This window comes from Paenibacillus sp. 10L310 (genome assembly GCF_056395745.1).
Window position 1 is genome coordinate 1 of sequence record NZ_JBFTKC010000018.1, and the last position, 57,671, is coordinate 57,671.

The following is a 57,671-nucleotide window of genomic DNA, read 5'->3' on the forward strand; positions in this document are numbered from 1 at the left end:
TCTTCAAGTCCGCTCGACTTGCATGTATTAGGCATGCCGCCAGCGTTCGTCCTGAGCCAGGATCAAACTCTCCAATAAAGTATTGAAAAGAGCGATAAGCTCATTTTGAATCTGACGAGATTAAAAATCTCATTTGTGCTCCAGTCGATCCAAGCCAAGGCTTGTCTCAAACTTTCGCGTTCATTCTGCAAGCAGAATGTTTACTCACTCGTTGTTCAGTTTTCAAAGATCAAACTTATTTCATTACCGAATGCCGTTTTCTTCAGCAACTCTTATATAATATCATGTCCGAACCAACTTTGCAAGCTCTTTTTTTAAGTTTCTTTCGAAGCTTATTTCAATCGCTTGCCGCACCGTTATCTCGTGTTTTTTTTGGCCGGAAATAGAATATACCATGTACAGTTATGGAACGCAAGTCTTTTTTAGATAAACATTAAATTCTTATACAATGAGTACCCTGTAGACCTTTTAACAAGTATCTCCTTATAACCAGCTAAATGATACATCTGCGCACTAACTTTAATGATCGGAGTAATTAAAAAAGGTTCCTAATCCAATTATAGAGAAATCAAGTTGTATACAGTACAGACTCATCGCGTTATAGAACCTATTAACCGATAATTTCATTGGATAAACAACCAACAAATCATAAATCATTATACTCATTCCTTCTATATAGAAGGAAAACATTTTTGAAATTCATTTTGCTCAAGAAAAGAATACAAAAAAAGCGAAAGCTCCGGGTTTAAATCCCGTGGCTTCCGCTTCTTTCATATATAAGGTATCAAACTTATCTCCGTATTCTTCATTAAACCTAATGTACGCTTACTCCCCGCCAATAAATACGTATCGGCAAACTACAATGAGCGCCAAAATCCACATAAGCCAGTGAATTTTCACTTTACGCTCTGTAACCAAGTTACTGAACACCGCCAGAATCACATAAGATACGATACCTGCGGAGATTCCGTTTGCGATTCCACCTGTGAAAGGCATCAATACAATGGTAAGGAATGCAGGGAAAGCTTGCAGGAAATCATCCCACTCAATGCTGCGCACTTGACTCATCATAAGTACACCCACGATGATCAATGCCGGAGCCGTCGCAGCTGATGGAACAACAAGCGCAAGCGGTGCGATAAACAGGGCCAAAATGAACAACAAACCTGTCGTTACCGAAGTCAGTCCTGTACGTCCACCTGCCTCAACACCTGAAGCACTTTCAACGTATGCCGTAATGGTACTTGTACCCAGTGCAGCACCTGCGCTGACACCAACTGCATCGACGAGCATCGCTTTACCGATCGTTTTCTCGCCTTTTTTCTTATCCTTCATAATCCCCATACGTGTTGCAGTACCTACCATCGTACCAAACGTGTCGAACAATTCAACGAAGGTAAAGATGAAGATGATCTCAAACAATCCCAGACTGATGGCACCTTTCAAATCCAGCTGTCCAACCGCCAGATCACTGAAGTTAGGCAACCAGCTTGCGCCTGAAAGACCACTCAGATTCGTAACGCCCATCGGAATACCAATCAGCGTTGTTGCTACGATCCCGATCAGCAGAGCGCCTTTGACGCGCATAACCATCAGAATAGCAATAAGGAGCAAACCAATCAGGGCCAGCAACACATCGTGATGTGTTACAAAGTTGCCCAATGACAAGTTAAAACTGCTACCTGGAATCGGCTGACTCAGATCTGCGTCTGGTGCAACATTAACTGTTACAGCCACGAGATTAGCAAGTTTGAAACCAATAATGGTAATAAAGAGACCGATACCCACCGTAATGGCCATTTTGATCGACTGCGGAACTGCAACAAGCAGCATTTGACGAATCTTCGTCACGGTCAAAATAATGAACACGATACCGGAAAGGAATACCGCTCCCAGAGCTGCTTGCCAAGTAATCGCTCCATTCGAACTTAGAACAACAGTCATGAAGTACGCATTAAGCCCCATACCTGGTGCAAGTGCGATCGGAATATTCACGAACAATCCCATAATAATAGTCATTAATCCGGCGCCGACTGCTGTTGCAAAAAATACTGCATTATCTGACATCCCCGCACCGGCTTGTCCCAAGAACAACGTATTTACAAAAAGAATGTAAGCCATTGTCATAAACGTAGTGAGACCCGCAACAATCTCCGTTCTAACGTTTGTTCCGTTTTCTTTTAATTTAAAGAAACGATCCATAATTACTAACTCCCCCTTAGAGATGTTGAAGCCATATTGAAAAACGACAAATGACCCTGATGAAGATTCTTCACCCAGGGTTCAGCTGACAAGGAGTGGCATGATGCCTTTACTAAGAACAAAAAAAATTCTAATGTGCGTGATGTCCCCGCAATCATGTAGAATTCATGTGCTTAGCTTCTCCTCTTCGTAGCCAGATCATTAGGGTGATCTCGTAGAGACTCCCGGGCCAATCCCCAGGATTATACGAATAAGTATGCGCTATTTGTTTGTTTCCCATCACTATTTTAGGAGGGCAGTATGTTTTTGTCAATGAGAAAAACGAATATTAATATCACGCTTTTAGAATATCGTTCGTATTATTTAACAGATTGAACCAGTTCAGCGGTTTACAACCCAATTGAATACGCTTTTTTCGGTGTAATCTCAATGGGATATGTCCATTCTTTCAGACTGAAAGTTCCGAAGGATAATATAATAAGCTAGCCTGATCAAAGAGCAGAAGCGCTCTAATCAGGCTAGCTTATATTTCTGATGCGTTTTAGCAATCAGGTGAATGATGATCTAGGAATAACGATATCTCGTATTCCGAAGACTTATACTCATTAGGTATATGGAGCAATTTGCGACATGTTCCGGAACTACTTTTTACCGGATCAGTCCTATGTTAATTATATCTCTGTCTGCGGAGCATCCTGTATCTCTTGTTGTTCCTGATTTGTGTTTGTTGTTGAGTCAGAGGATAACTCATGGTTGCTGGACTGATCGGAAGAAGCATCCGTTGCCTCTAAGTTCACAAATGGAAAGTCCCCCGAACCGGAAGCCAGGTCTTGCATACCTGAACCGCATCCTGCCAGCATCACCATCAGAAACGCACTTCCAATGCCCATCTTCCATTTGCTCATATAGTCGGTTTTACGCATACATTCAATTCTCCTTTCAGTAGCCATATAGCTCTTAGTATGTACTTATTGTACAGGCCCGACCTGAAAGGATCATGAAGTGAACTTTAAAATGGGATTAATTTTGAGAGTTTATTACTTGTAAAAAAAAGTCCTACAAAAATTTGATCACAATATTTTTCTTATAAAAAAAACGCCCTTTTATTTGCGAAATACCGCAGATAAAAGAGCATTTTTTATAATCTATCGTTAAGAGTCTATACCCTATTCCCACTCGATTGTTGCAGGTGGTTTGGAAGTTACGTCATAGACGATACGGTTTACGTTATCAACTTCGTTAACGATCCGTACGGAGATTTTCTCCAGCACATCCCAAGGGATACGTGCCCAGTCCGCAGTCATACCGTCGATGGATGTTACAGCACGGATACCTACAGTGTAGGAATACGTACGTGCATCACCCATAACGCCGACACTCTTCATGTTAGGCAGGGCTGTGAAGTACTGCCAGATTTCGCGGTCGAGACCGGCTTTGGCAATCTCTTCACGCAGGATGTAGTCTGAATCACGAACGATGGTAAGTTTCTCTTCGGTAACCTCACCAAGAACACGGATCGCAAGACCCGGACCAGGGAACGGCTGACGGTGTACAATTTCGTCCGGCAAGCCACACTCGGTACCGACTTTACGTACTTCATCCTTGAACAACGTGCTCAGTGGCTCGATCAGTTTGAAGTTCATGTCCTCAGGCAGACCGCCCACGTTGTGGTGGGATTTGATGGTCTGTGCAGTCGCTGTACCACTTTCTACGATGTCCGTGTAAAGTGTACCTTGTGCCAGGAATGCAAAGTCATCGAACTGCTTGGACTCTTCGTCAAATACGTAAATAAACTCGTTACCGATGATTTTACGTTTTTGTTCTGGATCATCCACTCCAGCCAGCTTGGACATAAAGCGCTCCTGAGCATCAATTTTGACAACTTTCATGTCGAATTTGCCGACAAACGTCTCCATTACACTTTCTGCTTCGCCTTTACGCAACAGACCGTGGTCGATAAACATACATGTCAGTTGATCACCAATGGCTTTGTGAAGCAATGCAGCTACAACGGAAGAATCTACACCGCCGCTAAGCGCACACAGTACTTTACTGTCGCCAACTTTTTCACGAATGTCTTTGATCGTGTCATCGATGAATGTCTCCATCGTCCAGTTGCCTTCGCAACCACAAACTTCGAACAGGAAGTTACGAATCATGTCGTTACCGCGAACAGAGTGACGTACTTCCGGATGGAACTGAACAGCATACAATTTACGCTCATCGTCGCTCATGGCAGCGATTGGCGCACTTTCCGTGCCTGCATCCAGTTTGAAACCTGGAGGAAGTGTAACCACGTGGTCACCGTGACTCATCCATACCGTATGTTCGCCTTCAATGCCTTTTGCCAATGTAGATCCAGCGGCAAACTCAAGGTCTGCTTTACCGTACTCTCGCTTCTCGGAACGCTCTACTTTACCTTCGAGTTGCTGGGCCATAAGCTGCATTCCGTAGCAGATACCGAAGATTGGCAAGCCTAGGTCATAGACACCTGGGTCCACGTGTGGAGCATTCTCAGCGTATACGCTGGACGGACCACCTGAAAATACGATTCCTTTTGGTGCTATTTCTGCGATCTTTTCCGCCGGTGTATTATACGGCAAAAGCTCGCTGTATACGCCAAGATCCCGGATTCTTCTGGCGATTAACTGATTGTATTGACCCCCGAAGTCAAGGACAACTACAATTTCATTCTGTTTATTCATAACCGTGCCTCCCTCAATTCAATGAAACTAATTATACGCAACGACAAAACATACCGTCAAGGAAAGGCGAAACTCCTTTTTTCGACATATCAAAACAGGATTACCAAATGCCTCTAAATATGAAATTTCGAATAGAAAAGCTTGGTAGCAAGATGCTGGTTCAAGTGTATGATCGTGGAAAGACGCCTCATTCGCAGCGCAGCGCGAAAGGCGTCTTATGTATAGCATTCAGCGATGAACCAAACGCTGCATTTAGATAACAGTGCGCCAGCAATGGCGATCTTCATCTGCCCACAAGTGGCCAAGCTCTATTGGAAAGCGATAGCGATTGTATGGCAGCTGCTTCGCATCTTTGGTGTAACGTTGTAACATCCTGGTGTTACAACGCCTGCAACCGCCGGGCCAAACGAAGTGCCCGGCGCAGGAAGTTCAGACTGTCCGCGCGCAGCGGACGGTCTGGCCCGTACAGCAGCCGTTCCCAGTCGGCTGCAAACCGCGCGATGTCCACGCCGTCCGCGCCTGCGGCCAAAGCCGGTGACGCTGCATATTCACGCAGCGTCATACCCGGCGGCCGCGGGCCGTACCGGCGCGCGAGCGCGGCCCAGACCGGAGCGGCGGCGCGCAGCAACCGCTCGCGGTCTGGAAAGCTGCTGCGTGGCCACGCCAGTAGCAGCCCTATCCGCAGCGCGGGGCGTAGCCGCCGCATGCGGACCAGAGCAGCGGCGCCCAACAGGGCCGTTGCCACAAAGGCTGCCGCGAGCCACGGCTCCGCGGCAATGGCCCGTGCGCGGGCGAGCAGCCATGCGCCCGCGTAACCCACTCCGCCGCTCATATACGGCGGAGTCTCCGCACCAGGCTGCGGCCCGGCGAGCGCTGCGACACCTTCGTCCGCGCCTTGCGGCATGGTGAATCCAGGCGTGGCCTCAAACGGCATCCAGCCTGCACCCGGAAAATACACCTCTACCCAGGAATGTGCATCTCCCTGTGAAATCACATACTGACTGGGCACATCCGGGTCAGCAACACCGGGGCCAAAGCCTTTAACCCAACGTGCGGGGATACCTTCCGAACGAAGTAACACAATCATAGCTGTGGAGAAATGATTGCAGTACCCCTGCCGGGTGACGAATAAAAAATCGTCCACAAAATCGGTTCCTCGCGGTGGCATACGGGTATCCAACGTATACTCGGCATGAGCAGCCAGATAAGTCTTTACAGCTTGCACAGCGTCATACCTGGTCTCACTGCCTTGAATGATTTCCTTGGCAAGCGTCTGCACTCGACCAGGGAGTGATGTAGGCAATTGTAGATAGTCCCTCCGAATGGCTGCCGGATCTTTCCCTTTATTCGTGTCCTCAAGCAGACGTAACTGTTCAGGTGTTGCGACAGGAACCATGACGTCTGCCGAATAATGTTTAACCATCTTGTCGTCCCCTGAGCTCGCGAGCCACAATGTTGCTGAATCGCGATTAGACAGCAAAGAAAACATATTTTCCTGATTATCCTTGTTCTTATCCTGGAACGATACGTTGACCGGTATGCCCCCGGTAAAAAGTGGATTTGGCCCTTTCCACTCTCGCTGCATCGTAACGGTTTGGCGAATGCGACTCCAATAGGTTGGATTCTCCCAACCATCAGCACGCAGCATTCCGGATGGACTTGCCGTTTCGAAGCTTTGACCCGGTTCACTCCAAGTACTACCGTTATAATATGAACGGGTCTCCCCTCGCCAATACGTTACTTTCGGACTTTTCGCTATAAAAAAGATGGAATTCCCCTGCACCAACGGTGCTCCCATAGGCGCGTCCGCTGTGCTATATCCCGTGACTGCCGTTGCAGCAGGGATACTACTGTTCTGTGTATAACCTGCCCAGCGAGCTAGGCGTTCACCCATCTGCTCCAAAGATATGCGTTCCGGTTGAGAAATGGAAGCAAACTGGCCAGGTAACGCGGAGAGAAGCACCATACCTGCGGAAACAACGATAGTTACTGCACTCCAACGGCCATAGGGGCTGCCGCGATAACTCGGAGTAGTGACTCCTCCATTGAGACGTAATAGCTGGAGCAGAGCCTGAATAAGAAAAGTCCATAGGACAGACCTTATTACAGAAGCATACACATCCAGCCCCGCAAAGGATTCAAGCAAAAGCAAATAAAGCAGCGTTGCACTGCCAAACAGCATAACGCTTCGACGTAACAATACAAGGGATTGCACAGAAGCCATGAGCATGCTCCAGCCGCACATCATGAACAAACCTCTCGTTTCTGTACTAATCGAGTGGAATCGCCAGTTATTTATAAACGTGTCCATATCCGCTGAAAATATTCCCGGATACGCGACGGCCCAACGGACAGGATCACTTCCTCCGTACATCAGACATAAAGCAGCGACTGCAATGAATAATCGGATCAGTACTCCGGTGATCCATCCTGTACGAATCAACCCCACAAGCAACAATGCTCCCGTTAATCCCGCCATTACGGACAAGAACCGTTCACTGCCCTGCTGATCTGATGATGTAACCGGATATATCCACTCCAGAGACAGTATAAGTAAAATGGCCGAAATAAAAATTTTGTACAGGACAGGTACGCTAACATATCCCTCATCCTTTATGTCCGTCACAGAATTCTGGTTCACAGCTTTATAGACGGAATAGGCCGATTCTATTCTCGTACGGTCCGTTGACTCTAAGTCGGCCACAGTGGAATTGGGTTGCTGGTTACCATTACGCTCCCACATCCGTTACCTCCACCTTTCCCAATGAAGATAACGCAACGTCTGTAACCGCGTGGATCGGCACCCCGCTGTGACGAAGCCGCTCCAAACTTAAGCTGTCATATCCCAATCCATTCATCAATCTATCCGTTGATCCTAATTGGTTTTGATTCTGGTTTGCTTCAGTCAATTGCACCTCTACACGATAACCCGACCCGATTGCAGTTATGATCCATTCGGCCAGAACCTGATCCATCTTACCTGTGAGTACCACAATTCGCGACCCGCTCGTTAGTCCATCCAGCATCTCCGTTCGAAGCGAAACAGAGCCTGATTGTACTTTGGATATTCGTGCCCCCGCTAACTTGTCCAGTCCATGATTCTCATCATCTGCATGGAACGGCCCATGTTTCCATTGATCTTGTGCATCATAGTTCTTATCGCCGCCTTCCATCCACAGATGATAAGGAATGTCATCCCGTTCAGCGGTATGAATCCAGCGGGCAGCTGCACGAACCACTCGTTCAAAAGCAGGTGCATCCATGTTCTCCCGTTGTTTTACGTCATAACCCGACGCGCCTTCATACACAAGGATGCCGAGCGAAGCCAGATCCGTGGTATCAGGCAGAAAGGTCTGAAGTTTTCCCGTTTTGGCTGTACTTTTCCAATGAACTCGTCCCAGTGGGTCACCCTGCTGATATTCACGGAACTCAGGGCTACGGTTACCCTGGCTATTTCTTCGCTCTGACAGAGTCCCTTCGATCATCGCTGCGAATTCTACCGAATCACCCTTCCCCCAAGCTGTTGCTTGAGGAACAACAATCAAGGGGGTACCTCCCGCGGTCTCTGCGGAGAGGGTATTCCAGCCAAACATATCACCCCAGTACAATCTGCCCGTATCCCATCTGTAAACTCCTCTGCGTAACCCGGAACATTCATATTGATAGGAAAATTGTCGCCGTGTTCCCGGGAAAATCAATTTGCGATGAACACCTGCAGGTGTGTTCTCACACAGAACGATCCATAACAATGGAATACGGCAATTGAATTCCAGTTCGACTAGAACCCGTACCTGCTCGCCTGCCTCAATCCGGTTCGTGTGTATTTTCCGACGGATGTGAATACGCCGGGGTCCGAACCAATGGAGAAGCAGACCTCCTGTGAACATCAAGAAAGCTATAACGGATAGAAACAACGCCGCTTTGCCCCCATGCCACTGATACAAGGAAGCAAAAGCCACCACCAAGACAGCACTCACAATCCGTTGTCCCAGCGCAGTCATTGCCTCCGTCCCCTTCCCTGTGATGCCATCTGTACAGGTACCGGGACCGATGACAATGCTTCTTCAATGACTTGTACTTGCCCCCAAACCTCCGCTCTGTTCTGGGCCTTCAATTGAATACGGTGGGAAAGGACAGGCACAGCTACCTCTTTCACATCATCCGGAATGACATAACTGCGCCCTTGAAGATAGGCAAATGACTGCGCCGCAGCCATCCAGGCCAGTGTTCCACGCGGACTGATGCCCAATCTGACCGCCGGAAGGCTGCGAGAGGCTACAGCAACGGCCACCAGATACTGTTTGACGACCGGATCAACATGTACCTGTTTGACTTCACGCTGCATGGCTACGACCTCTTCAGCAAGCAGCACAGGGCGAAGTTCATCAAGCGCTTCTCTACCTTGCATGCGGGTTAACAATTCCAATTCCTGTTCCGGATCGGGATACCCCAGTCCAATTCTCATGATAAATCGATCCAGCTGCGCTTCAGGCAGACGGTACGTACCCTCGAACTGTAACGGATTCTGTGTCGCCAGCAGAAAGAACGGGCGTGGCAAGGCATAGGTAGTGCCATCAACGGTAATACGTCGTTCCTCCATTGCCTCCAGCAGGGCAGACTGAGTGCGTGGTGATGCGCGATTTATTTCATCAGCCAGGACAACGTTGGACATGACAGGCCCGGGCCGAAACTTGAATTCAGCTGTATGTGGATGATAGATTGAAGTGCCCGTAACATCTGCCGGCATGACATCGGACGTGAATTGAATCCGGCCCATGGAGCAGTCCAGTGCAGAAGCAACGGCACGAACCAGCATCGTTTTCCCGGTACCCGGCACATCTTCCAGAAGTACATGCCCCCCACTGAGCATTGCAGTGAGGACATAACGAATCTCTGTTTTTTTGCCAATAATCACACTCTCAACACGCTTCATGACCCTGTTTAACAATTCAACAGCATGTTCATGTTCCATTCGGATATAAGACATTTCTCTGATCTCCTTCCGTTCATCAGCATTCCTGAACCATAGTAATCTATGATTCAGTGTTGCCCGGAAGTAGAGAGAATAGTCCTGCAAGAATGACTTTCTTCAGATCATTTTATACTTAAATATACTGTTCATTGCCGAAATGGATCTGGAAGTGCCTGCCTTCACCGTCCACTCTGCTTCATTACTGGTTAAGGAATTCACCCTCAACCCCATCTGCTCCAGTAACTCACGTAACGGAACCCAGATGGTTCCACCCTGACTCTGTACTGCGTCCGTTTCAATTGCCCCTGTAGTTGTCAGTGTTCCGCTCACACTGTCTGCATGAATCGTTCTTTCCTTCCATACTGCTATGGCCGTCCTTGTTTCAGAGTCCCAGCGAGTGCTGCCCCCGAATTTTTTCATGAAAGTACGCAATGGCACCATGATTCGCTGCCCCTCCATGCGGAACTCGCCCGGTTGCAAGGTAGCTGCAACCAATCCCACCTCTACCTTCAACTTCTTGCTTGCAAGCCATAACGTCGCGTTCGCTTCTACATGCTCTGCGATCCAGGCCTTTCCTGGCGCCTTGCGGGCCTTATACTTACCATCTGGATGTACACGGAATTGAACTGGTTGATCCGTACTCTTTATGGTGTCAAAACGATATCCATGATCACGATAATATTTGATAATACCCGGAAGTGCTTTTACCGTTTCAGCATGTGCACCACCGTCATGCATCAGGACAATGACCGAACGTGCTGCCGCAGGTACTTTGGTCGAATTGCTGAGGATCTCTTTGGCCGGAACACCTCTACGCTTGGAATCCCCACTGTCGACGTTCCAGTCCATGACGGTGTATCCACCCAGTTGGAGCAAATCAAAATAACTCTGGTCAAAATGCCCGTAAGTACCGCCTGGTGCTCGCACCAGATTCGGACGGAAACCGGTTATACGCTCCAGCACTTCCTCTGTCTGCTTAATCTGTTTCCAGAACACTTTAAAATCACTGTACAGCTGTTCGTATTGATGATTAAACGTATGATTGCCCAAAGCATGTCCATCCTCCACAAGCCCACGGATTAACTCCGGATACCGCTCTGCCTGCTCACCCAGCACAAAAAATGTAGCCAAAACCTTCTCCTTGCGCAAAATATCCAATACTTCACGGGTATGGTTACCCGGTCCATCGTCAAAACTCAGATAAACTACCTTGTCTTGAATATTCTTATCTTCCGGGATTGGATCACCTGAGCCGGAAGCAGCAGATGCATAGGCCGTGCCTGCATATACAGCAAATGCACATAACAGTATCGCAATACGCATGAGAATGACAGACCACTGTCCAGCTAAAAACATATGTATGGTTGTTGCAGAGTTTCCCCCATTTTCTTTGATTCTGAATTCCGGTCTCTGTACCATTTATGAATCGACCTCCACCGTCTCTAGTAATTTGCTGATAGACTTCAGCAGATTTGTTAGAATTATATGGAGGCTACATTGAAAAAAGACGTGATTTTGTTTAATATTTTTTCACAATTTGCTATGTAGCCTGATTGATTCTTCGCTTCAGATTAGGTAGCATAATGAACAGGCAGAACACATTAAAACACCTTGGAGAGTATTCATGCTCCCACCCCGTATTCAGGAGAGTGAAATCTATTGGAATTGCTTGAGAAGATCCAACATCTGTTTGGGTCCTACGGATACAGCGTATTGTTTTTTGGCTTGTTGCTTGAATTCATCGCACTTCCCTTTCCTGGTGAAACAACGATGGCTTACGCAGGGTTTCTCTCCTACAAGGGGCATCTGGACTTCGGAATCCTCACCATACTGGCTTTTCTGGGAACAACGATTGGCATGACCATCACTTATTTTATTGGAGCCAAAGCAGGACTGCCCTTTATAACACGATACGGAAAATGGTTTCTGATGAAGCAGGACAAGCTCGATAAAACGCAAAAGTGGTTTGCCAAGTATGGTAATGCTTTAATCTTCATCGGTTATTTCATTCCGGGAGTAAGACATTTCACCGGGTATTTCGCGGGTATAGCCGCTGTTCCCTTTCGCAAATTCGCTCTCTACGCCTATTCAGGCGCACTGTTCTGGGTTGTACTGTTTCTGGGCATTGGCAAAATATTTGGCCCTCAGTGGAACGCCGTATTCCATCTGGCTCATCAATATGCAGCATATATCGTGGGAGGAATCGGCCTATTGCTCATCGTAGCCGTGTTCTATCGTTACCGCAAAGCATGGGCAGCAAGATCCACCGTATCCAAGCCAACCCCAGTTCGACAAAGACAAAAGTAAAAATAATAAGAATAAGCAAGGAGTTGCGTAACCGCGCGGCTCTTTTTTTTGTTTGAAATAAAACACCTCCGCTACTGTGATTCACCTCAAACTTCCTTTTGTATACCACTCATATGCAACCATTCTCTTTTTATGTGATAATCCCGATTCATTCAGGTCATACTAACTTGCAATTATAGGATGTATAGGGGGCAATGGGATGAGTACATCGGTGCAAGACCGTAAAGATCATAAGGAAATTTCTCCAAATCTGAACGACAATACGGAATATTGCAAGCAAATGATGGGGAATAGTACCGACTTGATGATCCGTCCCCTGCAATGTTTACATAAGTGGCCTGCCGTCATGCTGTACATCGACGGACTGGTGGATGTTCAGATTCTGAATCACTCCATCATGGAATCTTTATTGCAAAGACATGATCTACCCGACTTTTCATCAGATGATGAACATCTGAGTTACCTTCAGAATGATATTCTGACCGCCAGTGATGTCATGCTGGTCGAGGATATGCATGAGATCCTGAATGCGATGCTTGCTGGATCAGCCGTCTTGCTGATTGAAGGTTCAGTTCGAGGATTGAAGATTGGCGCTGCAGGCTGGGAAGATCGCTCCGTTGGAGAGCCCATCTCCCAAACCGTTGTTCGTGGGCCGATGGAGGGCTTTAATGAGAATCTGCGTACAAATACCTCCTTAATCCGCAAACGAATCCGTGACCCTCATCTCTGGATTGAAGAGAGAGAGATTGGCCGGGTTACCAAGACCCGAGTTGCCGTGCTCTATCTGGAGAATATCGTGGATCAGGAGATCGTGATGGAGCTCCGGCAAAGGCTGGATAAGATAGATATAGACAGCATTCTGGAGAGTGGATATATCGAAGAACTGGTGCAAGACAAAACGATGACGGTTTTCCCGACCGTCTATAACAGTGAAAGACCAGATACCGTATCTGCTGCCCTGCTGGAGGGACGGGTTGCGATCATTGTGGACGGAACACCCTTTGTATTACTTGTGCCTGCCTTGTTTGTACACTTTTTTCAGTCTCCAGAAGACTACTATCAGCGAGCAGATATCAGTACATTGATCCGGATGATTCGCTATCTGTCCTTTTTCATCGCCCTGCTATCCCCATCATTCTATATTGCCATTTCAACGTTCCATCAGGAGATGTTGCCCACCAATTTGCTTATCAGTTTGGCAGCCCAGCGGGAAGGTGTCCCTTTTCCCGCTTTCATTGAAGCCCTGTTGATGGAGTTAACCTATGAGATCTTACGAGAAGCAGGTATTCGGATACCCAAAACGGTCGGCCAGGCTGTGTCCATTGTCGGTACGCTTGTTATTGGTCAAGCTGCAGTAGATGCAGGGGTTGTATCGGCTGCGATGGTCATTATCGTATCCATTACTGCGATATCCAGCTACGTCGTCCCGGAGAATGGTCTGTCCATCTCGGTACGAATCTTGCGCTTTGTACTAATGATGATGGCGGCAGCCTTCGGTTTCTACGGCATTCTGATTGTATTACTCATTACGGTAACCCACCTCTGCAGCTTGCGTTCTTTCGGTGTGCCCTACATGTCTCCTTTTGCACCTTATATTCAAAAAGATATGAAAGACACCATCTTTCGTGTGCCGTGGTCACGCATGAAGACCCGCCCGTTATCCACAGGATCATCGAATGTCACAAGACAAACACCTAGGAAAACCAAGCGTTGACTCAGTCAGGAGACCCAAATATGAATAAAAGCTTACGTTTATTGATGTGCTTTGCAGTCATGCTTCCTTTGCTTACAGGATGCTGGGATCGCCAAGAAATGAATGAACTCGGCATCATGCTCGGTCTAGGTGTTGACAAGGATGGTGATCAGATTCGGGTTAGCGCACAAGTTGTGGTTCCAAATGAAATATCAGCCAAGTCATCTGGTTCCAAGGGAACGTCTGTAACTCAATACCAGGCCACCGCCAAATCCCTGCTGGAAGCCATACAACAGCTCACCGAAACCAGCCCTAGAAAAATCTTCATGTCTCATATCCGAATTCTTGTGTTTGGAGAAAAGTTCGCCCGCGAAGAGGGTATCTATGATGTCATGGAAGCTCTACTGCGTGAACCAACCGTTCGTCCCGACTATTATGTGATGGTCGCGCGAAATACGAAAGCATCGGAAGTGCTTGATTTGCTGACACCTCTGGATAACATTCCGGCAGAGAAGCTGTTTAGTTCCCTTGACGTTTCCTCCAAAACCTGGGCTCCAACAACGACGGTAACGGGAGACCAACTTATCGATTACATGTTATCCCCAGGAATTCAGCCTGTTATTACAGGGGTTCAAATTCTTGGGGATCTCAACAAAAAAAGCAGCACTGAAAATATATCTACGATACGCACCTCTGCCAGACTGAACACAACGGGTTTAGGTGTCTTCAAAAAGGATAAGTTGATCGGCTGGTTATCGGAAGCAGAATCGAAGGGATACAATTACATCCGAGGCAATGTCAAATCTACCGTAGGACACATTGACTGTCCGAAGAGCAAAGGCGTCGTAACGGTAAAAATACTTCGAGCATCCACGGATCGTAAAGGTAAAGTTGTAGGAGGAGAACCTCAAGTCAAGATTAAGGTTAATACCGTAAACTCAATCGGTTCAGTAGATTGCGACATGCAGATTGGCTCCATGACAGCCATTCGCGAGTTGGAACAACTATCCCAAGAACGACTTAAGGAACTCATGCAAAGCACCGTCAATTCTGTCCGCCGTAAATATCATGTGGACATCTTCGGATTCGGCCAGGAGATCTATCAAGTCGACCCCAAATTTTTCAATAAAATTGAGAACGATTGGGACAAGTATTTCGACAATCTGGAGATCAAATACGAAGCCAATATACAAATTAGACGTGTAGGTGCACTGGACAACTCATTCAAAAATCAAATAAAGGATTGAGATCATGCTACTCTCCATCACTGTTGTTGTGGTTGGATGCCTAATTGGGTGGGTCGATCTTCCCAAGCTCGTTCGAGGCAAACAATGGAAAGAAACAGCTGTATACAGCGGGATGTTACTTTCAGCCACCGTATTCAGCGTCATCGCGGTGAATCTATGGGAATTCCCGAGTCCGCTTTATATCATCATTTGGATCTATGAACCTGTGAATCAATTCCTGGCTTACCTTACCGGAACTTAGCTAAAAGGAGTGATAGAGATGCTTGAAAAAGGGCGACTGGGTACCCGAGCACTGGCTACCCTGACATTTATGATGGTTGTTGGGGATATGATGATGATCTATCCTTCCGTCATCACGTCATATGCCAAGCAAAATGCCTGGATCTGCGCCCTGATTGGTGTTCCGATCGGCATGCTTCTGATGGCCATGTTCCTCAAGCTCGGTAAAGCTTATCCAGACAAGAACCTGATTGCAATATCCCGAAGCATCCTGGGATTCTGGCCTGGCACGCTGGTCGGATGCTTTTACTTGTACTTTTTTGTCATTGGTGCCTCCACCCATACCCGGGAGGTCGGTGATTTCATGACGACCCAGCTTTTCCAATACACGCCGATTCGTGTCATCATTCTGCTGTTTGTGATCGCTGTCTCCTGGGGAGTTTACAACGGGATTGAGACTATGGGCCGAAGCAGCGAGTTATTAATGCCTGTTGGAGTTGTGTTCATTCTTGTACTCTGTTTCTGTTTAGTACCCAAAATTGACACGAGCAACATAAAACCGTTCATGGACACGGATGTGGTATCCATCGCTCAAGGGATTCTCGTTAGTGTCATCTATCCTGTCGGCGAAACCATCCCCATCTTGATGCTTTTGCCCTATACCTCCAGTCAAGAGCATCGCAATCGGGATTTAATTATGGCCGCTGGGCTGGGCAACCTGTTATTGGCCTCTCTGGTAACCATCGCCATACTCGTTCTGGGGGCCTTTCTGACGCAACATAACATCTATGCCTCCTTCATTCTGATGCAAAAAATTAGTATTGGAGATTTTTTCCAACGAATCGAGGCACTTATGGCGTCAGTCTGGCTGATCTCTACTTATTTCAAAGCTATGGTATATCTGTATGCATTTACGATCGGCATTGCAGAATTATTTAAGTTAAAACGCTATGTTTTTTTGATTTTGCCTTCATCTATGCTTGTCTTTGCTTTTGCTAATCTGGTTGCACCAGGCGTTACCTTCATTATTATCACCGTCGTTCCTTACTGGGTCGATTGGGATACAACCGTTGGTATTCTATTACCGGGTATTCTCCTGCTGATTCATGTAATCAAAGCTCGTGTCAACCATATCAAGCTTCGTAGTTAATGGAACCGGATCAAGAGGAAGGGCTCGTGGATGTGGGGTATGACATAGCTTGACTGGAAATACGGACACGCCTTGTCATCTGGAATTTTATTTACAAAAGGAGTGCATGCTGCATGTTGATCCAGGAAAAGCTCACCATACGACAGTTCGCGGTTCTTACCTTTACTACCATAATCGGAGATATGATTCTGTTATATCCTACAATGGTCGCCTATTCAGCTAAACAGGATGCCTGGATCTGTTCCCTGTTATCGCTACCTATTGGATTATTTATTTTGTGGCTTATGTACAAGCTTCATCGGACCTACCCCAACATGTCCTTAATTGAGATCTGTCCCAAAGTACTCGGCAAATGGCTGGGATCCGTCTTGTCTGCAGCCTACCTGTTTTACTTTCTCATGGGAGCCTCTATATGCATTCGAGAAGTAGGGGATTTCATGACAACTCAGATTTATCTAAACACGCCGATTCGCGCGATCATTATCCTTTTTGTTGTAACACTCACCTGGGGGATGCTGAAGGGACTGGGTACGATCGGCAGAAGCTCCGAATTACTGGCACCGATTGTCGTTTTCAGCTTGCTTTTCCTGATCATATTTCTGCTTCCTCAAGCCGAGGTATCCCGATTGAAGCCTTTTTTCAATACTCCCGTTTTCTCGATGATAGATGGAAGCTTTCGTGCTGCAGCCGCTTCATTCGGAGAACTGATCATTCTTTCCATGATTATGCCATATGTCACGCACAGCTCCCATTTGAGAAGAGACATGATGTTCTCCGCATTACTCGGAAGTGCCCTGTTGACTTCGCTTGTTCTGATCGCCCTGCTTGTTCTTGGATCGACGCTGACACAACACAATGTATACATATCGTATGTTCTTGCCCAGAAGATTAATGTAGGTAACTTTTTCCAACGAATAGAGGCGCTCACAGCGATCGCCTGGCTGTTGTCGACCTATTTCAAAAGTTTGTTGTATGTCTTCGGGTTTGTGGTCGGAACCGCACAGCTATTTCGCCTGAAAGACTATAAACCGCTCACCTTGCCTTCCATGATGTTGTTTTTTGCAATGTCCATCCTGATCTCCCCGAATATTGTCTTCTATACCACTACAATCATGTACGCATGGTTTGACTGGGACGTGACCGTAAGCATAGTCCTCCCGATATTCCTGTTACTGGTTCACCAAGCGAGAGCTTTGTTCAAGAAGCGGCGCACCAAGAATACTCCTTTGAACAAATAAACAGGCTGCATTATGGAGAACCCTCCACAGATGCAGCCTGTCATTGTATAGATATATCTTATAACGTTTTTATCGTATCGAGCGCAGCCTCGATATGTCCTTTGACCCGAACCTTGGACCAGTCCTTGATCAATTTCCCCTCTTCATCAATCAGAAAAGTGGAGCGAACCATGCCCATGTACTCTTTGCCATACATTTTCTTCAGTTGCCATACCCCGTATTGCTCGGCTACAACGTGCTCTTCATCCGATAACAAAGTGAACGGCAGTCCATATTTGGCGATAAACTTGTCATGTTGTTTCATCGGATCGGTGCTGATTCCAAGAATGACTGTGTTCAGCCCTTCAAATTCAGCATGTCGATCCCGGAAATCACAAGCTTGTTGCGTACAGGACGAGGTCATATCCTTGGGGTAAAAATAAAGCAGTACCCGCTGTCCGCGGTAATCCGAAAGCTTTACTGATTCTCCCGTACTGGACGGAAGCTCAAAATCCGGTGCCAATTCGCCTACATTTAACATCATGTCAGTTCCTCCCTAATCTCCCCCATGAAATGCTATAGGGCGTTATTATGAACCTGCTCCGCGATACCGCTTCACGCCAAAATTCCACAACAGCAAGCCCATCGAGCCAAACACCAATCCCATCACAGGTGTAAGCAACGCCATGCGATGCATCTCGGACCTCTCCAGGAACAACGCTGCGGGATAGATCCCCACGAAGGCAAACGGAATGATCCAGGTTAACAGCACCTGAATGGCACGGTTATAGATCGTTACCGGGTAGCGTCCATATCCTTGAATGTTATACATCAACGGCAGGATACCTGTCGGCGCGTCCGAATAAAAGGATAGTGAAGTCAATGTAGTGTAGATGCCGGCATAGATCATGACTGAGCTGAGTGCCAAAATAATCAAGGCAGGGATATGCCACCACTCCAGCATCAGACCCATCTCTGCGCCACTGAAGATCATGATGATCAAGCCGATAAACGAGCCCACGAGTGCAGGCGGATCTACATTTTCAAGCAATATCTGGAACAGGTTATGTGCAGGACGAGTCAGGATCCGATCCATCTCACCTTTGACGATGTACCGCTCACTGAATCCCCACAGGTTGATAAAACAACTGAAGATGCCATAGGGCACCATAAAATATCCATAAACAAAGAGCACTTCACTCTCACTCCAGCCGCCCAGGTTATCCGTATGGCGAAAGACCACAAAGATAAAGATCAGGTTAGTTGCCTGGAACAGCAGATCCGATAGGATCTCCACCCAGAAATCAGCACGGTACGTGAGTCGTGTTTTCATGTAATTTTTCAAATATTCCCAGATCAGACCCATATAGTACATATCTGTTATCCCCCTTGCACGAACAGACGCTTGCGCGCCTTACGCCAGATCAATACCATCGGAAGCAGCAGTACGGCAAACCAGAACACCTGAATACCGAGTACACTCCAGATGGCGGTACCTTCCACTCTTCCAGTGAATACGGAACCGGGCAGATACGTAATGGCCTGAAAAGGCAATACTTTCATCACCGCGGACATCCAGCCTGGATACAGGCTGATCGGGATGATTAGACCGGAGAACAAATCAACCACGACGCGTTTCATACGCATCATGCCTTCATTGTTTTCCACAAAGAATGCCGCCAGTCCCGTTATCACATTAATCTGGGAATTAATGAGGAAACTGAAGAACAGCATGACTAGAAAGCCAATCCACGCCGATGGCGCCGTAGGCAATTCAACCGGGAACAGCAGAATGGCAATGAGCATTCCCGGAATCATGAGCAGCAGGAAGCGGAAAATACCTTCCCCAAGACCCTGCATCATTTTGACCATAACGTAATTGATCGGCCTGATGAATTGAATCGCAATGGAGCCATCCCGTATATCTGCGGCAATCTCCCGGTCCAGGTTGTTAAAGTAAAAGGCACGTGCCATCCAGGATACAGCGATGTAAGTGGTCATCTGCGCTGCCGTGAAGCCGCCGAGTTCACCACTGCTACCGTAAATGGCTTGCCAGGTAAAGTAATACACGCCGATATTCAGCGTATATATCAAAATGCCGGAGTAATAATTCACCCGGTATGCCAGCATCGTTAGAAAACGGATGCGCATAAAATCAATAAATGCACTATTCATCTCAGGATACACCCACCGCTTCTTTCCCTGCTCCCACAATCTCGGGACGCTCGGCGGAACCGGATTGGTAAATACTGCGCACAATCTCATCCGTGTTGATCTCAATAATCTGAATATCGGTAATATCTGCTTGTCCAACGACACGTCCGAGTACATCCGAAACATTCAGTTCAAGTGGAATCCATACGGATGCGGACAATTCATTCTCAACCGTCCAACGTACAGGCAACGCAGCAGTCCATTCCTGCATCTGACTGATGTAGTGAGCTGAACCAAACTTGAAGCGGATCTCCCGCTCCTTACCCCACTGGGACTTGAGATGATCCAGACCTCCATCATAAATGATGTTGCCTGCATCAAGCATGATCACCCGGGAACACAGTGCCTCAATGTCCTGCAAATCGTGGGTTGTGAGCAGTATGGTCGTTCCATGCTCCTTGTTCATGTCTTTCAAGAAATCCCGAATTTCCGACTTCACCACAATATCCAAACCAATAGTTGGTTCGTCCAGGAAAACAATACTTGGATTATGCAACAAGGCTGCCACTAACTCGCAGCGCATGCGCTGACCAAGACTGAGCTTCCGTACCGGACGGCTTAGCAGGTCCTGAAGCTGCAACCGCTCAACCAGTTCATCCAGCCGTTTGCGGAAATCGACCTCTCCGACACGATATACTTTGCGCAATAAATGGAAGGATTCGATAACGCCAATATCCCACCACAATTGACTGCGCTGACCAAAAACAACACCAATATTCTGTACAAACTTCTCCCGTTCCTGATACGGAACATATCCACCAACCGATATTTGCCCTGAAGTAGGCACCAAAATGCCGGTCAACATCTTGATCGTTGTTGATTTACCGGCACCGTTCTCCCCAATATATCCGCATATTTCACCCTGCGGAATCTGAAACGAAATATCATTTACAGCCAATACCTCTTGGTATTGACGTGCAAACAGGTCCTGGAACGCGCCCTTCAGCCCACCTCGGCTTTTCTGGACGCTAAACGACTTGCGCAAATCTTTGACATCAATCGCCAGCATGATTATACCTCACTTGGATTTTGTTGAAATTGCTTGTAGCCCAAAAAGAAATTATAATGGTATCAGTCAAAATTCAGCAAGCTTTAAAATAGTCTGGAGCCGCGTCCTGCCCTTATGTTGGGAAAAGACGTGTTCGGAAAGCTCCGACTAGTTCTTACTTGAATACTCGAACTCGTTTTTTTATTTCATCTCAAATACAAAGGAGAGCTAGCATGACCAGAAAGACGAAGAGAACCATATGGATTTCTCTTGCCGCCTTCGTGTTAATTATTGGAGGAGCAGCGGCATATTATTTCGGTTCTATTCTCAATCAGTTGGACGGTTTGGCAAAGGACGGCGACGATTCACCATTTGCAGGCATCGAAAATGTGGAGAAAGTAAATACGCCTGACCCACCAAAATGGGAAGGCTCAGAAACGGTAAATATTCTCGTTATGGGTGTCGATGCACGTGGATTGAAAAAAGGTGAAGTTCCTCGCTCCGACAGCATGATGGTTGTATCGCTCGACCCACTGACCAAAAAAATCAATCTGTTCTCCATTCTGCGCGACACTTACGTCAATATTGACGGATATGGCAAGGAGCGGATCAACACCGCTATCACCCATGGCCCTAATGCAGCGATGCAAGCTGCCGGCGACCTGCTCGGCATTCCTGTACAGTATTATGTGTATACGGATTTCCAGGGATTCATCAAATTGGTGGATGCCGTTGGCGGTGTTGATTTTGATGTGGAGAAAGACATGCACTATACAAGTAAAGCAGACAATAACGAATACGATATTGATCTCAAAAAAGGATATCAGCACCTAGATGGCGAGACAGCGCTCATGTACGTTCGTTTCCGTCATGATGCCATGTCGGATTTCGCTCGGTCCGAACGTCAGCGTGAGTTGCTGAAAGCTGTAACAGCGAAAATGCAGTCAACAACTACCATTGCCAAACTGCCTGCCATTCTGGAACAGGTTAATCCTTACGTAGATACAAATCTCACGCTTTCCGATATGTGGAAGCTGGGTGGACTCGGATACCAGAGCAGCATGAACGGCAGTGAGCAGATTCCGCCAATGAACCTGCTGAAAGAAGAACGTACAGCAGGCGGTGCGCAAGTATTGACGGTTACCAATGAAGAGAAATTGAAGCAGCATATTCAGGATATTATTCACCCGCCTGCTACAACGGATGATAGTACAACCAGCACCGAAGATAAAACAGCCAGTGGTGACGATCAGAAGTCAGAGCAACCGGCTCAGTAATCTACACATGCAGAGGGCAGCCATTCGCTGCCCTCTCGTTGTGCCCGGCTATACTATTATGAGAAAATCATCATATCTTTCTGTGGTTTGTTTCTTTATCATATTTTGCATTACGAAAGGAAGTTATCTTATGAATACATCACGTTCCCGTTCCGAACTTCTATACGCAGAAGCACTTGAACATATTGTAGGAGGTGTTAACAGCCCTTCACGCTCGTTCAAAGCCGTTGGTGGCGGTGCACCTGTATTTATGAAAAAAGCCCAAGGGGCCCACTTCTGGGATGTCGATGACAACCGTTATATTGATTATCTGGCCGCTTACGGTCCTATTGTTACAGGACATGCCCACCCGCATATTACACAGGCCATTACGGAAGCAGCGGCAAATGGCGTGCTGTACGGTACCCCGACTGAACTTGAGATCAAGCTCGCCAAAATGTTGAAGGAAGCTATCCCTTCCATGGATAAAGTTCGTTTTGTAAACTCCGGTACGGAGGCGGTCATGACTACGATTCGGGTCGCTCGTGCCTACACCAAACGCAACAAGATCGTAAAATTCGCCGGATGTTACCATGGTCATTCCGATCTGGTGCTTGTAGCTGCCGGTTCAGGCCCGTCCACGCTCGGAATTCCCGACAGTGCGGGAGTTCCAGCCAGTATTGCACAAGAAGTCATTACTGTGCCCTACAATGATCTGGAAGCCCTGAAGGATGCTTTGGAACGCTGGGGTGATGATGTCGCCGCAGTCATGGTTGAACCGATCGTTGGTAACTTCGGTATGGTTATGCCGGAACCTGGCTTCCTGGAAGGTCTCTGTGCCATGACACGATCTAACGGCTCCCTGGTTATCTATGACGAAGTCATTACGGCTTTCCGTTTCCATTACGGTTCTACACAGACATATGCCGGACTCGATAACCATGCGGAGATTGAACCGGATCTGACGGCTCTTGGTAAAATTATTGGTGGCGGCCTGCCAATCGGTGCTTACGGCGGACGCAAACACGTTATGGAGCAGGTTGCTCCGCTTGGCCCGGCTTATCAGGCGGGAACGATGGCTGGTAACCCTGCATCCATCTCGGCTGGTATCGCATGTCTGGAGGTCCTGCAAGGCGCGGGTGTATATGAAGAGATGGAACGTCTTGCCATCGACCTGACAGCGGGTCTGCAAGCTTCTGCTGACCGTCATGGGATTGCACTGACGATCAACCGGATTCGCGGTGCGTTCTCCACTCATTTCTGTAACCATCCGGTTACGAATTATGATCATGCTCAAGACACGGATGGAGAGCTGTTTGCTTCCTTCTTCCGTCACATGCTGAACCGTGGCATTAATCTGGCTCCATCCAAATATGAGGCCTGGTTCCTGACCACGGCTCATACAGACGAGGATGTTCAGGCTACATTGGAAGCCGCAGAAGCTTCCTTCAAGGCGATGGCTCAGGAATAAATTAGATTATTTCCATCTACCATGTAGCGTACAAGCTGCATCGTTGATAGATAGCAACTCAAGGAAAAGGCGTCCAACAAGTGATCAACTTGTGTGGACGCCTTTTGTTATATACAGACAGTGGTGAGTGGCCAATACGACTAGATAGATGCTGAGTGTAACAACTATATGCGTTTTATTGTAATGGCCTTGCTGTTATAGCTTTGTCTTTATCTCTGCCTGATCTGAAGTTTCAAAATTTCCTCACGGATCTTCTGCATCCCTTCCTCAATTCGCTGCTTCGGCACATTGGAGATGTTCAAGCGCAGCATCTGATCCTGATGCACCTGATATGTTCCCTCCGGATAATACCGTTCAGTCGTATCAACGATGACTCCGCGCTTTTGAAGCCGGGATAGCAGAACACGAAGCGGCATATCACCCGCCAAAGGTAATATGGTATGCTCCCCTCCTGTTCGAGGAGCCTCCATAAATGGAGCAAAGTCTGGATATGTGTCCAGTTGCTCATGCACCGTGTTCATCCGGGCAGCATAGCGGTTACGAATCACTTTCCTGTGATGAGCAAACATTCCGCTGTGGACATAGATCTCCAGAGCAGCTTGAGACAGAACAGAAGTGTCGATATCGAGCATTTTTTTGTAAGCCCCAAAAGATTGAATTAGTGGTGAGGGCAGAACAGCTACACCAATGCGCAGACCTGGAAACAAAATTTTGGAGTAACTCTTCAGATAGATGACCCGGCCTTCGGTATCATAGGACCATAGCGGGTCCTGTTTCGTATTGTCCTCCAGATCGGCCAGATAATCGTCCTCCACCAGATAGACATCGTACCGCTGTGCAAGCCGGACCAGTCTCTTCTTGTCAGCAACAGTCAACGATGTACCAATCGGATTGTGAAAGCGTGGCATGACATAGAAAAACTTGATATCTCCTTCAGCAAACTGACGTTCAAGCGATGCCCAGTCCAGCCCATCCAGGGCACGTCTCACACCAGCAATCGGCACATTTAATCCACTCAGTAGCGAGGGCATATTATGATAGGTCGGTAGTTCAAGCAGTACTTTTCTCTTTCCATTGGGAAAAGGCATCAATGCAAGTACAGCTAGTGCCTGTTGCACACCTGACGTGATAAAGAACTGCTCTGTTCTCGCAAACACCTGATAATCCGCAAACTGCTTCTGCAACAGCAGAATAAGCGAAGGTAATCCCTGATCCGTGCCATACATAAATAACTCTGCTTGCTTCTTCTCCATCGCCTGATCCACACAATGACGAAAGTCTGCATAAGGGAACACCCTTGGATCGGGTGCAGCTGAAGCAAAGTCCAACGCTCCCTGCCAGTCCATGTCCTGAGCACCTGTCCCGTTCTGTACGGCATAATAACCGGATTGAGGTATGGCATACACCAAATGCCGCTGTTCCAGCCACTCATATGCACGAATAGCCGTGCTTACACTGCAATGATATTGTTCTGCTACAACTCGAACGGCTGGCAGTCGAATGCCCTTATCTGCCCACTGGCGACGATCCTGCTGCATCTGTTCCTGAATCCATTGCTTTAACGCTTCGGCAATCACTTCGTATTTTCTCAATGCACCCATCCCTCTCCAACAACTGTACCGATACAGTTTAACCTTTTATCTATTGTAGCACGATGCACCTGGCAGTATATTGAATAAGGCCAGCACATGCCTCGAACCTGACATAATTCAGGATAATGAAAGATAAAGAACTATGACTACTGTATTGGAGGAGCATTCATGAACACAACACGCACTCGGGGATACGCCTATATCGCAGCTGTATTGTACGCAGCTATTATCGGTCTATCTTTTTTATTTGTTAAAATGACCGTCACTGTTGCACATCCCATTGATGTGCTTGCCCACCGATTCGCGCTGTCGCTGATCGTTGTCATCATTCCTGTCATTTTTGGCTGGATCAAAATCCGACTGAGCCTTCGTGATCTGTGGCGCATCATTCCACTGGGGCTTTTATCTCCCGTCTTATTTTTTGCCTTTCAAGCCTTTGGACTTGTCTCTTCCAACTCATCGGAAGCCGGAATTATTCAGGCCATGGCCCCTGTATTCACACTCGTTCTCGCTTCAGTTTTCCTGAAGGAACGTACATCAACGATGCAGAAGCTATTCCTGCTTCTATCTGTTGCTGGAGTGGTCTTTATTTTCATGATGCAAGGAAGCGGCGTATCTATGAGTAACCTGAAGGGTATTGCATTATTGCTACTATCCACAGTCTGTTTTGCAGGGTATGGTGTGCTTGCAAGACCATTAACCCAGAAGTATAAACCAATGGAATTAACCTGGGTCACACTGATGGTTGGCTGTATTGTATTTAACGCCGCTTCCCTGATCCGACATGCGTCCAGCGGTTCCATGATGGACTATATCAAACCACTTGGAGATACATCCTATCTGGGTGCACTCGCTTATCTGGCAATTCTCTCCACCATGATCTCCACCCTGCTCGCGAGCTATGCCCTGACCCATCTGGAGGCTTCGCAAATGAGTGTATTCAGCAATCTGTCCACGCTCATCTCCATCGTAGGAGGTGCATGGATATTGCATGAACCAGTGGGTAGCCATCACTATATTGGTGCATTGTTGATTATCGCCGGTGTGCTTGGCACCAATATGAGCGGTCGCAAACATAGGTTGATCAGTGGAATAAAAGCATGATTCCCCATACTTGAGACAGCGCGGAAGTTGGTTCGCCGGTTCAACGAGTTATACGCTCCCATCCTCCCCAACCCCCGCATTTTGACTGGAGAGCGGCTCGGGAAACGATCCTAGAGGTAAGAGAAGCCATGGGTATTCGTTATTTCGACTGACGGTATGAAGCGCTCCAATCACGTTAACACTGCTGAGGACAGTCTATTGGGAAAAGGAGACCCCTCAGCATGAAACGAACACAGCCTTCTTTTTTACAAGCTATGATGTTGATCATGTTGTCCGTTGGCTTGATCAGCCATGTTCTGATTATTCCTGCCCTTTTGGCTGCGGCTAAAAGGGATTCTTGGATTTCCGTCCTGCTATCAGCCGGTCCATTTTTGATATTTGCGCTAATGCTCGCTTATGTCTCTCGTTTCCTCCAGCATCAAACTCTGCATGAATGGTTAACATCCCGTCTCGGCAAGCCCATTGGCATGTTATTTCGAGTTGGGAACAGTCTCTTTTTTCTGAGCGCAATCTATTTCACCCTGCACGAAACCACGACTTGGGCCAAAACAAATTACCTGACAGAAACGCCAATATTGGTAACTAGTATTGCTCTGATGACTCTCTGTGCCTATGGGGCATATAAAGGCATCCGCTCACTGGCATTTACGGCAGGATTGATCCTTCCACTGGTGGTACTCCTGGGCTTCTATGTTGCAATTGTGAACACTCAATACAAGGATTACAGTCGTCTCCTGCCTGTGTTAGAACATGGCTGGCATCCAGTGCTGAATGGCATGATTTACAGTCTTGCAGGCATGTTTGAACTGCTGTTCATCTGGTATATCCAGCCTCATCTCACCAAACGTATACGTGTATGGCAGTATCTGATGCTCGCACTCGTTCTTGTGGGACTTACAGTCGGCCCACTCATCGGGGCGATTGTGGAATTTGATCCTTTTGAAGCTACCAAAATGCGATATCCCGCCTTTGAAGAATGGCGAATCGCCTCCTTGGGCAAATACATCGCCCAGACCGACTTCTTTTCCATCTACCAGTGGCTCGCAGGCTCGTTCACCCGGATTAGTCTCGCCATGTATATTGTAGTAGAAATATGGAATATTAAGAGCTCTACCAGAAGGCTTATCAGTTGTATCTCGTTAGGTGTCTTCTTTATTCTAACCATGTTGTATCCTCTGGATGATATGACCTTCGAAAAGCTTCTGGTCGAATACATATTTCCGTTCAATCTCGTATATCTGAGCGGACTTGCGATTATCGCGACGACGGTTGCCTTTATCCATTCACGCCATCAGAGGAGGAAACATCATGGAGCATCAAGCGATTGACACCACGTCCCATGAAACACTGCTTGCCTCTTTGAAAGAGCAGTTCAATCCATGTGCAGATGTCGTTATTCAGACCTTTCCTGTTAAAGACCAATCTGATCAGCCCGTAATTCTGCTTTATTGCGACGGTCTCGTCGACGGTAAACAAATTAACCAATTTATTATTCCACGTCTGGAACAGCACTCCCTGATCATTGAGGAATCACATCCTAAAGAACTGGGATTAACATTGAATCCGTTGGATGACCTCACAGATACTAACAAGCTTAATATGTTGATATTTAGTGGACAACTACTGATCATTTTTGGTAATGGTGTGCAGTCCTGCAGTGTGGATATTGCTGATATCCCGGGACGCAGTCCAGAAGAATCAGCCATTGAAACATCAGTTAAAGGCCCGCGCGATGGATTCACCGAAGAACTCACTACCAACGTGGCCCTTATACGCAAACGAATGAAAACATCTTCGATGTGTTATGAGAAATATGTCAAAGGCGGTCGTACCCAGACGGCCATTGGACTTCTATATGTAAAAGATATTATCAATCCAGACATTCTGAAAGAAGCTCGGCACAATCTGGATCAGATTGAGATTGACGGCATCCTGGGCACCTCAATCATGGAACGAGCTGTCATGGGAGGGATTCGGAGTATCTTTCCACTTACAGATAATACCGAGCGTCCTGATTTTGTCGTTGATTCCCTGTTAAACGGTCGTTTTGCCGTTTTGATCGAAGGTTCTCCTGTAGCGGTCATCGCACCAACTACACTTTTCAATCAGTTGAAATCTCCGGAGGACGAAAGTACACCCTTTTTCATCGTTACTTTCGAACGAATTTTGCGTATATCCGGACTGCTGATTGCCTGTTTCTTCCCAGCCTTCTATATCGGCCTGACCAGTTTCAATGTGGAACAGATTCCCCTGCCTCTTCTGGCAACAATTGCTGGCACTCGAATGGGCCTGCCCATGCCGGTGACACTGGAAGCGTTCCTGATGATTTTTATGTTCGAGCTATTCAACGAAGCTGGGCGTAGGTTGCCACGTGCGTTGGGGCAAACGGTCAGCGTTGTTGGCGGGCTTATTATTGGGGATGCTGCCATTAGAGCCGGGATTACGTCCCCTACCATTATTGTCACGGTAGCGATCTCGGTCATCTCTAGCTATATTCTCGTGAACACTGTGCTAAGCGGGGCTACTGCCCATATCCGGATCGGGATGTTACTCATCTCTTCCATTCTTGGATTATTCGGTTTCATGATCGGACTATTGGCCCTGTTGGTGCATCTCGTATCCTTGGAATGTTATGGCGTATCCTATCTGTCACCTGTATCTCCCTACATTCCCGGAGACTTCACTCAGGCCGTATCCATGCCACCTTCCATGAAAAGAACCAAGCGCCCAGAAGCACTTCATACACAAGATTCTACTCGCCGGAGGAAACGCCCGTGAAACGATGGGCATCCATAAGTGGCCTTCTTATAAGCTGCATGATCCTGTTAACGGGGTGCTGGGATTCCAAAGAGGTGCAAAGTATAAACTTCATTACGGCGATAGGAATTGACTATGTAGACAACCAGTATATTGCTTATGCCCAACTGATTGACTTCTCCAGTATTGCAAAACTGGAAACACCAACTTCCCGGGAGACAAGGGATATCTGGACTGGACGGGGCGAGGGTACAACACTGAACATGGCTATTAACGACTTGTATGAAACGTCACAGCAGCTAACGCTCTGGACTCATGTTAAAGCTATTGTTCTATCCAAAAGAGCCTTGGATGGTCGACTGGAGGATATCTTTAATACACTTCTTCATTCAGGCCAATTGAGATATACACCCTGGATCTACGCTACAGAGCATAACATTCCGGATATACTCTCTCCCTCTGCATTGTTGAACCAATCCGCCCAGACCATTGAATTATTTGAGCCCATGAGACTATACAAACAGCATTCCGCCTACGAACCTATCCGGCTCCATCAGCTACTTGATGGATTACGGGAACCCGCTTCTGTCGTTCTTTTACCCTCGGTGTCAACGAGGAACGAGACTTGGTTCAACGGCGATAAAACGCCCCCCCTTGTTAGAATGGATGGATTTTATGTGATATCCAAAGGCACAAGTCAGGGTAGAGTTGCAGGAGCAGACGCAGATGGTACACGATACGTAAATTATGAGCGTGTACATCAGTACCCACTATATGTATATGCGAATGGTGGGAAAATTCCTGACTTAACTTTGATGCTTCATCATCCCAAGACGAGAATCACGGCGAGGAAGCAAGGTGATGGCGTAACATTTGATCTGGCGACTACGGTTAAAAGTGCCATCATTGAGGACCATGGAGCCCCGCGTACGCCTCATGCCATGGAACAAGAAGCGGAGAAACAGATCGAATCCCAAATCCGAGATACGTTTGAAAAAACCAAGGAACGCAAGATCGATTCATACGGTCTTGTGGAACACTTATATCGCCACAACCTTCCCTTATGGAAACAGGAAGTCTACAACCGGGCGGACCCACTCCAACGTTTTAAGCTTGGAAAAGTGGAGGTACACGTGGATATCCTGAATGCGAGCACGTATAAATACAGTGAATAAATGAAGAAATAGAAGCCCCGTACCTGCATTGAATGCAAGGTTACGGGGCTTCTTACCATCTCCAGCCATGCTGTCGATTGGGGAAGTTATCCTAATGGATACGCCATGACACTCATCAAAGCCAATTCAGGCTGGGTCGTGTCCAAACGACTGTACTGGACGATAACAGGGATATTGCTCGAAACCGTAATCGCATAAGGCACGCCCGGTGGAATAGACTGCTCCCCGGATCGTAGCGATGCAGTGCGAATGTGCTTCGTCCTTCTCGCTGGCACTTCGGCGACCATACCTTCGAGTGGTTCTCTGTCTTCAAAGTAAATCGTGATGTGCAGCTCCGCATCCGTGGCACTGGTGTTCAGTACACAGATGCTCTCATGACTCTCCAATGTGCCCCGGCTCTCCGGCGGAATGTAACCATCCGGAATAACCCAGTAGGTGTGACCTGTAGCTAATGAAACATTCTTACGGGCAGATGTGCCTGATTCTGTCTGGTCAGGTGTCATTGATATACCTCCTCCTTTTTTTTGCGAGTGCAATATAGGTTAAAAATGCGTGGGCTCGCGGGGCAGCCGCTTCGGCGGACGGATCGGGCTACAGGCCGCTGTTGGCTCGGGATTTCTATTCAATTCCCCCTCAGCAGGGGAAATCCCGCTCCAAAGGCGGACGCTTCGCTCCCTCTACCCGATTCCGCCCTCCTCCGCTGCTACGCTCGCCTATTTTTTAAAAGTTTATTGCCTTCGCTATTCGCTGGGCAACTTTTGCTGGCTCGTTACTTCGTTTAACTCGCTACAGCTTTTAAACCCTGAATAGCTCGCAGGACAGCCGCTTTGGCGGGCGGATCGGGCTGTGGGCCGCTGTTGGCTCGGGATTTCTATTCAATTCCCCCTCAGCAGGGGAAATCCCGCTCCAAAGGCGGACGCTTCGCTCCCTCTACCCGATTCCGCCCTCCTCCGCTGCTACGCTCGCTGTTTTTTAAAAGTTTATTGCCTTCGCTATTCGCTGGGCAACTTTTGCTGGCTCGTTACTTCGTTTAACTCGCTACGCTTAAATACAGACGCACAGGACTTAAAATCCTGCGGTAAATTATCTACTAGAACAGTAAAAACAAGTCCTCTACAACTGCTACGATTACTCACCTACCGCAGATACATCTGCAACGGTTGCAATTGCAACTCACGGATGGCTTCTGCTACCTGCTGGGCAAGGCGGCGGGCGCCTCGTTCCTGAAAATGCGTGTTATCCTCCACGCCTGAGGGGAAGTTCACATACTCGCCTGGCAGTACCCACATAAAGTCGTCCTTAGTGCCTTCAACGCCCGCCTCCTCGAACAGAAGACGGCTGCGCTCAGCCAGATCGATCAGCGGAACATCTTCCTCTTCCGCCAGCTCACGCACGGCGATGATATAATCGCCGTGCGTATCGGTCAATGTGCCATCATCCGCAAAATAGCGCCGATGCACCGGGGTTATGAGCACTGGACGAGCCTTGGCTTCGCGTGCAGCGTCGATATACTTTTTCAAATATTCCTTGTATGTTGTGAATGGGTCCGTCCCACGTTCAGGGTCCGGCTTCTCATCGTTATGTCCAAATTGAATAAACAGAAAATCTTCAGGCTTGATTCGCTCCAGAATGGCGCTCAATCTGCCTTCATTAATAAAGCTGCGGGAACTGCGGCCTGACTGGGCGTGATTATCCACTGCAACATCATGTTTGAACTGTGCAGGCAACAGCTGGCCCCAACCACAATATGGATATCCACTTTCCGGCTGATCCGTTACAGTTGAATCCCCGGCAAGGAATACGGTCATGGTCTGATTCGCAAGAGTAACCTCCAAAGCATTAATTCTAGGTGCAGGACCGGAAAATGACAGACGAAGTCTGCCGCCGCGAACAACAACCGAGAATCTAACCTCTGCGTATTGTCCGGGAAGTGTGCGAATGGTTGGCAGTACAAGCCTGCCTTCACCAGCTTTCACGCGTGTCACTGTCTCAGCCAATTCATCCCCTGCAACAAGTAATACTTGGTAGGTTCCGTCGGGAACATCCACGATGAACGATGCTTTGAGCGGAATACAGAAGCCTGAATGCAATCGGGCAGACATGGTTGTCTGCCCCGGATTGTTATGATGTTGTTTCGTGGGATCCGACACATCGTCATCACGAATGCGTTGTTTCTCATATACCAGAGATCCTGCCTCGAATCCGTACCCTCCGCGTTCCTCATATGCGGTTGTTGCAGTTACTTTCAGATAATCCCCTGTCTCATCTGCTCTTCCCGAGTCCGGTCCAAAGTTAAACTTCCAGCTGGTCACGGACACTGCCTGGCCCTCTGCCGCTGCCTCCATGGCAGCGGCCTGACTACCCTGAGCTTTATTCAAAAGCGATAACCTCCTTGGTTAACTTTCGTAAACGTTCATTCGGGCGAAGATACGAAGATACAGTAATCTGGCTTATCCTTTCAATCCGCTGGTGCTCATCCCTTGAACAATTTGTTTTTGGAAGATGAAGAACACAGCTACAACCGGAACCAGACTGACGATGGACATGGCGAACATTGCGCCCCAGTTGGAAGCAGATTCGCTATCGAGGAACATTTTCAGCGCCATCGACACGGTGTATTTATCAGGCGAGTTCAGGTACAATACCGGACCGAGCAGATCCTCCCATCTCCAGTAGAAGGAGAAGATGGCTGCAGTCGCCAGAGAAGACTTGATCAGCGGCATAATAATCTGGATATACAGTCTGAATTTGTTACATCCATCGATGGTTGCAGCCTCATCCAGCTCCTTCGGAATCGTTCGAATGAACTGTACCATCAGGAAGATGAAAAACGGCATTCCGAAGAATGTAGGTACAACGATTGGCAAGATAGTATTCAGCCAGCCGAGCTTCGTGAAAATGATGTACTGAGGAACCAATACCACGTCATGTGGCAACATCAGTGTTAACATCATCAAGGAAAACCAGAACGTGCGTCCCTTGAAATTCAGTCTGGCAAAACCAAAAGCGATCAGCGATGACGATATCACAGCACCGATGGTAGATATCACTACGATTACAAGTGAGTTCGTGATGTAATCCATGAACGGTCTTCCCGCTGTGCCTTTCCAGCCATCTACATAGTTGCTCCAGATCCACTCCGCAGGAAACAGGGTATCCGCTGTGACGAATATCGTACGGCTTTCCTTGAATGAACTGAAGAGCATCCAAAGTACGGGATACAACATTAGGAGGGCAAGAGCTGCAACGAACAGGTGATAAATGGGCCATTTCACATTTCTCCAAACCATCGTTACTTCCCTCCTTCAGATTCGTAGAACACCCAGTACTTGGATGTCAGGAACACAGCTACCGTGAGTATACCGATCATGATCAGCATGATCCAAGCCATGGCCGAAGCATAACCCATGTTGTTAAACATAAATGCCTGACGGAACAGATATAGAGAGTACAGCATCGTACCGTCCATTGGACCGCCTTCGCCTTTGGAGATAATATAGGCAGGTACAAACGTCATGAATGCTCCAATCGTCTGCATAATCATATTGAACAGGACGATCGGGCTAAGCAGTGGCAAAGTGATGCTGAAAAATTTCCGTATAGGGTTCGCGCCATCCACACCTGCTGCCTCGTACATCTCAGTAGGGATATTTTTGAGACCAGCCAGGAAGATCAGCATGGACGAACCAAACTGCCACACAGACAGTGAGATGAGCATAACCAGGGACGCATTCGGGTCACCAAACCAGCTTATAGGCCCGATCCCGATTGCCGTTAGAGCACTGTTGATAACACCCTCATTACTGAAGAGGTTACGCCACATAATGGATACGGCCACACTACCACCGATTATGGATGGCAGGTAATACAGCGTCCGGTACGTTCCAATCATACGAGAGCCAGTGTTTAGGACCATCGCTACGAAGAGGGCAAAGATCAACCTTAACGGTACCCCAATGAATACATACAGAAACGTCACTTTGACCGAGTTCCAATATTTCGGGTCATCAAAAAACATTTTGGTGTAGTTATCAAGCCCAATCCACCGCGGAGAAGTGAACAAGTTATAACTCGTGAACGACATATATAAGGACACAAACATGGGGATGAGTGTGAAGCCCAGGAAACCAATAATAAACGGGCTTATGAACGCATATCCAGTTAAGTTTCTACGTAACGACGAATACTGCCTCAATGGAACGAACCTCCTTCATGGATCAGCTTGCTCCCTCATCCTGGCTTCGGTCATCTGGACGGGGAAAGGCCCTCGCATTTGCGAGTAGCCCCATTCCCGACCATCCCTGAAGTGGGACGAGCAAGCCATCATTCAACTGTTATTTATTGTTCGCAAGTACAGATTCGGCGTTCTTGCGGAATGTCTCTGCTGCTTGTTCAGGTGTAATTTTGCCAAAGTTCAATTCTTCAACCACATCTGCCAGGGAAGAGATTACTTCAGGTGAACCAACCGGTGGCGGAGAACTCATTGGTGAAGCCTTAGGCTCCATGGCTGCTACGAATTCAAAGACTTGTTTCGTTGCGTCACTCAGCTCAGGTGCGATAGCTTCTTTGATTGCTCCTGAAATTGGCACACCGCGCTCACCTTTGATCAGTTTGTTGGCTTCCACGTCATTCACCCAGAAATCAATGAATTTAGCCGCTTCTTCCTTCACTTTGGAGTTGGACGTCACACCCCAGTACATACTTGGCTGCATATATAGTCCTTTTTCCATATCTGGTCCTGGCATTGGGGCGATTTCGAGTTGACGGTTCGCTACCTGTTGTAAGGCTACGAACTGGTTGGACCATTGCCACACGCCAATTCCTTTTTCCTTCACGAGATCTGATTCCTCAATAATGCCTTTGGTTTGGTTGGCTACATCCGGCGTAGGTGCTGCACCTTGCTCGATCATGCGGCGCATAAGTCCGAAGAACTCCACAAACAATTGATCATCATCATAACCAAGACCTGTTCCTTCCGCATTGTAAAGCGACAATCCTTTGGTACGCAGGAAGTAGTGGAAGAAAATATCCGGAGCTATCCCTCCATCCAAATACAGACCTTTATCTGCGGTTTGTTTACCCAGTGCTTCGTACGATTCCCAAGTCATATTGTCAGGGATTGCATCCACGCCTGCTTTTTTAAGCAATGCCGGATCATATTGGAAGCCCAGAACGTTAACACCGGCAGGTACACCGTATTGTTTACCGTTAATTACACCTGTGCTGATAACATTCTCGGACACATCGTCCACTTTGATCTGGTTGCCAAGATAAGGCGCTAGATCCTCAAGCTGACCATTCTGTGCATATTGGCTGATGTAGGAAATATCCATCTGAACGATGTCAGGCAACTGATTTGCCGCTGCTTGTGGTGCGAGCTTTTTCCAGTAGTCATCAAATGAAGCATATTCCACGTCGATTTTGACATTCGGGTTTTTCGATTTGTACAGGTCGATGACCTTCTGTGTATATTCATGCCTTGCATCCGAGCCCCACCAAGCGATCCGCAGGGTAACTGAGTCATCTCCAGATGCTCCTTCAGTTCCTCCACCTGAGCTACATGCCGCTGTAAACACGAGCAAAGCAGCCATCATCAGGAATATTGCCTTTTTCACCATGCCAATCTCCCCTTTTATGTTGATATGGTTGTATGAAAGAGTTATCTTCTCGTTTCTGATAACGCTTTCACAAACTTGTTAATGTCATTTTCGCAAATGTACGACCATAGTTGAATACACAAAACCGTCTTGTTGGTTCAAAAAACAGAGGAGGACAACAGTCCCCTCTCGGCGCTGTTCGTCCTCCCCAGACATGAATCACATGATTGGCAGTCCATTGTTATATGCCGATTCTGCGGAATTCCGTAGGTGTCATACCAGTCCACTTTTTGAACACCTGACTGAAATATTGTGAATTCCCACCAAATCCGAACAATTCAGCAAGCTCGAATACTTTCACATCTCCGCCTCTGCGAATATGGTCACATGCGCGTTCAATGCGCAGGCGATTCACGTAGTTGGAGAAATTCTCTCCTGTGACTTTTTTGAAAATCTTGCCCAGGTAATCTGGATTCATATAGAGCATCTGATGAGCTACTCCATTGAGCGAGAGATCTGCCTCTCCAAAATGACGATCCACGATATCCATCATCTTCTCCACGGCTGAAGACTGGCGGCTGATATGGTTTTTGTAATAACCGGAAGTTAATCGGGCTGTACTGCTTGCAACAAAAGACTTCAAACCAGATAACGTATCGATATGCGGCAGTTCTGCCATACGCTGGGTGAATTCCGTTGCCTCCTCAGGTGGACAGACATGCACCATCGCCGAGTAGAGCTGCACTACATAAGAGCGAGTCACCTCGATTTCCAGCTGCTGACGTGATAATAGATCAAACAGACGCTCCACCTCTACCGCTGTTTCCTCGGTATTGCCCGATTTGATCAACTGACACAGTTGCTCGGCATCCTGTTCTACATGCAATCCGTCGCATTCTCCGGCCAGTACCAGATCATTCTTCGTAATCAGCTTGCCTTCACCGATAAAGAAGCGATGGTTCAGATACTGCAACGCCTCACGAAACAACCGCCGCGACTGAATCATTCGATCTGCTTCACTCAGCGCAGCGGTCACTTCCAATTTATATAGTCTGGTGAATGCTGCCCGAACCTCTTCAATACTTTCTTTCAGTCCAGCCGGATCAGCTGAATCCGCGAGCAGAATGAGGAGTTTGCCTTCAATGGTTGTGCTTAACAGGACATGTGGGAGCAGGTCACTGGCAATGTTTTTGATCGCAAATAAGTGGCTGTAATCATGTTCATCTACAATTCGGAACAGCAGTAACCGAACTGCGTTCTCTTCAAGCTCCAGATCAAACAGCTCCTGATAATACTCCAGATCAACCGGCCCATAGGTGCGGTTGGTCATGAACTCCAGCAGAAATTGCTCCTTCACATGCGGAAGGACTCGTTGCAATCGCTGTTTCATCTCACCGGCAACATGCTCCTTCACCTGGGCATCCTGATGTTCCTGCAACAGTTCAGTTAACGCATCATGGATCTGATTCTCGTTGCAGGGCTTGAGCAAATAATGCTTCACACCATATTGCATCGCTCTGCGGGCATATTCGAACTCCTTGTAGCCGGATAACATAATAAAACGTACTCCCGGGTATGCTTCAGATGCCTTCTCTATGAGTCCGAGACCATCCAGACCTGGCATGGAAATATCCGTAATAATAATATCGGGTCGCGACTGCCCAATTTTGTCCAATGCTTCAATCCCGTTCCTCGCCGTATCCACCAATTCCGTTCCTGCCGCGGCCCAATCGACCACTTGGGAAATCCCCTCCAGAATGACACGTTCATCATCTACGAGCATCACTTTGTACATCGTCATCGTCCTCTCTGATCCAAGGTATGCTGATCGATACTACAGTTCCTGATCCGGGCTTGCTACTCATCACCATTCCACCTTCATCACCGAAGGTCAGTCTGATTCGTTCCTGGATGTTAGATAACCCAATGCCCTGTCCTCTTGTCTGAATACGTCCTTCGTGTAGCTGTTCCAGGAATTCCGGTGTCATCCCCGGACCGTCGTCCTCAACTTCAATAATCACCTTATCTCCATCTGCTCTCGCCCGGATCCGAATCCGGCAAGGGTCAATGCTTGGTTCGAGTGCATAATGTATCGCGTTCTCCACCAACGGCTGTAATGTTAACTTCGGTATCCGTGCCGTTCCTACCTCCGGGGCAATTTCCATGTCGAAATCCAGTCTTTCCTCAAAACGCGTGCGCTGAATCGTCACGTAACTGCGGACAATGTCCAGCTCTCTTTCCAGCGTAATCCACTTCTCGGACATGTTCACAGAGCTACGCAGCAGAAATCCGAGGGCCTCAACCATTTCCGAGATCTGTCGTTGCTTCTGTACTTTAGCCAGCCAGTTAATCGATTCCAACGTGTTGTATAGAAAATGTGGATTAATCTGCGCCTGAAGCGCTTTCAACTCCGTCTCACGAATCACCAGTTGCTTCGCATAATTCTCATCAATCAATTCACGTATCCGTTGAAGCATCATCTTGAATGTGCGATGCAACAGCCCAACCTCATTCTGTGGAGATATCGGAACATTGCCGAGAGCAGCCTCCTCCAGCTTATCCAAATCGCCTTTTTCGATATTACGCATCTTTTTGATCAACTGTGCAATCGGATGGGTAATACTGCGAGAGAATCTCGCTCCAATGATAAGCGCCGCCAGAAAAATCATGATGAAGATCACCGTGACCAACTGTTTGACAAACTGGATCTTTTTAAACATCTGGTCAAACGGGGTTGTGTACAAATAGGTCCAATCCGTATAGGAAGAATGAGCACGAGCTACAAAGTGTCTCCCCTGTTCCAACATGGCAATTCCATAGGGCTGGGTGCGCTTCAGTTCAGACTCAATCTCGGCTTCACTAACCGACGATTCTGTTGGATAGATCACTTCTTTTCCATCCGTAATGAGTAATTGGGAGTCCTCAGCCGGTTCTTGCATCTGGTCCTGTACAATTCGGTCCAGCCGGACGCGGATGATCAGTGTGCCAAGGTCCTCCAATGTAAATGCTCCGCCAATAAAGGATTTCACCTGTCGAACCGACAAGAGTCGGGACTGTTTATCCCCACTGGTATGCCATGCATTGGAGCCCGAGTATTGCTGTCCCAGTGCAACCAGTTCCTTTTGCTTCGACTCCGAAATTCCCTCCCGATTGCCTGCGGCCATAACGTTATTATCATTATCGATAAATAGCATGGAATAGACGTATTTTTCGGAACCGGCATATGCGACTAACCTGTTAGTAATTTTTTTACGCAATCCATTTTTCTCGTAACCCGTTTCGGCCTTTTTCAGTTGGAGCAGATATTGCTGAAGCGGCTCGTCCGACATCACCTTGAAGGAGAGATTAGAAATTTCACGAAGTTGATTCTCAATACCTACCGAAGACATATTGAGGACCTGCGAGGATTTCTCATAGATCTGGCGGTCATAGATGCTGAACACATATCGGAGTACGGACGCATAAAACGTAAAGCTGATCAACATCAAAAGTCCGATGAGAAGAATCGTTTTGTGATGAATCGGCAGTGTTGTGAAAGCGTTCTTAATTTTGTTCATCCTAAGCGCTCCTTTGGCTTGCGAGGGGTGCCTGTCATACTATGCATTAGTGGTTTTATTGTAAGTTATTTTCATATTTACACATCCATTGGTCATCTGACAAGATATATTTATGCAACATTTTAGGTCATTAGAGAAGGTATACATCTGTGTCAGCAACGTAAAAAGAACACAAAACAGCCAGAATACCTTGAACAAATCAAGGTATTCTGGCTGTTGAATAACATCATGTTAAAACATGAAATACAATTTACGGATTAACAAAAACAGTTTTCAGCTTCGCTACATATTGCACATCAAAGCCAAGACCTTCAGCCACCATGGCAAGTGGTACATATGTTTTGGACTCTTTGCCTACCTTATTCAGGAATGCAGGTGTATCCACAGTAACCGATGCTCCATTTACCTTCACAGCATTGGCACCAATCTTCACCGCAACTTTCCGGTCTCCATATGTAATGGTTGCGGTTGAAGTTTTGTTATCCCACACCGTAGTAGCACCGACCGCATTCACGATGTCTTGAATCGCCACAAAGTTTTTGCCGTTACGGATAATCGGTTTGTACGGAGTATTTAATGTTTTGCCACTCACAATAATGTTCATCGGCTCACCTGTCGCAGGTGTAGTCAGCTTCGTGTAGTCGCCCCAGATCGTTTTGGCAAATACTTCGGCAATGGCCGCATATCCAAATTGGTTCGGGTGGAAATCACGATCTTTGATCATATGTGTCATCGTGCCTTCACCACCAACAAACTCCTTGGCCACGTGTGCGACTTTGACATCGGTACCCTGAGCAGTGAATTGTGCTGCAATGCCATCAATGGTCTGTGTGAAACCTTGGGATGCCTCCATCAGTTTAGCATAGAGTGCCTTGCCTGCTACTTCTGGCATCGGTTGATACTGATCGGCGATGACAATTGTAGCTGTCGGATTAATTTCATGGATATCATTAATCGTTGCACTTACATTGGCTGTATATGTTGCGAGTAATTCTTTTACCTTCGCTTGCAGATCCTGATCACTCAGTTTGTCTGCTGTACCGAGAAGCTCAGATACATCATTTCCCCCAATGGTAATTGCAACCAGATTGGCCTGTGCTACACTCTCACGGATTGCAGCAGTATTGGCTCCGATCTGTCCCGCTCTTGGATCAGGAAGACTTGGTTGAATGGCTTCAGAAGTCAGCGTTTTGCCATCCTTAATTGCAGTAGTAAAGTTTTTCAGACCACTGGTTTTCAATCCGGCAATCCCGTAGTTGTCCACCTGTGTACGTCCATGCAGCAAACCTTGCTCCTGGAGACGTTCTACATAACCATAAGGCAATTCTTTTGTGTTGGGCTCATAACCTACCGTTATGGAATCTCCCAATGTGACGATGCGGAACTCCTTAGTTACGGCTACTGCATCTTTCTTCGCTGTCAGCGAAGTCTCGTTTGTACCCGCTGGCAATACACCGGTTTTGGTGTCAGCCGCGTGTGCAGGCAATGCAGATGATGTAAAGAGCAGCATTCCTGCCAACATGCTTACCGTTAAACCGGCAGCTGTATTTTCCCATATACGTTTACGCTTCATTCAGGTAACACTCCTTCTCGCAAATCTATAATAATTTACACTAATATACGTGTTCAAAAAGGGCGGTTTTCAGTACCGAGAAGATGGGATGAAGCTAGAAATGGAGTAGCGGAGCGTAGGAAAACTACGTGAGCAACCAAAATGTTTCCTTCGGAAACATACTTCGTAAGCCTCCCGCTTATTTCGGCTGAATTCCATATTCGATGCTGATGATGCCGTTAGGCATCCTTCGTAATCAAAAGCGGACTTTTTGAACAACCTCACTAATATATAGTACATTGGTCATTCCAATGACATAGGTTGGTGTTACTCTATTCTATCATTTTAAAGTAGGCGTTGTCCTCTCCACTGAGAGCACACATGAAATAACAGACTCCCTGAAGGGGAGTCTGTTACTGGTTAAGCTCAGCTATGACGTTCAGTGATTAGTTAAGATTGCGGCTTATTTGAGTCTTCAGCAATCAAATGACCCTTGTCGCTCTCCGGTTTGTTCCCGGTAGCTCGCTCCAGATATCGATCATAACGATCATCCACTTCACGTGCCATCTTCCGGTACTTTAACGTTTCCTCAACAATTGGATCACGTTCTGTCTGGATTCGCACTTCATATTTTGGAGGAATCAGCTGGCGTTCCCGCTGATTGGTGTCGCCGGACTCTTCCATGTCCCCTTCCGTCAGCATATCACTGAGCCGTCGTTCCAGTTCTTTGGATTCATCCATTGTTTTCGCTCCTTATAATGAATTTCATTCCAAGCCGGTTGCTTTCGCTTCCTTCAGCACATCCGTCAGTGCATCATGGATTTTGCCATTGCTGGCAACGACATGATTCACAGACAGTTGGTAAGGCGTTCCGATGGTATCGGTCACCTTGCCACCTGATTCTTCAACCAACAGTGCACCTGCGGCAATATCCCACGGTTTCAATCCAACTTCGGTGTAGGCGCTGAGGCGTCCTGCGGCAACATATGCCAGATGGAGGGCGGCAGATCCGCCTGCACGCAAGTTACGAACTTGCGGAGCAAGCGCCTGCACAGCCGCCATATTCAGTGGCAACGCAAAGGTTGTGTCTGCCGGGAATCCAACCGCAATCAGGCTCTGAGCCAGTTCTTGTTCACCAGATACAAGCATCCGGTTTCCGTGAACATATGCTCCTTTCCCTTTTTCCGCAACAAACATTTCATCACGGGAAGGGTCGTAGATCACGCCGACAATGACTTCACCATTGTGAGCCAATGCGATGGACACCGAATAAAACGGAAATCCGTGTACAAAGTTCGTCGTTCCATCCACAGGATCAACAATCCACAGGAACTCTTCTTCCTCAGCCTCTTTCAGTGCTTTTGCCGAAGCTTCCGGTCCCGGTTCGACGCCCTCTTCACCCAGAATGGCATGGTGGGGAAAATGCGTGAGAATCAGGCGGCGGATCATCTGCTCCGCTCCTTTATCCACTTCGGTCACCAGATCTTGGGGTGAATATTTGGTGCCAAGTTCAGCTACCGTCCCAAGACGGCTTTTGATCCATTCGCCAGCTTTGGAAGCTGCATTAATGGCAACGGCAGTATAGCTTTTGCTTGTCACGACATAAGGTGTCTTTTCCTTCTCATTCAAAGCGTTCACTCTACTTTCTATATCAATCTACGAAAAGTTGAAATACTTGTTAAAAGTATACGCCCCACAGGTCGTAAAGTTTCTCGTTGCCCAGGCCCCTTTTGGCACTACGGATGAATGATGACGGTAGACTCGTCCACCCACTCCACACCCTCTTCGTGATAGAATGCCAGCTTCTGCATCAGTTGCACAAGAGCCTCATCCTTGCGTTTGGCCTCAATCATCACGTCAAGTCTTGGGGTGTCTGCTGCGATATGACGCAAGAAATCGAGCACAGGCTCTACCTCCACACCATCGGCATGACCTCGCAGATCCTTCTCGCTCTTCGGACTGGAGACATGGATTTTGGGTGGCAATGGCTGATCAGCCGGTGAATCTGCCTGGGCAAGCGGTGACTGCCAGGTCTTTAGAATATCAGGCCACAGATCCCATGCCTGTTCTCCTTCGTTGTTCACCCAATGGTGATGGATATCCAGTACCATGGGCAATCCCAAGCGCTGGCACACGGCAAGTGTCTCAGGCGCATTGAACGTTTTGTCATCATTTTCGAGTGTGAGCCGCTCCTGAATGTCCCGATCCAGCTTCAAAAAGTTTTCTTCAAAACGAAGCGCCGCCGAAGGCTTGTCCCCGTATGCACCACCAATATGTATATTGTTCTTGGCAGTGGCATTCAGCCCCATGGCATCCAGCATCCGAACATGATGACGAAGGTCGCGAATCGAGTTGCGCAGAACTTGCTCGCGGGGGGTACTAAGTACGGTAAAATGATCCGGATGAAAGGACACACGCATATGATTTTCCTTCACAAAATCACCAATAGCCGCAAAGTCCTGCTTCAGCGCCGGGAACGGGTCCCAGTCATTCAGGTCTTCGTGTGTTGCCAGTGGAATCAATTTGGAAGAGAAGCGATATACATGAATATGGCTACCCTTGTTGTGCCTGAGCAAACGTAATGTATTGTGCAGGTTCTCGGCTGCAATCCGTTCGAGCTTGCGGATCGCCGCTTCCCTGTCATCGATTTTGTTAAAACTCGACATGGTCATGGTCCGGGAAGGCGAGGCGTTCTCTATAAGCACGGACATTGCCACGTAACCAAAGCGTACGAGCATGAATCTCTTCCTCTCTATTAGGGCGGAGAACCCACACGGCATATTCAGCCGTCAGGATGTACCGTCACTGTATATAACCAAGTTTTACCCTAAAAGAGTGACCATAATCGTATTCTGGCAAATCCGTCCTTCCGACCCGCACTTACAGTCAACAACTATTCCTGTGCTTGCTCTCCAAAGAACATCTCATCTGCAAGGGCAGTCTGAATGCGTGATTCTTCCTCAGTCAATTTGCGGATGAGTTGCATCTCCACCTCAGTTACCTCTTGCCCCTGGAAGTTTATCTCCGCAATGGAAACCACGATCTTGACGATGGCTACAGCCACGTTATCCGGTGTGTATGCAATCACTTTCTGGCCGGTAGGAAATACCCGGAAGCCCTGTTTGACCATTTTGCCGCGTCCGTATTCAAGCAGTTCGAACAGCTCCTGCTCATTCTTGAACTTGCATACGGAATTGAATTCAGTCTGAAATCCCATGGTTATCCCTCCTGATCTTGTGGTCGCAGGCTACGCCTGTACGCCGTTCTCGTAATTCAGTGCCTGCTTGCGGTTGTAACGCTCCAGTGCCAGCTCAATCATGCGATCCAGCAGTTCGGCATACGATACACCTGTCTCACGCCAAAGAAGTGGATACATGCTGTATGGTGTGAAACCAGGCATGGTGTTGACTTCATTGATAAGCAAGGCGCCGTCATTTTTCCGAATGAAGAAGTCGGCACGTGAAATACCGTTACCTTCAATCGCACGGAACGCCTGCAAAGCTGCCTCGCGAATGCGATCTGCGGCCTCTGGGTCCAGTGGAGCTGGAATCAGCATCTGTGATTGACCGTCAATATACTTGGCTGCATAGTCATAATACTCACCGGAGGATACGATCTCGCCTGGAACAGAAGCCATTGGCTCGTCATTGCCGAAGACACTGACCTCAACTTCGCGGGCTTCAACGAACTCCTCAATGACAACCTTCGTATCATACCGAAGTGCGAACTCAACAGCTGTCTTCAGCTCATCGCGGTTACGTGCTTTGGAGATTCCCACGCTGGAGCCCAGATTCGCCGGTTTGATAAAACAAGGATACCCGAGCTGATCTTCGATTTGTACGATCATTTCGTGTTCTGTCTGCTTCCATTGTGTCGCGTTAAAATACGTAAAGGCACATTGGTCAATGCCAGCCTGTGCAAACAGCTTTTTCATGACCACTTTGTCCATGCCGCCAGCCGAAGCCAGTACACCTGCACCTACATATGGCATATCCGCCATCTCAAACATGCCCTGAATGGTGCCATCCTCTCCAAACGTACCATGCAGCAGAGGGAACATCACGTCCAGCGCTTCTGCTCCGCCATACAAACGTCCAAACAGGGCGTTCAGCGCATCCTGCGTTCCACCCGCCGATTGCTCCAGCTTCAGATCTTCAATCTGCGCGAACGGCGCATGCATGACAGGTCCTTTTTTCCACGTCCCCTGCTTGGAGATATAAAAAGGAACCAGTTCATACTTTTCATAATCAAATGCGTTTGTTACAGCAAACGCCGTTTGCAGCGACACCTCATGCTCGCCCGATTTTCCGCCGTACACGACGCCTACTTTTAATTTATCCATACTCATGTGTACCCTCCGATTATCTGTGCCTGATGCTGTCATGCTTGCATGCTCAGCACCCTTGTTATTCTGCTTGCATTATCTGGTCTTATTTTACACGGAACTGGATGTCTGCGTCACCGCATCCCGAAAATCTTTCGTCATCAAAACTCATCTGCAATATGGAAAAGCCGGTATACCGTCCGCTCTGTCCAAGCGTAAGAATCCCGGTAATCCCAAAAGCGGTGACGGCTGCTAACCGTATGTGCGTTAACAAGCGGCATACCGCCCGCATCAAACGCGGTCACAACGGTGCTGTGTTGAAATCGTCCATCTCCATCCCAATCGTAGAGAATAACATCACCGAGCATCAGCTGCTCAGGACGCTCCACTTCTGTCGCGGTCAGCCCCCAGCTGCTGCCTGACAAATAACGCTCCAGACTGTTGGAAACCGCCCAACTGTAACTCCACATTTCGGAGCCGTTCACATACCCTTTATACCACCAGCCAGCTTCTCTTCTACCAGTATAGTGGATGGGTGCGCCCCCTGCAAAGAGACATTGGGACACGTAATTGGTACAATCCACATCAAATTCCTCAAATGCCGGATTCCCCGCATTCCACCATCGATCTGCATAGGCAACCGCCAGATCTCTGCGATATGACTGTTGCCGTGAGCTTCTTCCTTGACCCAACACTTCCCGATTCAGCAGCGGCCGATTCATCGCCTGTACAAAATCAGCTTGTTGAAACGGACGTCCTTCCCCAGCAGGGCGACGCTCCGGCACTTCTCGCTCGACCCGTCCAATGATCCATCCACCACTCTGCCGCAGAAGGGTTAACCGCTCCCGCTCAATCCGGTCCTCCCGGTGGGTGATCCCGCTCTTCTCGTAGAACAGTCTGCTGTACAATTGTACATCCACCACCGCTTCTTCCTGGCCATCCATAAGCGTGCGCACAAGCTTGGCGCTGGTCTCGCTGCGAAGAGGCACGGCGCGCCGCTTACGATACCATTCGTCCAGCCTTGCCATACGCTCTCCCCGTTCCACCACGAAGTCAGGATCGGTAACGATCCGTTCGCTGGTCTGTGGACGGTAGTCGATCTCACAGCGATTGTACTGGTTCACGTAAGTATATAAGGCACTCTTCCATTCCCGTTCCAAGCCTATGTCCCCCTTTGGCATGAGTTCTGTCTGGAATATTTCATTGCGTATATAAACTCCTACTATTCATATGAAAGGGTCTTCGGTTGTATGTACACGGCTCAGGAGGGAGATCCGAAATTCGGCAAATACAGGTACACAAGATATCTTATTCCTGCTCGCTTCACGAAAACGCCTTCATCGGTCCAAAAGCTTGCTTGATCAGGCAAAAAGACCTTTACGTACGGAGGTGAAAACGGTATACTTAAAACTAAAGTTATGATTATGAAATTACGTTTCATCTGATGAAACCAACGAACAAGAACACGGAACGATGAAGGCCTGTTCTTCACCTAAATGAACGTTTTCTTCATCTCACCGACACATCCCAAGGAGGTACATGTATGTCAGCAAAGAATCATTTCTCCGCCGCTCGCAGTCTTGAGGTTGGAGGCAAGTCTTACCGCTACTACAGTCTCGATGCTCTTCAGGAAAACGGCCACGGCGATCTTTCCAGGCTTCCTTTCTCCATTAAAGTGTTGCTTGAAGCAGCAATTCGTCAATTCGACGGACGTGCTATCACCGAAGAACACGTAAAACAACTGACCGGCTGGGCAGATGGCCGTGACAATAACAAGGAAATTCCATTCATCCCTGCACGTATCGTTCTGCAGGATTTCACCGGTGTACCGGTTGTCGTTGACCTCGCTGCAATGCGTGATACTGTGAAAAAAGCAGGCGGCGATCCAAAACAGATCAACCCGCTCGTACCGGTCGATCTCGTTATCGACCACTCCGTTATGGTTGATGCTTTTGGTACCAACGATGCACTTGATTACAATATCAAAGTTGAGTTTGAGCGTAATGAAGAGCGTTACCGCTTCTTGCGTTGGGCGCAAACGGCATTCAACAATTTCCGTGCAGTTCCACCATCCACAGGGATCGTTCACCAGGTTAACCTGGAGTATCTGGCTTCCGTGGCAGCAACAAAAACCGTGGACGGCGAAACCGTTGTATTCCCGGACTCCCTCGTAGGTACAGACTCCCACACCACCATGATCAACGGACTTGGCGTTGTTGGTTGGGGTGTTGGTGGTATTGAGGCTGAAGCAGGTATGCTGGGCCAACCGCTTTATTTTGTAACACCGGACGTTATCGGTTTCAAACTGACAGGCAGCCTGAGCGAAGGCGCAACAGCAACGGATCTGGCACTGACTGTTACCCAATTGCTTCGTAAAAAAGGCGTTGTTGGTAAATTCGTAGAGTTCTACGGACCAGGTCTTGCCAACATCGGTCTGGCTGACCGTGCAACAGTAGCCAACATGGCACCAGAATATGGCGCAACGATCGGTTTCTTCCCTGTTGATAGTGAAACGTTGAACTATCTGCGTAACACTGGCCGTCCTGACGAGCAGGTAGAATTGGTTGAAGCTTATTACAAAGCTCAAGGCATGTTCCGTACTTCAAGCACCGTTGATCCTGAATTCACAGATGTGATTGAACTGGATCTCGGCTCTGTTGTACCAAGTCTTGCAGGACCAAAACGTCCACAGGATCGCATCGAGCTGACACAAATGAAAGAAAGCTTCAACAGCATCATTCGCACACCTGTAGATAAAGGCGGCTACGGTCTGAGCGATGAGAAAATCGAACAATCCGTACCTGTGAAGCATCCGGACGGTTCCAACAGTGAACTGAAGGCAGGCGCTGTTGTGATCGCGGCGATCACGAGTTGTACGAACACTTCGAATCCAAGTGTTATGGTTGGAGCGGGACTGCTGGCGAAAAAAGCAGTTGAACGCGGCCTGACCAAACCAGGATATGTGAAAAGCAGTCTGACACCAGGTTCCCTTGTGGTTACCGAGTACCTGGAAAAAGCAGGTCTGATCACGTATCTCGACAAACTCGGATTCAACGTTGCGGGCTACGGTTGTGCAACATGTATCGGTAACTCCGGCCCACTGCCGGACGAAGTGAGCGAAGCTATTGCTGAGAACGATATGACCGTAGCAGCTGTATTGTCCGGTAACCGTAACTTCGAAGGCCGTGTACACGCACAGGTTAAAGCCAACTACCTGGCATCACCACCACTCGTTGTGGCATATGCACTTGCGGGTACCGTAAATATTGACTTTGAAACCGATCCAATCGGTTATGATACGAACAATGAGCCTGTATTCCTGAAAGACCTCTGGCCTACCTCCGAGGAAATCAAGGATACTATCGCTAGTTCCCTGAACGCTCAGATGTTCCGCAACAAGTACGAGAATGTATTTACAGCCAATGAGCGTTGGAATTCAATTTCTGTACCGGAAGGTGAACTGTACGAGTGGGATCCGAACTCCACGTACATTCAGAATCCTCCGTTCTTCCAGGAGCTTGGCGACAAGTTGAACGATATCGCAGATATCCGTTCTGCACGCGTTATGGCATTGCTTGCGGATTCCGTAACAACGGATCACATCTCGCCAGCAGGTAATATTGCACCATCCAGCCCGGCTGGACTGTACCTGAAAGAACATGGCGTAGAGCGCAAAGACTTCAACTCCTACGGTTCACGCCGTGGTAACCATGAAGTCATGATGCGTGGTACGTTTGCCAACATTCGTATTCGAAACCAGGTGGCTCCTGGTACAGAAGGCGGTATCACGAAGTACCTGCCAACGGACGAGGAAATGTCCATCTACGATGCTTCCATGAAGTATCAGGATGAAGGACAGAACCTGATCGTTATCGCAGGTAAAGAGTATGGTACAGGAAGCTCCCGTGACTGGGCGGCAAAAGGAACATTCTTGCTCGGCGTCAAAGCCGTTATCGCAGAAAGCTTCGAGCGTATTCACCGTAGTAACCTGGTCGGCATGGGCGTAATGCCATTGCAATTCCAGGAAGGTCACGGCTGGTCCAGCCTTGGTCTGAACGGACGTGAAACGTATGACATTACTGGCCTCAGCAATGATGTGAAGCCAGGACAAGAGTTGAAAGTTACCGTAACTCGTGAAGACGGTACACAGTTCGAATTCCCTGTCATCGCTCGTCTGGACAGCATGGTTGACGTGGATTACTACCATAACGGCGGTATCCTGCAAACTGTATTGCGTCAAATGATGAAAAAAGCTTAATGATATAAATCATTAATGTGATGAAGTTATACAGAAAGCTCCCTGCCACGTGCAATCAGCACGTGGCGGGGAGCTTTTTATTTAACTGTCGATATGCATCATCAATTTAATGATAAGTAGGTTCTTATCACTTAAAATTCAAAATTTAATCCAACTTCTGAATCATCAGGCGGTTCAGGAATACGATATACACCTCTGCAGTTTAATTTCTCCACGTTGATCCAGTCCACAAAATCATCCGCCCCGTAACTACGGATAAAGTGAGCATATTCCGTATTTCCCTCATGATCAATAGACTCGATATACAGGGTGAATGGGTGCTTATACTCTAGGCTCTGCAAAAAATCGATAAATTCTCCTCTCCACTCGCCAATTTTTCCTGCATATTGATTGGGAACGTAATAGTAGAACACATCAAAGTGATATACAACAATTTTCATTAACATTTACAAGCCTCCTAGAACTTACAGATCACAGTTTAGAGTTTTAAGATCTCCATACCTTCTCTCAGTTGTTCCGACACAGCGGTATAGTACTCAATGCTATCCGCAAGTTCGCGTTCAGTCTTATGTATAAGATAATAGGAATATTTCTTCATCAACTCATGCTCGTTTAACTCAACAGGGAGATAAATAATCTCAACATCATTCGAATTGAAATAATGACGATATCCTCTCTCCGATTGTCCCACTTTCATGACTGTTTTTATCACCAGCAACTCATCACGTGTACAAACTCTTATCAGATCAGTTCTTTTCTGTTCTAAATCACGCACTACTTCTTCATCGTAGTGATCAATCTTAGCTTCAGCAATTTCAGTTTCAATTTGCATAATGGCTTTCATTGTTCCTGCTAGTTGTATAGCTAATGAATACAATGTATGTCCTCCTTTTTTTGTAAGAAATAGGTACTAACGCATCATCTCTACTCTACCTCATTTACGATGTTACTCGCAAAGTTCACTGATCCTCTCCTGAATTTGGGACCTTATGAAACACTAAAAAACTCCTCGTAAAGTGCACTCTGCACGTTACGGGGAGCTGTGGTTTCAGTATGTGTGTGTCCTCCGTTGCTTCAAGGCCAACTACCTTCTAATGTCCAATATGATGTGAGGCTTGATCTAACAGTTGAATCGTGCCCATGATCAGAAACAGACACGACAGAGCAATTAACGAGCCTCCAACCCATCTAGACATGATTACTCGCTCCGTAATCTGTTTTTCCGAAGCATCCGTTACCTTGTGTGGATACACGAGAAATATTAGCCCTACGCTAATGAACAGTACAGCCATTATAATCAAGTTCTTCCCCTCCTTACACGTGACTTTCCTTAGAATTTAACTTTTTCGTCGTCACGCGGGATTCTCCTCCCACCAACACCTTTTTCAGACCCATAGCCATAGTGAAAACAATATATCCAATGAAGCCGCCGAGTGTATTAAGCATCAAATCATCCACATCGAATATCCCCATGCCCGTCATCAGCTGTGTCACTTCATAACCCAAACTGAGCAGCAAAGACAGCAGTAGCACTTTTACTCCGGAGAATAACTTGTTACCCGTCAACACGGGAATGAAGATGCCCAGCGGGATAAAAGCCAGTATATTGCCTACCAGATGGATTGCTGTACCTGGACGATGTAACGATAGACTGTTCCAGTCTCGTGAGATTTCCTGAAATGGTGTCAGGTTGACGGTTCGGGTATGGACCAGATCCGGTTGTTGCAAGAACGCCATCAGTCGATCCTTCACGATGCCAAAATCGACCGGGCTTCCTTTAAACAGAATCAGCTTAGTCAGCAGATATAAATAGATAATGAAAACGGCAATCCAAAGGATGTAATGTTTGCTTTTCTTCTGGTTGTTGTGCTTCATGTTGTTTCGCCTCCCTTGTGTTGCCCTGTTATTTCTTTACGGTGACGATGACGCCACCCATGTTATCACCCGATATTTCAGTTTGGCCTTGCTCAGGTATGTAAACGGTTGTGTCTCTGGTGGCCGGATAATAGCGGATATGATACTCCTGACCCTCTACTTCCACAGTAATGTTCTCTTTCTCTTTAAGCATATCGAGATACTCTTCCAGCACCAGATTATTCTTATACATGACAGCACTGTGCGGCAGCCCTACATATCGAAAGTGCCATGGTTCATACTGAATACCGGTGATGCGCACTTTATTCTTTGGGTAACGTAAAATAAATCCGTATTTCCATGCATTCTTTTCCAGCCAGGCACCCTCTGGTGCTTCATTCATCGCAGCCAAGCTCGAGCCGATATCCAGCGATAACCCAAGATTGTGCTCACTGTGTCCCGCAGGAAGCGCATAGTCTGAACCCTTTTCCCGATATAACTCGTCCTGCTTTTCAAAGTCCCTGTACCCGCTGCTGACGAGAAAATATCGGACTCCCTCTTCGCCTGCTGCTTCAACCATCTTCTGAAACTCCTGCGCCACCTGTCGTGATAACATGATTTTCTGATCCAGTATCCCATATCCACGAAGCAGATCATCCTCATGTGCCACATATACAATATCGGATTTAACTCCTTCCGGGTGTACGGGGTATTGCTTATCAACCAGTAACAAATTGCCCTTATATATCTGATCCTGAATGTTTCCGGTGACGGATACGGTATAACCTGCGGGATTTTCACGCGTATTCTGAATCTCGATGGGCAACTCATCCTTCTGCTGAATCCATCCCGGTGATTGCGTAACAATATATCCGATCAAAATAATACATATCAAAAAGCCCCACTTCTTCATGCTTGTTCCTCCTTTTACCTCATACATCAAGGATAGACAACACAACTTAAAGAAAAAGCAGGGCAATTTTAAAGTTTTTCTTAAATTTTGACATCAGCCTTATTGGAAGACGGGCAAACGAACTTCGAACTGCGTCCGTACCACATCACTCTGGGCCGAGATCGTACCGTCATGCTGCTCTACAATATTACGAGCGATAAACAGTCCGAGGCCTGTCCCACCCTCCTGAGGAGTCCTGGCACGATCTCCGGTGTAATACATATCGAAGATATGTGGCAATTCCTCCGGACGAATATGTCCACCATAGTTAATTACCTGAATGATGACCTGTTCTGCATCCCGATATCCATTAATATCTACGTACATGCCATCCTTGCCATGCCGTGCAGCGTTAATTAGCAGATTCTCGAACACACGAGCCAGCAGTTCGCCATCACCGGAGACCGTAAGGTCAGTGTCTATTTTTAGTCGGGCGACTAGTTGGTTCTTTTCAAATACAGGATAGAGTTCTTCGTTCATCTGCTTCAGCAGTTCGCTAAGATCCAGCTGTGTCTTGTTTATAGGCAACATGCCATAATTCATACGGGTAATTTCGAACAAATCATCAATCAGCTTCTCCAGGCGCTGTGATTTGGTGAATGCAATCGACGTAAAGTGCCGTACCTGCTCCTCCGTTAACTGATCATCCTTCATGAGCAGATCCAAATATCCAAGCACAGACGTCAGCGGTGTTCGCAGGTCATGCGCCAGATTGACAACAAGCTGGTCCTTACTATTTTCAGCAAAATCCCCTCGTTCTACCGCTTCCCTTAGCTTCTCACTTGCCAAATTCACATCCTCCGCAATCGTACCTAACTCGTCCTTCGAGGAGATCTGCACACGATGCTGAAAGTCACCATTGGCCAAATGCCTGATTCCTGTAGAAATGTCCTTGAAATACGTCGCGTAGGGCTTGGTAAACCAGAAGAAAAATAGAATGGCCAGTGGAATAAATAAGATCAGGAAGAAATAGATATCCCCGATACTTCTCATAAAATGACGATATTCAGCAAGCTGATCTTCTGCACGGACACCCGAATAATAGGCTTGCATAAGCTTGTAAATCCCATAGGTAATTGCACCAGAGGCAAGCATGCTTAACCCTAGCAACATAATCATGGTTGTACGAAAACTTCTTCGTTTAGTCATTAAACGTGTACCCCACACCCCAGATGGTTTTGATAAACTTGTTCTTGTTCACATCTTCCCCCAGCTTTTTGCGCAGGGTCCGAATGTGGACCATCACGGTATTCCCACTCTCGTAATAGGCTTCTCCCCAGACCTGTTCAAAAATATTTTCTGCACTGAACACCTGCTTGGGGTGGCTCGCGAGCAGATACAAAATGTCAAACTCCTTCGGTGTTAGTTCCACTGGTTTGCCGTAGAGTGTAACGCGATGTTGATCTGGCGTGATGATGAGCCCACCTTTCTCCAGAATGGACCTCTGCACAGGCGCAGACTGGCTGAATTGGAGTGAACGACGTAACTGGGAGTTAACCCGGGCAACAAGCTCCATCGGATTAAACGGTTTGGTCATATAATCGTCCGCGCCCATCACAAGTCCCGTAATTTTGTCCATATCTGACGTTTTGGCACTTAGGAAAATGATCGGTAAATGATGCTGTTCCCGAATTTTACGGGTCACCTCATACCCGTCCATGCCAGGCATCATAATGTCCAGAATCGCCAAATCTATCGCTTGGGTCTGAACAGCTTGAACCGCCGCCTTCCCATCAAAGGCCTTGATGGTGTGATATCCTTCTTTTTGTAAATGTAAAGCAACCAGATCAGCGATCTCAACTTCATCGTCTGCGATCAGAATCGTAATTCGCTTCATTGCTTATTCCACTCCTATGTGTGATGCTCAACAATATAACATATTTGAATCCAACAGATAAACCAATGAAAGGAATCCATACATATGAAACTGGAGCGTTTATTAGCCATCGTGGTGTTGCTAATCAATCGTGGACGGGTACAAGCCAAAGACTTGGCAGATATGTTCGAAGTATCGATCCGGACCATCTATCGGGACATCGATACATTGGGTCAAGCAGGTATCCCTGTAGTGACGTATCAGGGGGCAAGCGGCGGGATTGGTCTGGCTGAAGGCTACCGGCTGGATCGAAACGTATTAACAGACAAGGACCTCGCCTCCATCGTCACTGCACTGCGCAGTGTATCCACTTCCCATGCTAATGCGGCGCGTGAGCTTCTGGTCGAAAAACTCAGCAGTATCGTACCTGAATCCAAAAATGACGATTTTCAGGCCAATACCAATCGATTCATCGTGGATTACTCAACCTGGACGCATCCCGAAGCGCTGAAAATAAAGCTTGAACTTATCGAACAGGGTATGGATCAATTACGCCCCGTAACCTTTACCTACTGCAGTGCGGAAGGTATCCATACTCACCGAACTGCCGACCCTCATACCATCGTACTCAAGAAGCATTCCTGGTATCTGTATGCTTTTTGTCACGAGCGGAATCAATTTCGCATGTTCAAGCTTGTGCGCATGCAAGATGTCACACTTGCTAATGAGCACTTCGAGCGTAAAGTCATCAACCCACAGGACAGACCCTGGCAACAGGAATGGAGCCGTCCGGACAATCAAGCTAGGTTAACCTTGAAATTCCATGCTCGCGTCCGTCATATTGCGGAAGAATGGTTTGGGATCGAGAATGTCATGCCTGATGGGACTGGGTATTACATCAGCCAGGTTGCTTTTCCCGAGGATGGCTGGTTATATGGGTTCATTCTGGGCTTCGGCGCGGACGTTGAAGTATTGGAACCTCAGCATATTCGGGATGAAATCTGCCGTATCGCGGAGCAAATTGTACAAAATTATATACCTCCGACTCAAACCTGACAGACAGCTGTCCAGTTCCTCCTCGTATACTTCAGATATATTCAATCTCTACATATATGAGGAGGAACTAATCATGAACGTTACTGTATGTCAAAGCTGCGGAATGCCGCTCACAACCCCTGCCCAATTCGGAACGGAAGCAGATGGAAGCACAACCCGTGAGTATTGTATTTATTGTTACAAAGAGGGCAAGTTTGAGCAACCCGGTATGTCACTAGAAGGCATGACGGAGATGTGCACTGCCATTCTGAAGGACGAAGGCATGGATGAGGAATCCGCTCGTTCGATGCTGCGCAACCAGCTTCCTTTTTTGAAGCGTTGGCGCACGAATACAACGGATCAACACACAGAATCTCTGGCTGAAAACTCTACTGCTTCCGCTAATCCTGGTCAGGTAACAACAGAGCATTCGTTCTCTGCCCAGCCCGTTCGTTATGTCACGCTCCCTGGCAAACGTCTTGCCGGCGTATCCGCCCGCACAACCAACGCCATTGAGATCAGTGGCAAAGGTTGTATTCAGGGACTCTGGAACAATTATTTTGCCTCAGAGCACCTCCCTGCACCTGAAGTTGTTCGCTATGGTTGTTACACGGATTACACCGATGGGATAACCGGAGAATACACCATACTGGTAGGGCATGAGGTCAGTCCGAACGAATCGTTGCCTGAGGGATTGGACGACATTTTACTCCCTCCTGCAACTTACGCCATATTCACTTCCAGAAAAGGACCGATGGCAGAGGTTGTTGGCGAAGCCTGGGGAGCCGTGTGGGCATGGGACAAACAAAGCGATCGTACGTTCACCGGGGATTTTGAATTATATGATGAACGCAGCCTGAATCCCGAAAGTGTACAAGTGGATATATACATCGCTGTTCGCCAAAGTAGATAAAACCAACACGATACCACCTCAGACAGAATCAAAGTTTCATCGCATCCTTCTTCATATCATGCAAGCTGCCGAGTACACTCGGCAGTTTTTTTGTTATATCCGGAACTACATTACTCCCTAAACAACCCGACCATGGTACCAAGTTAGTTAGCATGCTTTGCATCATTTAACCAGATAGTATGCCTCATATGCGGGTACCATTGACTTCCTTAAAATTGGGACTATTCACATAACAACCGATTCGATCCTCCCATATCAAACCTTTCATATCAGGTCCTTTTCTCCTGAATTTCCCTAAAAACGTTTACATCTCCTTAAAACCGGGTAAAATCACTACAATCCAATTGGAATTACGCTTTAAACTCTTTTATTTCGTCTAACAAGTCACATGTACCTATATGCGCACCTGGCATGGTAACCAGTCGAAATACATAATTCAAAAAAACGCATCAAAGGAGGAACCAAGATGATCCGCATGCCTATTCAGCAAATGATCCCGTACCATCACCAATATCCGCGCAACACGGCGACCACTGCTCCTAAAAAGGAGAATGAGAACACTCAAGGTCTATCCTTTCATGAAATTCTGCAACAAAAAATGGCGAAGAAAAATGCTTCTCCTTCCCTTAGATAAAAATGGACACCGGACCGACCCTAGTCGAGTCAGGTTATCAACCGTCTTTCCGCAGCTTGGCGGAAGGGCGGTTATTGGCGTTGAGCAATAAACGACTGTACAGTTCTCAGGCATGTTTCTATAATGGTTTAAATATCTAAAAGATCCATGACATATACGAACTATAAAAGGGGACTTAGCACATGATCACCATTGGTTGTTTTCACGCTCATTATTCCAACATCGCCTTAATTGAGGAGACGCTTGCTCCTTATGAAGTTGAATTGGTCCATTACGTCGATCCAGGTCTGGACCGTCTTAAACATGACGCTGACTTTTCCGAGGTTGTCATTCACGAGAAGGTAGCCCAGACGCTCCAATGGATCGCTGAGTGTCATGCCGATGCCATTCTGGTCACGTGTACCCTGTTTGCGACAGTATTGGAGCAGGAAGCCATACAGGTCCCTGTGCCTGTGATCGGCATAGATGATCCGTTATTGCAGGAGATGCGGCGAGTACCAGGAGATTACATAATATCATTCACCAACCCGGCAACTATTGAAGGAACGATGGCACGGTTGAATCAGGCATTACAGCAAGAGGATGAGAACGGGCAACTACACGTTGCCAAGACCTCTCAGACGGAAGCGGTGTGCATCCCTGGGACATTTGAGTTGATTATGCGTGGAGATCAGCAAGGGTATCTCGAAGCGGTACGAGAAGGCTTACAGCAGATTGCTGAGCAGTACCCGGGTAAAGCGGTAGTGGCGGCCCAACTGTCTATGGCTCCCGCTGCTGCACAAGTTACAACGAATCGTGGTATTCAGATCCATAGCCCGCTGGCATTGCTTGCAACGTATTTGGAGAAGGATTTGGGCTTGGCTCGACAGTAGCTGCTGATTTGGAGTGAAGTAACAAGTTCTATCTGAAA

The 57,671-nt window shown here is 47.5% G+C and carries 51 protein-coding genes, 1 rRNA gene and 1 riboswitch; of the genes, 18 read left to right on the plus strand and 34 right to left on the minus strand.

The annotated features are described in order from the left end of the window. The 4 genes from AC1DE7_RS25920 to guaA form a co-directional block, all read right to left on the minus strand. Positions 1–78, minus strand: a 16S ribosomal RNA gene (locus AC1DE7_RS25920); the annotation flags it as partial. 747 nt (positions 79–825) lie between these two features. Next, positions 826–2,202: an NCS2 family permease gene (locus tag AC1DE7_RS25925; RefSeq protein WP_477535487.1), complete on the minus strand. Its 1,377-nt coding sequence runs from the start codon at positions 2,200–2,202 to the stop codon at positions 826–828. Positions 2,203–2,372: 170 nt separating this feature from the next. Beyond that, a riboswitch (purine riboswitch) is annotated at positions 2,373–2,472 on the minus strand. Between the two features lie 401 nt (positions 2,473–2,873). Beyond that, positions 2,874–3,125: a hypothetical protein gene (locus AC1DE7_RS25930; RefSeq protein WP_477535488.1), complete on the minus strand. Its 252-nt coding sequence runs from the start codon at positions 3,123–3,125 to the stop codon at positions 2,874–2,876. 243 nt (positions 3,126–3,368) lie between these two features. Next, positions 3,369–4,907, minus strand: coding sequence for a glutamine-hydrolyzing GMP synthase (gene guaA / locus AC1DE7_RS25935; RefSeq protein ID WP_036668199.1), 1,539 nt, complete (start codon positions 4,905–4,907; stop codon positions 3,369–3,371). Between the two features lie 234 nt (positions 4,908–5,141). Between guaA and AC1DE7_RS25940 the strand changes: the two genes are divergently transcribed. Then, the gene (locus AC1DE7_RS25940; RefSeq protein WP_405158482.1) at positions 5,142–5,276 is read left to right on the plus strand and encodes a hypothetical protein; all 135 of its coding nucleotides are present in this window, start codon (positions 5,142–5,144) and stop codon (positions 5,274–5,276) included. A gap of 10 nt (positions 5,277–5,286) precedes the next feature. Here the strand turns inward: AC1DE7_RS25940 and AC1DE7_RS25945 are convergent, their stop codons facing one another. The 4 genes from AC1DE7_RS25945 to AC1DE7_RS25960 all read right to left on the minus strand — a co-directional run bounded on the left by AC1DE7_RS25945 (position 5,287) and on the right by AC1DE7_RS25960 (position 11,298). Then, entirely contained in the window at positions 5,287–7,650 is a 2,364-nt protein-coding gene (locus tag AC1DE7_RS25945) for a DUF4129 domain-containing transglutaminase family protein (RefSeq protein WP_477535489.1), read from the minus strand. Beyond that, entirely contained in the window at positions 7,637–8,908 is a 1,272-nt protein-coding gene (locus AC1DE7_RS25950) for a DUF58 domain-containing protein (RefSeq protein WP_477535490.1), read from the minus strand. Before AC1DE7_RS25950 ends, AC1DE7_RS25945 begins: the two co-directional genes overlap by 14 nt. Further along, positions 8,905–9,894, minus strand: coding sequence for an AAA family ATPase (locus AC1DE7_RS25955; RefSeq protein ID WP_076217185.1), 990 nt, complete (start codon positions 9,892–9,894; stop codon positions 8,905–8,907). The genes AC1DE7_RS25950 and AC1DE7_RS25955 overlap by 4 nt, the downstream gene beginning before the upstream one ends. A 102-nt stretch (positions 9,895–9,996) precedes the next feature. Next, entirely contained in the window at positions 9,997–11,298 is a 1,302-nt protein-coding gene (locus AC1DE7_RS25960; RefSeq protein WP_477535491.1) for a polysaccharide deacetylase family protein, read from the minus strand. A 240-nt stretch (positions 11,299–11,538) separates the two neighbouring features. Here AC1DE7_RS25960 and AC1DE7_RS25965 point away from each other — a divergent pair, with 240 nt between their 5' ends. The 6 genes from AC1DE7_RS25965 to AC1DE7_RS25990 all read left to right on the plus strand — a co-directional run bounded on the left by AC1DE7_RS25965 (position 11,539) and on the right by AC1DE7_RS25990 (position 17,733). Further along, a complete protein-coding gene (locus AC1DE7_RS25965) occupies positions 11,539–12,186 on the plus strand; it encodes a DedA family protein (RefSeq protein ID WP_340983497.1) in 648 nt (215 codons plus the stop codon). A gap of 199 nt (positions 12,187–12,385) precedes the next feature. Next, positions 12,386–13,900, plus strand: coding sequence for a spore germination protein (locus AC1DE7_RS25970; protein ID WP_340983498.1), 1,515 nt, complete (start codon positions 12,386–12,388; stop codon positions 13,898–13,900). A gap of 20 nt (positions 13,901–13,920) precedes the next feature. Continuing rightward, positions 13,921–15,126 (plus strand): Ger(x)C family spore germination protein, encoded by a 1,206-nt coding sequence (locus tag AC1DE7_RS25975; RefSeq protein ID WP_340983499.1) that lies wholly within the window; start codon positions 13,921–13,923, stop codon positions 15,124–15,126. A 4-nt stretch (positions 15,127–15,130) separates the two neighbouring features. After that, on the plus strand, positions 15,131–15,367 hold the full coding sequence (locus AC1DE7_RS25980) for a hypothetical protein (protein ID WP_340983500.1): 237 nt from the start codon (positions 15,131–15,133) through the stop codon (positions 15,365–15,367). Positions 15,368–15,385: 18 nt separating this feature from the next. Next, positions 15,386–16,495 (plus strand): GerAB/ArcD/ProY family transporter, encoded by a 1,110-nt coding sequence (locus AC1DE7_RS25985; RefSeq protein ID WP_340983501.1) that lies wholly within the window; start codon positions 15,386–15,388, stop codon positions 16,493–16,495. Between the two features lie 113 nt (positions 16,496–16,608). After that, positions 16,609–17,733 carry a GerAB/ArcD/ProY family transporter gene (locus AC1DE7_RS25990; protein WP_340983502.1) on the plus strand — a complete coding sequence of 375 codons (1,125 nt, stop codon included), beginning with the start codon at positions 16,609–16,611 and terminating at the stop codon, positions 17,731–17,733. 58 nt (positions 17,734–17,791) lie between these two features. Here AC1DE7_RS25990 and bcp read toward each other — a convergent pair whose 3' ends face one another. The 4 genes from bcp to AC1DE7_RS26010 are packed head-to-tail and all read right to left on the minus strand — an operon-like array spanning position 17,792 to position 20,935. Continuing rightward, a complete protein-coding gene (bcp, locus tag AC1DE7_RS25995; protein WP_340983503.1) occupies positions 17,792–18,256 on the minus strand; it encodes a thioredoxin-dependent thiol peroxidase in 465 nt (154 codons plus the stop codon). A 45-nt stretch (positions 18,257–18,301) separates the two neighbouring features. Then, positions 18,302–19,087 carry an ABC transporter permease gene (locus AC1DE7_RS26000; RefSeq protein ID WP_036614076.1) on the minus strand — a complete coding sequence of 262 codons (786 nt, stop codon included), beginning with the start codon at positions 19,085–19,087 and terminating at the stop codon, positions 18,302–18,304. 5 nt (positions 19,088–19,092) lie between these two features. Continuing rightward, positions 19,093–19,887 (minus strand): ABC transporter permease, encoded by a 795-nt coding sequence (locus AC1DE7_RS26005; RefSeq protein ID WP_036614077.1) that lies wholly within the window; start codon positions 19,885–19,887, stop codon positions 19,093–19,095. A 1-nt stretch (position 19,888) separates the two neighbouring features. Further along, entirely contained in the window at positions 19,889–20,935 is a 1,047-nt protein-coding gene (locus tag AC1DE7_RS26010) for an ABC transporter ATP-binding protein (protein WP_340983504.1), read from the minus strand. 212 nt (positions 20,936–21,147) lie between these two features. On the opposite strand from AC1DE7_RS26010, the gene AC1DE7_RS26015 reads away from it, so the two are divergent. Beyond that, positions 21,148–22,191 (plus strand): LCP family protein, encoded by a 1,044-nt coding sequence (locus tag AC1DE7_RS26015; protein ID WP_282319469.1) that lies wholly within the window; start codon positions 21,148–21,150, stop codon positions 22,189–22,191. Positions 22,192–22,321: 130 nt separating this feature from the next. Then, positions 22,322–23,641, plus strand: a complete 1,320-nt coding sequence (locus AC1DE7_RS26020; protein WP_340983505.1) for a glutamate-1-semialdehyde 2,1-aminomutase — start codon at positions 22,322–22,324, stop codon at positions 23,639–23,641. 209 nt (positions 23,642–23,850) lie between these two features. On the opposite strand, the gene AC1DE7_RS26025 is transcribed toward AC1DE7_RS26020, so the two are convergent. After that, positions 23,851–25,242, minus strand: coding sequence for an aminotransferase-like domain-containing protein (locus tag AC1DE7_RS26025; protein WP_340983506.1), 1,392 nt, complete (start codon positions 25,240–25,242; stop codon positions 23,851–23,853). 159 nt (positions 25,243–25,401) lie between these two features. Between AC1DE7_RS26025 and AC1DE7_RS26030 the strand changes: the two genes are divergently transcribed. From AC1DE7_RS26030 to AC1DE7_RS26045, 4 genes are all read left to right on the plus strand, one after another. Next, a complete protein-coding gene (locus tag AC1DE7_RS26030) occupies positions 25,402–26,337 on the plus strand; it encodes a DMT family transporter (RefSeq protein WP_340983507.1) in 936 nt (311 codons plus the stop codon). A 221-nt stretch (positions 26,338–26,558) separates the two neighbouring features. After that, positions 26,559–27,665, plus strand: coding sequence for a GerAB/ArcD/ProY family transporter (locus AC1DE7_RS26035; RefSeq protein ID WP_340983508.1), 1,107 nt, complete (start codon positions 26,559–26,561; stop codon positions 27,663–27,665). Next, entirely contained in the window at positions 27,646–29,115 is a 1,470-nt protein-coding gene (locus AC1DE7_RS26040; protein WP_340983509.1) for a spore germination protein, read from the plus strand. Before AC1DE7_RS26035 ends, AC1DE7_RS26040 begins: the two co-directional genes overlap by 20 nt. Then, positions 29,112–30,269: a Ger(x)C family spore germination protein gene (locus tag AC1DE7_RS26045; RefSeq protein WP_340983510.1), complete on the plus strand. Its 1,158-nt coding sequence runs from the start codon at positions 29,112–29,114 to the stop codon at positions 30,267–30,269. Before AC1DE7_RS26040 ends, AC1DE7_RS26045 begins: the two co-directional genes overlap by 4 nt. 86 nt (positions 30,270–30,355) lie before the next feature. Here the strand turns inward: AC1DE7_RS26045 and AC1DE7_RS26050 are convergent, their stop codons facing one another. The 14 genes from AC1DE7_RS26050 to AC1DE7_RS26115 form a co-directional block, all read right to left on the minus strand. Beyond that, positions 30,356–30,772, minus strand: a complete 417-nt coding sequence (locus tag AC1DE7_RS26050; protein WP_340983511.1) for a sensory rhodopsin transducer — start codon at positions 30,770–30,772, stop codon at positions 30,356–30,358. 633 nt (positions 30,773–31,405) lie between these two features. Next, positions 31,406–32,614 carry a rhamnogalacturonan acetylesterase gene (locus tag AC1DE7_RS26055; protein WP_445744927.1) on the minus strand — a complete coding sequence of 403 codons (1,209 nt, stop codon included), beginning with the start codon at positions 32,612–32,614 and terminating at the stop codon, positions 31,406–31,408. A gap of 105 nt (positions 32,615–32,719) precedes the next feature. Further along, positions 32,720–33,559 carry a carbohydrate ABC transporter permease gene (locus AC1DE7_RS26060; RefSeq protein WP_017690747.1) on the minus strand — a complete coding sequence of 280 codons (840 nt, stop codon included), beginning with the start codon at positions 33,557–33,559 and terminating at the stop codon, positions 32,720–32,722. Positions 33,560–33,561: 2 nt separating this feature from the next. Continuing rightward, on the minus strand, positions 33,562–34,464 hold the full coding sequence (locus AC1DE7_RS26065; protein WP_047841423.1) for a carbohydrate ABC transporter permease: 903 nt from the start codon (positions 34,462–34,464) through the stop codon (positions 33,562–33,564). A 139-nt stretch (positions 34,465–34,603) separates the two neighbouring features. Next, complete coding sequence (locus tag AC1DE7_RS26070) at positions 34,604–35,887, minus strand: ABC transporter substrate-binding protein (RefSeq protein ID WP_076254936.1); 1,284 nt, start codon at positions 35,885–35,887, stop codon at positions 34,604–34,606. Positions 35,888–36,107: 220 nt separating this feature from the next. After that, the gene (locus AC1DE7_RS26075) at positions 36,108–37,661 is read right to left on the minus strand and encodes a response regulator transcription factor (RefSeq protein ID WP_036614096.1); all 1,554 of its coding nucleotides are present in this window, start codon (positions 37,659–37,661) and stop codon (positions 36,108–36,110) included. After that, positions 37,636–39,423, minus strand: a complete 1,788-nt coding sequence (locus tag AC1DE7_RS26080) for a sensor histidine kinase (protein WP_339189917.1) — start codon at positions 39,421–39,423, stop codon at positions 37,636–37,638. Before AC1DE7_RS26080 ends, AC1DE7_RS26075 begins: the two co-directional genes overlap by 26 nt. Before the next feature lie 250 nt (positions 39,424–39,673). Further along, a complete protein-coding gene (locus tag AC1DE7_RS26085) occupies positions 39,674–40,996 on the minus strand; it encodes an SGNH/GDSL hydrolase family protein (protein WP_339189919.1) in 1,323 nt (440 codons plus the stop codon). 429 nt (positions 40,997–41,425) lie between these two features. Beyond that, positions 41,426–41,716: a hypothetical protein gene (locus tag AC1DE7_RS26090; RefSeq protein WP_101315103.1), complete on the minus strand. Its 291-nt coding sequence runs from the start codon at positions 41,714–41,716 to the stop codon at positions 41,426–41,428. Positions 41,717–41,740: 24 nt separating this feature from the next. Next, on the minus strand, positions 41,741–42,604 hold the full coding sequence (locus tag AC1DE7_RS26095) for an inositol monophosphatase family protein (RefSeq protein WP_197997992.1): 864 nt from the start codon (positions 42,602–42,604) through the stop codon (positions 41,741–41,743). A 107-nt stretch (positions 42,605–42,711) separates the two neighbouring features. Continuing rightward, on the minus strand, positions 42,712–43,713 hold the full coding sequence (gene uvsE / locus AC1DE7_RS26100) for a UV DNA damage repair endonuclease UvsE (protein WP_036614105.1): 1,002 nt from the start codon (positions 43,711–43,713) through the stop codon (positions 42,712–42,714). A gap of 155 nt (positions 43,714–43,868) precedes the next feature. Next, entirely contained in the window at positions 43,869–44,192 is a 324-nt protein-coding gene (locus tag AC1DE7_RS26105) for a hypothetical protein (protein WP_036614107.1), read from the minus strand. A gap of 30 nt (positions 44,193–44,222) precedes the next feature. Further along, entirely contained in the window at positions 44,223–45,323 is a 1,101-nt protein-coding gene (locus AC1DE7_RS26110) for a D-alanine--D-alanine ligase (RefSeq protein ID WP_340983514.1), read from the minus strand. A gap of 137 nt (positions 45,324–45,460) precedes the next feature. Next, positions 45,461–46,459: an amidase domain-containing protein gene (locus tag AC1DE7_RS26115; RefSeq protein WP_445744900.1), complete on the minus strand. Its 999-nt coding sequence runs from the start codon at positions 46,457–46,459 to the stop codon at positions 45,461–45,463. A gap of 383 nt (positions 46,460–46,842) precedes the next feature. Between AC1DE7_RS26115 and acnA the strand changes: the two genes are divergently transcribed. Beyond that, the gene (acnA, locus tag AC1DE7_RS26120; protein WP_036614112.1) at positions 46,843–49,557 is read left to right on the plus strand and encodes an aconitate hydratase AcnA; all 2,715 of its coding nucleotides are present in this window, start codon (positions 46,843–46,845) and stop codon (positions 49,555–49,557) included. A 131-nt stretch (positions 49,558–49,688) separates the two neighbouring features. On the opposite strand, the gene AC1DE7_RS26125 is transcribed toward acnA, so the two are convergent. From AC1DE7_RS26125 to AC1DE7_RS26155, 7 genes are all read right to left on the minus strand, one after another. Beyond that, complete coding sequence (locus AC1DE7_RS26125; protein ID WP_047841416.1) at positions 49,689–50,003, minus strand: hypothetical protein; 315 nt, start codon at positions 50,001–50,003, stop codon at positions 49,689–49,691. A 32-nt stretch (positions 50,004–50,035) separates the two neighbouring features. Further along, complete coding sequence (locus tag AC1DE7_RS26130) at positions 50,036–50,434, minus strand: hypothetical protein (protein WP_127550885.1); 399 nt, start codon at positions 50,432–50,434, stop codon at positions 50,036–50,038. A gap of 214 nt (positions 50,435–50,648) precedes the next feature. After that, complete coding sequence (locus AC1DE7_RS26135) at positions 50,649–50,858, minus strand: hypothetical protein (RefSeq protein ID WP_047841414.1); 210 nt, start codon at positions 50,856–50,858, stop codon at positions 50,649–50,651. A 13-nt stretch (positions 50,859–50,871) separates the two neighbouring features. Further along, positions 50,872–51,432 (minus strand): VanZ family protein, encoded by a 561-nt coding sequence (locus tag AC1DE7_RS26140; protein WP_477535492.1) that lies wholly within the window; start codon positions 51,430–51,432, stop codon positions 50,872–50,874. 28 nt (positions 51,433–51,460) lie between these two features. Next, the gene (locus AC1DE7_RS26145; protein ID WP_340388905.1) at positions 51,461–52,324 is read right to left on the minus strand and encodes a M15 family metallopeptidase; all 864 of its coding nucleotides are present in this window, start codon (positions 52,322–52,324) and stop codon (positions 51,461–51,463) included. Positions 52,325–52,423: 99 nt separating this feature from the next. Then, the gene (locus tag AC1DE7_RS26150; RefSeq protein ID WP_315939577.1) at positions 52,424–53,512 is read right to left on the minus strand and encodes a HAMP domain-containing sensor histidine kinase; all 1,089 of its coding nucleotides are present in this window, start codon (positions 53,510–53,512) and stop codon (positions 52,424–52,426) included. Then, on the minus strand, positions 53,505–54,200 hold the full coding sequence (locus AC1DE7_RS26155; RefSeq protein WP_036614121.1) for a response regulator transcription factor: 696 nt from the start codon (positions 54,198–54,200) through the stop codon (positions 53,505–53,507). Before AC1DE7_RS26155 ends, AC1DE7_RS26150 begins: the two co-directional genes overlap by 8 nt. Positions 54,201–54,284: 84 nt before the next feature. Here AC1DE7_RS26155 and AC1DE7_RS26160 point away from each other — a divergent pair, with 84 nt between their 5' ends. The 4 genes from AC1DE7_RS26160 to AC1DE7_RS26175 all read left to right on the plus strand — a co-directional run bounded on the left by AC1DE7_RS26160 (position 54,285) and on the right by AC1DE7_RS26175 (position 57,633). Continuing rightward, complete coding sequence (locus AC1DE7_RS26160; protein WP_036614123.1) at positions 54,285–55,235, plus strand: helix-turn-helix transcriptional regulator; 951 nt, start codon at positions 54,285–54,287, stop codon at positions 55,233–55,235. A gap of 73 nt (positions 55,236–55,308) precedes the next feature. Beyond that, positions 55,309–56,127, plus strand: coding sequence for a zinc ribbon domain-containing protein (locus AC1DE7_RS26165; protein ID WP_036668224.1), 819 nt, complete (start codon positions 55,309–55,311; stop codon positions 56,125–56,127). Positions 56,128–56,593: 466 nt separating this feature from the next. After that, entirely contained in the window at positions 56,594–56,761 is a 168-nt protein-coding gene (locus AC1DE7_RS26170) for a hypothetical protein (RefSeq protein WP_017690769.1), read from the plus strand. 182 nt (positions 56,762–56,943) lie between these two features. Continuing rightward, positions 56,944–57,633 (plus strand): hypothetical protein, encoded by a 690-nt coding sequence (locus tag AC1DE7_RS26175; protein ID WP_477535493.1) that lies wholly within the window; start codon positions 56,944–56,946, stop codon positions 57,631–57,633. Positions 57,634–57,671: the final 38 nt, after the last annotated feature.

What these genes read in the sequence shown, in the direction of transcription:
- AC1DE7_RS25925 (WP_477535487.1), bottom strand. Translation starts at nt 2,202, where the DNA reads ATGGATCGTTTCTTTAAATTAAAAGAAAACGGAACAAACGTTAGAACG.
- AC1DE7_RS25930 (WP_477535488.1), bottom strand. Translation starts at nt 3,125, where the DNA reads ATGCGTAAAACCGACTATATGAGCAAATGGAAGATGGGCATTGGAAGT.
- guaA (WP_036668199.1), bottom strand. Translation starts at nt 4,907, where the DNA reads ATGAATAAACAGAATGAAATTGTAGTTGTCCTTGACTTCGGGGGTCAA.
- AC1DE7_RS25940 (WP_405158482.1), top strand. Translation starts at nt 5,142, where the DNA reads ATGAACCAAACGCTGCATTTAGATAACAGTGCGCCAGCAATGGCGATC.
- AC1DE7_RS25945 (WP_477535489.1), bottom strand. Translation starts at nt 7,650, where the DNA reads ATGTGGGAGCGTAATGGTAACCAGCAACCCAATTCCACTGTGGCCGAC.
- AC1DE7_RS25950 (WP_477535490.1), bottom strand. Translation starts at nt 8,908, where the DNA reads ATGACTGCGCTGGGACAACGGATTGTGAGTGCTGTCTTGGTGGTGGCT.
- AC1DE7_RS25955 (WP_076217185.1), bottom strand. Translation starts at nt 9,894, where the DNA reads ATGTCTTATATCCGAATGGAACATGAACATGCTGTTGAATTGTTAAAC.
- AC1DE7_RS25960 (WP_477535491.1), bottom strand. Translation starts at nt 11,298, where the DNA reads ATGGTACAGAGACCGGAATTCAGAATCAAAGAAAATGGGGGAAACTCT.
- AC1DE7_RS25970 (WP_340983498.1), top strand. Translation starts at nt 12,386, where the DNA reads ATGAGTACATCGGTGCAAGACCGTAAAGATCATAAGGAAATTTCTCCA.
- AC1DE7_RS25975 (WP_340983499.1), top strand. Translation starts at nt 13,921, where the DNA reads ATGAATAAAAGCTTACGTTTATTGATGTGCTTTGCAGTCATGCTTCCT.
- AC1DE7_RS25980 (WP_340983500.1), top strand. Translation starts at nt 15,131, where the DNA reads ATGCTACTCTCCATCACTGTTGTTGTGGTTGGATGCCTAATTGGGTGG.
- AC1DE7_RS25985 (WP_340983501.1), top strand. Translation starts at nt 15,386, where the DNA reads ATGCTTGAAAAAGGGCGACTGGGTACCCGAGCACTGGCTACCCTGACA.
- AC1DE7_RS25990 (WP_340983502.1), top strand. Translation starts at nt 16,609, where the DNA reads ATGTTGATCCAGGAAAAGCTCACCATACGACAGTTCGCGGTTCTTACC.
- bcp (WP_340983503.1), bottom strand. Translation starts at nt 18,256, where the DNA reads ATGATGTTAAATGTAGGCGAATTGGCACCGGATTTTGAGCTTCCGTCC.
- AC1DE7_RS26000 (WP_036614076.1), bottom strand. Translation starts at nt 19,087, where the DNA reads ATGTACTATATGGGTCTGATCTGGGAATATTTGAAAAATTACATGAAA.
- AC1DE7_RS26005 (WP_036614077.1), bottom strand. Translation starts at nt 19,887, where the DNA reads ATGAATAGTGCATTTATTGATTTTATGCGCATCCGTTTTCTAACGATG.
- AC1DE7_RS26010 (WP_340983504.1), bottom strand. Translation starts at nt 20,935, where the DNA reads ATGCTGGCGATTGATGTCAAAGATTTGCGCAAGTCGTTTAGCGTCCAG.
- AC1DE7_RS26015 (WP_282319469.1), top strand. Translation starts at nt 21,148, where the DNA reads ATGACCAGAAAGACGAAGAGAACCATATGGATTTCTCTTGCCGCCTTC.
- AC1DE7_RS26020 (WP_340983505.1), top strand. Translation starts at nt 22,322, where the DNA reads ATGAATACATCACGTTCCCGTTCCGAACTTCTATACGCAGAAGCACTT.
- AC1DE7_RS26025 (WP_340983506.1), bottom strand. Translation starts at nt 25,242, where the DNA reads ATGGGTGCATTGAGAAAATACGAAGTGATTGCCGAAGCGTTAAAGCAA.
- AC1DE7_RS26030 (WP_340983507.1), top strand. Translation starts at nt 25,402, where the DNA reads ATGAACACAACACGCACTCGGGGATACGCCTATATCGCAGCTGTATTG.
- AC1DE7_RS26035 (WP_340983508.1), top strand. Translation starts at nt 26,559, where the DNA reads ATGAAACGAACACAGCCTTCTTTTTTACAAGCTATGATGTTGATCATG.
- AC1DE7_RS26040 (WP_340983509.1), top strand. Translation starts at nt 27,646, where the DNA reads ATGGAGCATCAAGCGATTGACACCACGTCCCATGAAACACTGCTTGCC.
- AC1DE7_RS26050 (WP_340983511.1), bottom strand. Translation starts at nt 30,772, where the DNA reads ATGACACCTGACCAGACAGAATCAGGCACATCTGCCCGTAAGAATGTT.
- AC1DE7_RS26055 (WP_445744927.1), bottom strand. Translation starts at nt 32,614, where the DNA reads ATGGAGGCAGCGGCAGAGGGCCAGGCAGTGTCCGTGACCAGCTGGAAG.
- AC1DE7_RS26060 (WP_017690747.1), bottom strand. Translation starts at nt 33,559, where the DNA reads ATGGTTTGGAGAAATGTGAAATGGCCCATTTATCACCTGTTCGTTGCA.
- AC1DE7_RS26070 (WP_076254936.1), bottom strand. Translation starts at nt 35,887, where the DNA reads ATGGTGAAAAAGGCAATATTCCTGATGATGGCTGCTTTGCTCGTGTTT.
- AC1DE7_RS26075 (WP_036614096.1), bottom strand. Translation starts at nt 37,661, where the DNA reads ATGTACAAAGTGATGCTCGTAGATGATGAACGTGTCATTCTGGAGGGG.
- AC1DE7_RS26080 (WP_339189917.1), bottom strand. Translation starts at nt 39,423, where the DNA reads ATGAACAAAATTAAGAACGCTTTCACAACACTGCCGATTCATCACAAA.
- AC1DE7_RS26085 (WP_339189919.1), bottom strand. Translation starts at nt 40,996, where the DNA reads ATGAAGCGTAAACGTATATGGGAAAATACAGCTGCCGGTTTAACGGTA.
- AC1DE7_RS26090 (WP_101315103.1), bottom strand. Translation starts at nt 41,716, where the DNA reads ATGGATGAATCCAAAGAACTGGAACGACGGCTCAGTGATATGCTGACG.
- uvsE (WP_036614105.1), bottom strand. Translation starts at nt 43,713, where the DNA reads ATGCTCGTACGCTTTGGTTACGTGGCAATGTCCGTGCTTATAGAGAAC.
- AC1DE7_RS26105 (WP_036614107.1), bottom strand. Translation starts at nt 44,192, where the DNA reads ATGGGATTTCAGACTGAATTCAATTCCGTATGCAAGTTCAAGAATGAG.
- AC1DE7_RS26110 (WP_340983514.1), bottom strand. Translation starts at nt 45,323, where the DNA reads ATGAGTATGGATAAATTAAAAGTAGGCGTCGTGTACGGCGGAAAATCG.
- acnA (WP_036614112.1), top strand. Translation starts at nt 46,843, where the DNA reads ATGTCAGCAAAGAATCATTTCTCCGCCGCTCGCAGTCTTGAGGTTGGA.
- AC1DE7_RS26125 (WP_047841416.1), bottom strand. Translation starts at nt 50,003, where the DNA reads ATGTTAATGAAAATTGTTGTATATCACTTTGATGTGTTCTACTATTAC.
- AC1DE7_RS26140 (WP_477535492.1), bottom strand. Translation starts at nt 51,432, where the DNA reads ATGAAGCACAACAACCAGAAGAAAAGCAAACATTACATCCTTTGGATT.
- AC1DE7_RS26145 (WP_340388905.1), bottom strand. Translation starts at nt 52,324, where the DNA reads ATGAAGAAGTGGGGCTTTTTGATATGTATTATTTTGATCGGATATATT.
- AC1DE7_RS26150 (WP_315939577.1), bottom strand. Translation starts at nt 53,512, where the DNA reads ATGACTAAACGAAGAAGTTTTCGTACAACCATGATTATGTTGCTAGGG.
- AC1DE7_RS26155 (WP_036614121.1), bottom strand. Translation starts at nt 54,200, where the DNA reads ATGAAGCGAATTACGATTCTGATCGCAGACGATGAAGTTGAGATCGCT.
- AC1DE7_RS26160 (WP_036614123.1), top strand. Translation starts at nt 54,285, where the DNA reads ATGAAACTGGAGCGTTTATTAGCCATCGTGGTGTTGCTAATCAATCGT.
- AC1DE7_RS26165 (WP_036668224.1), top strand. Translation starts at nt 55,309, where the DNA reads ATGAACGTTACTGTATGTCAAAGCTGCGGAATGCCGCTCACAACCCCT.
- AC1DE7_RS26170 (WP_017690769.1), top strand. Translation starts at nt 56,594, where the DNA reads ATGATCCGCATGCCTATTCAGCAAATGATCCCGTACCATCACCAATAT.
- AC1DE7_RS26175 (WP_477535493.1), top strand. Translation starts at nt 56,944, where the DNA reads ATGATCACCATTGGTTGTTTTCACGCTCATTATTCCAACATCGCCTTA.